Source organism: Nonomuraea sp. NPDC050328 (assembly GCF_044459405.1).
Classification (GTDB): Bacteria; Actinomycetota; Actinomycetes; order Streptosporangiales; family Streptosporangiaceae; genus Nonomuraea.
The window spans coordinates 57,672-111,922 of the sequence record NZ_JBITIW010000003.1 but is presented as its reverse complement, the minus strand read 5'-3'; the positions used below and the strand labels follow the sequence as shown (position 1 = coordinate 111,922).

The 54,251-nt window shown below is 73.3% G+C and carries 55 protein-coding genes (2 of these 55 cut by a window edge); 32 read left to right on the top strand and 23 right to left on the bottom strand.

Annotated elements, in window-relative coordinates:
- From ACIBG7_RS11725 to ACIBG7_RS11710, 4 genes are all read left to right on the top strand, one after another.
- On the top strand, window positions 1-374 hold the 3' portion of the coding sequence (locus ACIBG7_RS11725) for a hypothetical protein (RefSeq protein ID WP_397336029.1). The gene continues 1,309 nt to the left of window position 1, outside the view; only the last 374 of its 1,683 coding nucleotides appear in the window; its start codon lies beyond the left edge, outside the window; its stop codon occupies window positions 372-374.
- An 11-nt stretch (window positions 375-385) separates the two neighbouring features.
- Complete coding sequence (locus tag ACIBG7_RS11720) at window positions 386-1,993, top strand: bifunctional aspartate transaminase/aspartate 4-decarboxylase (protein ID WP_357929695.1); 1,608 nt, start codon at window positions 386-388, stop codon at window positions 1,991-1,993.
- On the top strand, window positions 1,990-3,678 hold the full coding sequence (gene aspT, locus ACIBG7_RS11715; RefSeq protein ID WP_397336028.1) for an aspartate-alanine antiporter: 1,689 nt from the start codon (window positions 1,990-1,992) through the stop codon (window positions 3,676-3,678). Before ACIBG7_RS11720 ends, aspT begins: the two co-directional genes overlap by 4 nt.
- Window positions 3,679-3,757: 79 nt before the next feature.
- On the top strand, window positions 3,758-4,381 hold the full coding sequence (locus ACIBG7_RS11710) for a hypothetical protein (protein WP_397336027.1): 624 nt from the start codon (window positions 3,758-3,760) through the stop codon (window positions 4,379-4,381).
- Between the two features lie 42 nt (window positions 4,382-4,423).
- Here the strand turns inward: ACIBG7_RS11710 and ACIBG7_RS11705 are convergent, their stop codons facing one another.
- From ACIBG7_RS11705 to ACIBG7_RS11665, 9 genes are all read right to left on the bottom strand, one after another.
- Window positions 4,424-6,082: an arylsulfatase gene (locus tag ACIBG7_RS11705; protein WP_397336026.1), complete on the bottom strand. Its 1,659-nt coding sequence runs from the start codon at window positions 6,080-6,082 to the stop codon at window positions 4,424-4,426.
- A 2-nt stretch (window positions 6,083-6,084) separates the two neighbouring features.
- On the bottom strand, window positions 6,085-6,963 hold the full coding sequence (locus ACIBG7_RS11700) for a sulfotransferase family protein (protein ID WP_397336025.1): 879 nt from the start codon (window positions 6,961-6,963) through the stop codon (window positions 6,085-6,087).
- A gap of 114 nt (window positions 6,964-7,077) precedes the next feature.
- Window positions 7,078-8,037 carry an aldo/keto reductase gene (locus ACIBG7_RS11695; RefSeq protein WP_357929707.1) on the bottom strand — a complete coding sequence of 320 codons (960 nt, stop codon included), beginning with the start codon at window positions 8,035-8,037 and terminating at the stop codon, window positions 7,078-7,080.
- An 11-nt stretch (window positions 8,038-8,048) separates the two neighbouring features.
- Window positions 8,049-9,242 (bottom strand): zinc-binding dehydrogenase, encoded by a 1,194-nt coding sequence (locus tag ACIBG7_RS11690; protein WP_397336024.1) that lies wholly within the window; start codon window positions 9,240-9,242, stop codon window positions 8,049-8,051.
- Window positions 9,239-10,102: a branched-chain amino acid ABC transporter permease gene (locus ACIBG7_RS11685; protein ID WP_357929713.1), complete on the bottom strand. Its 864-nt coding sequence runs from the start codon at window positions 10,100-10,102 to the stop codon at window positions 9,239-9,241. The genes ACIBG7_RS11690 and ACIBG7_RS11685 overlap by 4 nt, the downstream gene beginning before the upstream one ends.
- A 1-nt stretch (window position 10,103) precedes the next feature.
- Complete coding sequence (locus ACIBG7_RS11680; RefSeq protein WP_357929716.1) at window positions 10,104-11,243, bottom strand: ABC transporter substrate-binding protein; 1,140 nt, start codon at window positions 11,241-11,243, stop codon at window positions 10,104-10,106.
- On the bottom strand, window positions 11,240-13,066 hold the full coding sequence (locus ACIBG7_RS11675) for an ATP-binding cassette domain-containing protein (RefSeq protein ID WP_397336023.1): 1,827 nt from the start codon (window positions 13,064-13,066) through the stop codon (window positions 11,240-11,242). Before ACIBG7_RS11675 ends, ACIBG7_RS11680 begins: the two co-directional genes overlap by 4 nt.
- Complete coding sequence (locus tag ACIBG7_RS11670) at window positions 13,063-13,770, bottom strand: ABC transporter ATP-binding protein (protein WP_357929719.1); 708 nt, start codon at window positions 13,768-13,770, stop codon at window positions 13,063-13,065. The genes ACIBG7_RS11675 and ACIBG7_RS11670 overlap by 4 nt, the downstream gene beginning before the upstream one ends.
- A complete protein-coding gene (locus tag ACIBG7_RS11665; RefSeq protein WP_397336022.1) occupies window positions 13,770-14,705 on the bottom strand; it encodes an alpha/beta hydrolase in 936 nt (311 codons plus the stop codon). Before ACIBG7_RS11665 ends, ACIBG7_RS11670 begins: the two co-directional genes overlap by 1 nt.
- 89 nt (window positions 14,706-14,794) lie before the next feature.
- Between ACIBG7_RS11665 and ACIBG7_RS11660 the strand changes: the two genes are divergently transcribed.
- From ACIBG7_RS11660 to ACIBG7_RS11650, 3 genes are read left to right on the top strand one after another with little or no spacing between them, the layout of a single operon-like run.
- Window positions 14,795-16,309 carry an amidohydrolase gene (locus ACIBG7_RS11660; protein WP_397336021.1) on the top strand — a complete coding sequence of 505 codons (1,515 nt, stop codon included), beginning with the start codon at window positions 14,795-14,797 and terminating at the stop codon, window positions 16,307-16,309.
- Between the two features lie 59 nt (window positions 16,310-16,368).
- Window positions 16,369-17,325 (top strand): methyltransferase, encoded by a 957-nt coding sequence (locus tag ACIBG7_RS11655; RefSeq protein ID WP_397336020.1) that lies wholly within the window; start codon window positions 16,369-16,371, stop codon window positions 17,323-17,325.
- Window positions 17,322-18,005, top strand: a complete 684-nt coding sequence (locus ACIBG7_RS11650) for an SDR family NAD(P)-dependent oxidoreductase (protein ID WP_397336018.1) — start codon at window positions 17,322-17,324, stop codon at window positions 18,003-18,005. Before ACIBG7_RS11655 ends, ACIBG7_RS11650 begins: the two co-directional genes overlap by 4 nt.
- A 74-nt stretch (window positions 18,006-18,079) precedes the next feature.
- On the opposite strand, the gene ACIBG7_RS11645 is transcribed toward ACIBG7_RS11650, so the two are convergent.
- The 3 genes from ACIBG7_RS11645 to hpaD are packed head-to-tail and all read right to left on the bottom strand — an operon-like array spanning window position 18,080 to window position 20,274.
- The gene (locus ACIBG7_RS11645) at window positions 18,080-18,745 is read right to left on the bottom strand and encodes a GntR family transcriptional regulator (protein ID WP_357929732.1); all 666 of its coding nucleotides are present in this window, start codon (window positions 18,743-18,745) and stop codon (window positions 18,080-18,082) included.
- 2 nt (window positions 18,746-18,747) lie between these two features.
- Window positions 18,748-19,407, bottom strand: coding sequence for an alpha/beta fold hydrolase (locus ACIBG7_RS11640; RefSeq protein ID WP_357929734.1), 660 nt, complete (start codon window positions 19,405-19,407; stop codon window positions 18,748-18,750).
- A gap of 18 nt (window positions 19,408-19,425) precedes the next feature.
- The gene (gene hpaD / locus ACIBG7_RS11635; protein WP_357929737.1) at window positions 19,426-20,274 is read right to left on the bottom strand and encodes a 3,4-dihydroxyphenylacetate 2,3-dioxygenase; all 849 of its coding nucleotides are present in this window, start codon (window positions 20,272-20,274) and stop codon (window positions 19,426-19,428) included.
- Window positions 20,275-20,423: 149 nt separating this feature from the next.
- Between hpaD and ACIBG7_RS11630 the strand changes: the two genes are divergently transcribed.
- From ACIBG7_RS11630 to ACIBG7_RS11615, 4 genes are all read left to right on the top strand, one after another.
- The gene (locus tag ACIBG7_RS11630) at window positions 20,424-21,827 is read left to right on the top strand and encodes a fumarylacetoacetate hydrolase family protein (protein ID WP_397336017.1); all 1,404 of its coding nucleotides are present in this window, start codon (window positions 20,424-20,426) and stop codon (window positions 21,825-21,827) included.
- The gene (gene dapA, locus ACIBG7_RS11625; RefSeq protein WP_397336016.1) at window positions 21,824-22,738 is read left to right on the top strand and encodes a 4-hydroxy-tetrahydrodipicolinate synthase; all 915 of its coding nucleotides are present in this window, start codon (window positions 21,824-21,826) and stop codon (window positions 22,736-22,738) included. The genes ACIBG7_RS11630 and dapA overlap by 4 nt, the downstream gene beginning before the upstream one ends.
- Window positions 22,735-24,198 (top strand): 5-carboxymethyl-2-hydroxymuconate semialdehyde dehydrogenase, encoded by a 1,464-nt coding sequence (hpaE, locus tag ACIBG7_RS11620; RefSeq protein ID WP_357929745.1) that lies wholly within the window; start codon window positions 22,735-22,737, stop codon window positions 24,196-24,198. Before dapA ends, hpaE begins: the two co-directional genes overlap by 4 nt.
- A 91-nt stretch (window positions 24,199-24,289) precedes the next feature.
- Window positions 24,290-24,754 (top strand): hypothetical protein, encoded by a 465-nt coding sequence (locus ACIBG7_RS11615; protein ID WP_397336015.1) that lies wholly within the window; start codon window positions 24,290-24,292, stop codon window positions 24,752-24,754.
- Here the strand turns inward: ACIBG7_RS11615 and ACIBG7_RS11610 are convergent.
- Window positions 24,714-26,150 (bottom strand): aldehyde dehydrogenase family protein, encoded by a 1,437-nt coding sequence (locus tag ACIBG7_RS11610; RefSeq protein WP_397336014.1) that lies wholly within the window; start codon window positions 26,148-26,150, stop codon window positions 24,714-24,716. The two genes, ACIBG7_RS11615 and ACIBG7_RS11610, sit on opposite strands and share 41 nt — an antisense overlap.
- A 133-nt stretch (window positions 26,151-26,283) precedes the next feature.
- Window positions 26,284-27,090, bottom strand: coding sequence for an SDR family NAD(P)-dependent oxidoreductase (locus ACIBG7_RS11605; RefSeq protein WP_397336013.1), 807 nt, complete (start codon window positions 27,088-27,090; stop codon window positions 26,284-26,286).
- Window positions 27,091-27,138: 48 nt separating this feature from the next.
- On the opposite strand from ACIBG7_RS11605, the gene ACIBG7_RS11600 reads away from it, so the two are divergent.
- On the top strand, window positions 27,139-27,915 hold the full coding sequence (locus tag ACIBG7_RS11600; RefSeq protein WP_397336012.1) for a MoaF C-terminal domain-containing protein: 777 nt from the start codon (window positions 27,139-27,141) through the stop codon (window positions 27,913-27,915).
- Window positions 27,912-28,307, top strand: a complete 396-nt coding sequence (locus ACIBG7_RS11595) for a nuclear transport factor 2 family protein (RefSeq protein ID WP_357929758.1) — start codon at window positions 27,912-27,914, stop codon at window positions 28,305-28,307. The genes ACIBG7_RS11600 and ACIBG7_RS11595 overlap by 4 nt, the downstream gene beginning before the upstream one ends.
- Window positions 28,308-28,324: 17 nt before the next feature.
- On the opposite strand, the gene ACIBG7_RS11590 is transcribed toward ACIBG7_RS11595, so the two are convergent.
- Window positions 28,325-29,236 carry a TIGR03619 family F420-dependent LLM class oxidoreductase gene (locus ACIBG7_RS11590; RefSeq protein ID WP_397336011.1) on the bottom strand — a complete coding sequence of 304 codons (912 nt, stop codon included), beginning with the start codon at window positions 29,234-29,236 and terminating at the stop codon, window positions 28,325-28,327.
- A 90-nt stretch (window positions 29,237-29,326) separates the two neighbouring features.
- On the opposite strand from ACIBG7_RS11590, the gene ACIBG7_RS11585 reads away from it, so the two are divergent.
- From ACIBG7_RS11585 to ACIBG7_RS11560, 6 genes are read left to right on the top strand one after another with little or no spacing between them, the layout of a single operon-like run.
- On the top strand, window positions 29,327-30,520 hold the full coding sequence (locus ACIBG7_RS11585) for an ABC transporter substrate-binding protein (RefSeq protein WP_397336010.1): 1,194 nt from the start codon (window positions 29,327-29,329) through the stop codon (window positions 30,518-30,520).
- Window positions 30,520-31,377 carry a branched-chain amino acid ABC transporter permease gene (locus tag ACIBG7_RS11580; RefSeq protein WP_397336009.1) on the top strand — a complete coding sequence of 286 codons (858 nt, stop codon included), beginning with the start codon at window positions 30,520-30,522 and terminating at the stop codon, window positions 31,375-31,377. Before ACIBG7_RS11585 ends, ACIBG7_RS11580 begins: the two co-directional genes overlap by 1 nt.
- Entirely contained in the window at window positions 31,364-33,091 is a 1,728-nt protein-coding gene (locus ACIBG7_RS11575) for an ATP-binding cassette domain-containing protein (protein WP_397336008.1), read from the top strand. Before ACIBG7_RS11580 ends, ACIBG7_RS11575 begins: the two co-directional genes overlap by 14 nt.
- Window positions 33,088-33,783 carry an ABC transporter ATP-binding protein gene (locus ACIBG7_RS11570; protein WP_397336007.1) on the top strand — a complete coding sequence of 232 codons (696 nt, stop codon included), beginning with the start codon at window positions 33,088-33,090 and terminating at the stop codon, window positions 33,781-33,783. Before ACIBG7_RS11575 ends, ACIBG7_RS11570 begins: the two co-directional genes overlap by 4 nt.
- Complete coding sequence (locus ACIBG7_RS11565) at window positions 33,770-35,347, top strand: amidohydrolase (RefSeq protein ID WP_397336006.1); 1,578 nt, start codon at window positions 33,770-33,772, stop codon at window positions 35,345-35,347. Before ACIBG7_RS11570 ends, ACIBG7_RS11565 begins: the two co-directional genes overlap by 14 nt.
- 29 nt (window positions 35,348-35,376) lie before the next feature.
- A complete protein-coding gene (locus ACIBG7_RS11560; protein WP_357929776.1) occupies window positions 35,377-35,874 on the top strand; it encodes a MarR family winged helix-turn-helix transcriptional regulator in 498 nt (165 codons plus the stop codon).
- Here the strand turns inward: ACIBG7_RS11560 and ACIBG7_RS11555 are convergent.
- Window positions 35,871-36,779, bottom strand: a complete 909-nt coding sequence (locus ACIBG7_RS11555) for a phosphotransferase (protein WP_397336005.1) — start codon at window positions 36,777-36,779, stop codon at window positions 35,871-35,873. The two genes, ACIBG7_RS11560 and ACIBG7_RS11555, sit on opposite strands and share 4 nt — an antisense overlap.
- Window positions 36,776-37,633: an NAD-dependent protein deacetylase gene (locus tag ACIBG7_RS11550; RefSeq protein WP_397336697.1), complete on the bottom strand. Its 858-nt coding sequence runs from the start codon at window positions 37,631-37,633 to the stop codon at window positions 36,776-36,778. The genes ACIBG7_RS11555 and ACIBG7_RS11550 overlap by 4 nt, the downstream gene beginning before the upstream one ends.
- Before the next feature lie 66 nt (window positions 37,634-37,699).
- On the opposite strand from ACIBG7_RS11550, the gene ACIBG7_RS11545 reads away from it, so the two are divergent.
- Window positions 37,700-38,104, top strand: a complete 405-nt coding sequence (locus ACIBG7_RS11545; protein WP_397336004.1) for a nuclear transport factor 2 family protein — start codon at window positions 37,700-37,702, stop codon at window positions 38,102-38,104.
- Here ACIBG7_RS11545 and ACIBG7_RS11540 read toward each other — a convergent pair.
- The gene (locus ACIBG7_RS11540) at window positions 38,099-39,316 is read right to left on the bottom strand and encodes an acyl-CoA dehydrogenase family protein (protein ID WP_397336003.1); all 1,218 of its coding nucleotides are present in this window, start codon (window positions 39,314-39,316) and stop codon (window positions 38,099-38,101) included. The two genes, ACIBG7_RS11545 and ACIBG7_RS11540, sit on opposite strands and share 6 nt — an antisense overlap.
- Window positions 39,317-39,703: 387 nt before the next feature.
- Window positions 39,704-40,255, bottom strand: coding sequence for a hypothetical protein (locus tag ACIBG7_RS11535; RefSeq protein WP_397336002.1), 552 nt, complete (start codon window positions 40,253-40,255; stop codon window positions 39,704-39,706).
- Between the two features lie 707 nt (window positions 40,256-40,962).
- Between ACIBG7_RS11535 and ACIBG7_RS11530 the strand changes: the two genes are divergently transcribed.
- Window positions 40,963-41,712: a phosphotransferase family protein gene (locus ACIBG7_RS11530; RefSeq protein WP_397336001.1), complete on the top strand. Its 750-nt coding sequence runs from the start codon at window positions 40,963-40,965 to the stop codon at window positions 41,710-41,712.
- A gap of 8 nt (window positions 41,713-41,720) precedes the next feature.
- Here the strand turns inward: ACIBG7_RS11530 and ACIBG7_RS11525 are convergent, their stop codons facing one another.
- Both ACIBG7_RS11525 and ACIBG7_RS11520 read right to left on the bottom strand, forming a co-directional pair.
- The gene (locus tag ACIBG7_RS11525; RefSeq protein ID WP_397336000.1) at window positions 41,721-42,230 is read right to left on the bottom strand and encodes a hypothetical protein; all 510 of its coding nucleotides are present in this window, start codon (window positions 42,228-42,230) and stop codon (window positions 41,721-41,723) included.
- A gap of 83 nt (window positions 42,231-42,313) precedes the next feature.
- Window positions 42,314-42,775: a hypothetical protein gene (locus ACIBG7_RS11520; protein ID WP_397335999.1), complete on the bottom strand. Its 462-nt coding sequence runs from the start codon at window positions 42,773-42,775 to the stop codon at window positions 42,314-42,316.
- A gap of 165 nt (window positions 42,776-42,940) precedes the next feature.
- On the opposite strand from ACIBG7_RS11520, the gene ACIBG7_RS11515 reads away from it, so the two are divergent.
- Window positions 42,941-43,261: a hypothetical protein gene (locus ACIBG7_RS11515; protein ID WP_397335998.1), complete on the top strand. Its 321-nt coding sequence runs from the start codon at window positions 42,941-42,943 to the stop codon at window positions 43,259-43,261.
- 680 nt (window positions 43,262-43,941) lie between these two features.
- On the top strand, window positions 43,942-44,691 hold the full coding sequence (locus tag ACIBG7_RS11510) for an SDR family NAD(P)-dependent oxidoreductase (RefSeq protein ID WP_397335997.1): 750 nt from the start codon (window positions 43,942-43,944) through the stop codon (window positions 44,689-44,691).
- 151 nt (window positions 44,692-44,842) lie between these two features.
- On the opposite strand, the gene ACIBG7_RS11505 is transcribed toward ACIBG7_RS11510, so the two are convergent.
- Window positions 44,843-45,676 (bottom strand): enoyl-CoA hydratase-related protein, encoded by an 834-nt coding sequence (locus tag ACIBG7_RS11505; RefSeq protein ID WP_397335996.1) that lies wholly within the window; start codon window positions 45,674-45,676, stop codon window positions 44,843-44,845.
- A gap of 254 nt (window positions 45,677-45,930) precedes the next feature.
- On the opposite strand from ACIBG7_RS11505, the gene ACIBG7_RS11500 reads away from it, so the two are divergent.
- From ACIBG7_RS11500 to ACIBG7_RS11480, 5 genes are all read left to right on the top strand, one after another.
- Window positions 45,931-46,854: a lytic murein transglycosylase gene (locus ACIBG7_RS11500; RefSeq protein WP_397335995.1), complete on the top strand. Its 924-nt coding sequence runs from the start codon at window positions 45,931-45,933 to the stop codon at window positions 46,852-46,854.
- Window positions 46,855-46,916: 62 nt separating this feature from the next.
- Window positions 46,917-47,327 carry an MmcQ/YjbR family DNA-binding protein gene (locus tag ACIBG7_RS11495; RefSeq protein WP_397335994.1) on the top strand — a complete coding sequence of 137 codons (411 nt, stop codon included), beginning with the start codon at window positions 46,917-46,919 and terminating at the stop codon, window positions 47,325-47,327.
- A 107-nt stretch (window positions 47,328-47,434) separates the two neighbouring features.
- Window positions 47,435-48,169 (top strand): SIR2 family NAD-dependent protein deacylase, encoded by a 735-nt coding sequence (locus ACIBG7_RS11490; RefSeq protein WP_397335993.1) that lies wholly within the window; start codon window positions 47,435-47,437, stop codon window positions 48,167-48,169.
- 72 nt (window positions 48,170-48,241) lie between these two features.
- Window positions 48,242-49,321 carry a dihydrodipicolinate reductase gene (locus ACIBG7_RS11485; protein WP_397335992.1) on the top strand — a complete coding sequence of 360 codons (1,080 nt, stop codon included), beginning with the start codon at window positions 48,242-48,244 and terminating at the stop codon, window positions 49,319-49,321.
- The gene (locus tag ACIBG7_RS11480) at window positions 49,318-49,809 is read left to right on the top strand and encodes a carboxymuconolactone decarboxylase family protein (protein ID WP_357929805.1); all 492 of its coding nucleotides are present in this window, start codon (window positions 49,318-49,320) and stop codon (window positions 49,807-49,809) included. Before ACIBG7_RS11485 ends, ACIBG7_RS11480 begins: the two co-directional genes overlap by 4 nt.
- On the opposite strand, the gene ACIBG7_RS11475 is transcribed toward ACIBG7_RS11480, so the two are convergent.
- The gene (locus tag ACIBG7_RS11475) at window positions 49,806-51,260 is read right to left on the bottom strand and encodes an IclR family transcriptional regulator C-terminal domain-containing protein (RefSeq protein WP_397335991.1); all 1,455 of its coding nucleotides are present in this window, start codon (window positions 51,258-51,260) and stop codon (window positions 49,806-49,808) included. The two genes, ACIBG7_RS11480 and ACIBG7_RS11475, sit on opposite strands and share 4 nt — an antisense overlap.
- Before the next feature lie 101 nt (window positions 51,261-51,361).
- Here ACIBG7_RS11475 and ACIBG7_RS11470 point away from each other — a divergent pair, with 101 nt between their 5' ends.
- The 4 genes in view from ACIBG7_RS11470 to pcaH are tightly spaced (at most 50 nt apart) and all read left to right on the top strand, a layout consistent with a single transcriptional unit that may run on beyond the window.
- Window positions 51,362-52,108, top strand: coding sequence for a CoA transferase subunit A (locus tag ACIBG7_RS11470; protein ID WP_397335990.1), 747 nt, complete (start codon window positions 51,362-51,364; stop codon window positions 52,106-52,108).
- Entirely contained in the window at window positions 52,105-52,731 is a 627-nt protein-coding gene (locus tag ACIBG7_RS11465; RefSeq protein WP_397335988.1) for a CoA transferase subunit B, read from the top strand. The genes ACIBG7_RS11470 and ACIBG7_RS11465 overlap by 4 nt, the downstream gene beginning before the upstream one ends.
- Window positions 52,728-53,873: a thiolase family protein gene (locus tag ACIBG7_RS11460; RefSeq protein WP_357929814.1), complete on the top strand. Its 1,146-nt coding sequence runs from the start codon at window positions 52,728-52,730 to the stop codon at window positions 53,871-53,873. The genes ACIBG7_RS11465 and ACIBG7_RS11460 overlap by 4 nt, the downstream gene beginning before the upstream one ends.
- 50 nt (window positions 53,874-53,923) lie before the next feature.
- Window positions 53,924-54,251: the 5' end (the start) of a protocatechuate 3,4-dioxygenase subunit beta gene (gene pcaH / locus ACIBG7_RS11455; RefSeq protein ID WP_397335987.1), read on the top strand. It continues 404 nt past the right edge of the window; the window shows 328 of its 732 coding nt (coding positions 1-328); it begins with the start codon at window positions 53,924-53,926; the stop codon falls past the right edge of the window.

Below are 54,251 nucleotides of genomic sequence, written 5' to 3'. Positions count from 1 at the left end.
GCTTCCCGGCCGCGGCCGAGTGGCTGATGAACACCGGCGGGCTGTGCATGTTCGTCGGCATCGTCGGCATCACCGCCGGGCCCAACTTCATCGCCGGGCTCAAGCAGGAGGGCTTCGGCCTGCTGCTGGCCGGGCTGGTGGTCACGCTCGTGCCGATGGTCGTGACCCTGGCGCTCGGCAAGCTGATCTACCGGTGGCCGGCCCCGATCAACCTCGGGGTCACCGCCGGCACCTTCACCACCACCGCCTCCATCGGCGCCGTCACCGACGCGGCCAAGAGCCAGGTGCCGGTGCTCGGCTACACCGTGCCCTACGCCATCGGCAACACACTGCTCACCATCTGGGGGACGATCATCGTCGCCCTGCTGTCCTAGGGGGAACCACCATGGCCGACCGCGCGACCGAGCGGAAGTGGGAAGCGCTCAGCCCCTTCGAGCTCAAGAACGAGCTCATCGAGCTCGCCGGCGACTCGAAGTCCGCGCACGCGATGCTCAACGCGGGGCGGGGCAACCCGAACTGGATCGCCACCGAGCCCCGCGAGGCCTTCTTCCTCATGGGCGCCTTCGCCCTGACCGAGTCGCGGCGCACCTGGTCGGAGTTCGAGCTGCTGGGCGGCATGCCGGCCAAGGACGGCATCGCCGGGCGGCTGACCGCCTTCCTCGACGCCGGCCCCGACCGGCCCGGCGCGGGGCTGCTACGCCGCTCGGTGGAGTACGGCACGCGCGAGCTCGGCTTCGAGGCCGACGAGTTCGTGTGGGAGATGGCCGACGCGGTGATCGGCGACCACTACCCCGAGCCGGACCGCATGCTCAAGCACGCCGAGGCGGTCGTCCACGCCTACCTGGTGCAGGAGATGTGCGCGGGCCACCGGCCGGCCAGGCCGTACGACCTGTTCGCGACCGAGGGCGGGACGGCGGCCATGTGCTACGTCTTCGACAGCCTCCAGGTCAACGGCATCCTCCGCAAGGAGGACACGATCGCCATCATGACCCCGATCTTCACCCCGTACCTGGAGATCCCGCGCCTGGAGCGCTTCTCCTTCAAGACGGTGGAGCTCCAGGCCGACCGGATGTCGGAGGGCGGCCTGCACACCTGGCAGTACTCGCAGAGCGAGCTGGACAAGCTGGCCGACCCGTCGGTGAAGGCGCTGTTCCTGGTCAACCCGTCCAACCCGCCGTCGGTGATGCTGGCCCAGGAGTCGCTCGACCACATCGCGCGGATCATCGAGACCTCCAACCCGGGCCTGACGATCATCACCGACGACGTCTACGGCACCTTCGTCGACGGCTTCCGCTCGCTGATGTCGACCGCGCCGCGCAACACCATCGGCGTCTACTCCTTCAGCAAGTACTTCGGCTGCACCGGCTGGCGGCTCGGCGTCGTCGCGGTCAACCAGGACAACATCTTCGACGAGAAGATCGCCCAGCTCTCCAAGGCGGACCAGGACCGGCTGCGCGACCGCTACGACACCATCGCCCTCGAACCGTCGACGATCAAGTTCGTGGACCGGCTGGTCGCCGACTCGCGCGACGTGGCGCTCAACCACACCGCGGGCCTGTCCACGCCGCAGCAACTGCAGATGACGCTGTTCGCGCTGGCCGCGCTCCTGGACTCCGGCAACGACTACAAGCGCACCTGCCAGTCGGTCATCGCCCGCCGCGTCGCCGCCCTCGGCGAGGGCATGGGCCTGGCCATCCCGGACGACCCGCTGGCCGCCCGCTACTACATCGAGCTGGACATCCTCAACTTCGTCCAGCGCACCTACGGCACCGAGTTCGCCGCCTGGCTGCAGCAGAACTTCGAGCCGGTCGACCCGGTCTTCCGCCTCGCCGAGAAGGGCTCGGTCGTGCTGCTCAACGGCGGCGGCTTCGACGGCCCGCAGTGGAGCGTGCGGGTCAGCCTGGCCAACCTCGCCCAGGACGACTACGCCCAGATCGGGACGTGGCTGAAGGAAGTGGTCGACGAGTACAAGCGGGAGTTCGACCGGTCATGACCTGGTTCAAGGAGTTGCTCCAGGGCACGCCGGAGATGGCGCTGTTCATCTGCCTGGCGCTCGGCTACGCCATCGGCAAGGTGAAGGTGAAGGGCCTGTCGCTCGGCGGCATCGCCGGCACCCTGATCGTGGCCATCCTCGTCGGCATGATCGGCGGCATCACCCTCAACGACCAGGTCAAGAACATCGCCTTCGCGTTGTTCATCTTCACCCTGGGCTACCTGAGCGGGCCGTCGTTCTTCGCCAGCCTCAACCGCCGCAGCCTGCGCTACGGCTGGTTCACCCTGATCGAGGTGGTGGCGGTGCTGGGCGTCACCGCCGTCGCCACCGCCGTCCTGCACCTGGACGCCGGGACCGCGGCGGGCCTCATGGCCGGCGGCGCCACCGAGTCGGCCGTGGTCGGCACGGCCACCGACGCCATCGCCAAGCTCTCGCTGCCGCCCGGGCAGATCCAGGCCCTGCAGGCCAACGTCGGCACCGCCTACTCCATCTCCTACATCTGCGGCCTGATCACCATCGTCCTGCTGACCAGCCAGATCGCCCCGGCGATCGGCCGCTTCAGCATCCGCGACGAGGCGGTCAAGCTGTGGCGTCAGCTCAGCAAGGGCCGCGTCGACGAGGACGCGGTCACCGTCATGCCGGCGGTCGTCGGCCGCGCCCAGCGCGTCTCGGCCGCCGCCGGGCAGACCGTCGCGCAGGTCGAGGCCGCCCTGGGCGGGCGGGCCACGGTCGAGCGCGTACGGCGGGGCGACGAGACCCTCGACGTCGGCCCGGACACCAGGCTCTCGCACGACGACGTCGTGGTCCTGTTCGGCCTGCGCGAGGACCTGGTCCACGCCGACCAGGTGGTCGGGCCCGAGGTGGCCGACCCGGGCACCGACGCCATCGAGCTCGACGTCGCGCAGGTCTTCCTGACCAACAAGGCGCTCAACGGCGCCACCGTCGCCGATCTGCGCAAGCAGGCCGTCGAGCAGCAGAGCGGCGCCTACCTGACCGGCCTGACCCGGATGGAGTCGGGCCTGCCGATCCAGCCGGGCACGGTGATCAACACCGGCGACGTGGCCCGCGTCACCGGCACCAAGAAGGACGTCTCGGCCTTCGTCAAGGCGACCGGCTTCCGGATCGACACCGCGGTGAAGGCCGACTTCATCTTCATCGCGCTCGGCATCATCCTCGGCATGCTGATCGGCAAGATCACCATCCCGCTGGGCGACATCCCGCTCTCGCTCGGCACCGGCGGCGGCTGCCTGCTGTCCGGCCTGTTCTTCGGCTGGCTGCGGGCCAAGCACCCGACCATCGGGCAGTACGACTCGGCGGCGGCCTCGGTCATCAAGGACCTCGGCCTGTCCACCTTCATCTGCGCGGTCGGCCTGTCGTCGGGGCCGGCGGCGGTGGCGCTGATCCAGAAGTTCGGCTTCGCGCTGCCGGTCACCGGCGTGCTCATCACCCTCATCCCGGCCACGATCTCGCTCCTGGTGGCCTTCAAGGTGATGAAGCTGCCCGCCCCGCTGGCCCTCGGCGCGGTCGCCGGCCAGCAGTGCTCCACCCCGGCCATCACCGCCGTGCAGTCGCAGGCCGGCAACACCACGCCGCTGATGTCGTACACCATCGTGTACGCCCTCTCGAACGTGGTGCTGCCCCTGCTGGGCCCGATCGTGGTCGGCATGGCCAACGCCATCGGCTGACCCCTCCGAACGGCCCCGCCGCACCGGGGCCGCCGGGGATAGGGTCGAAGGCCCGTCGCCCATCGCGGAGGACCTCTCGGTGCCACCGACCCGAACCCGCCTCGCCCTTTCCTTGCTGACCCTGGTGCCGGTCCTGCCGCTCGCCGGGTGCGCAGAACCTCTGCGCGAGGGCCCGCTGCCCGGCCCCGACGACGGCCCGCCCACCACCGCCTACGTCGAGCTCTGCGTCACCGTGCCTGCCTTGGTCAGGGCCCCGGATCAGCGGTGCGACGACGAGCGGCCCGGGCACGCCTGGAGCTTCGTCGCCACGGGCCGGCCCGTCCCAGCCGTCGGCCGGAAGGCCGCCACCGGCGTGCTGCGGGAGCCGTCCGACGCCAAACCCGCCTTCTACCGGGCGCCGCCCGAGGGCGGCGACGGCGAGACCGAGCTGGTGCTCCGCCCGGCGAGCGTCGTCGAGGTCTGCGTGCGCAAGGTGACGCGCGTGCGGGTCCAGGAGCGCCACTGTGTGCAGCCGGACTCGAAGCACGCGTGGTACGACCTGGGCCTGGACCGGCAGATCCCTCCGATGGGGGCCAAGGCCGCGCGGGGCTCGTTCCGGCGGACCGCCTACGCCGTGACGTACCGGGCGCCGGCCGAGGGCGGCGAGGGCTCGGAAGTGGCCTTCGCGCCCGCCCCCAAGCCGCCGGCCACCGGGTCACCCTGAGCGCTGGGTCACCCTGAGCGCCGGGTCACCCTGAGCGCTGGGTCACCGCTGGGCGCGGCGTTCCGGTGAGGGGAGGCGGATCCTGCGGCGGAAGGTGTGGCGGCGGCCCTGGGCGCGGAAGGTGGCCCAGACCCGGCCGCCGGTCACCGGCGGGAAGTCGGCGCTCCAGGCGGCGCCCGGGGGGACGCCGGCGACCTCGGGTCCGCGCACGCGCTCGCCCTGCGGTGGCTCCAGCTCCAGGCGCACCTCGTGCCAGGTGACCGCCGACCCGTTGTGCAGGGTGACGGTGAGCCGCTCGCCGTCGCCGTCGATGCGCAGGCCGTACGGCAGGCGCGGGTCGGGCCCGATGGCGCGGTCGAGCTCGCCGAGCATGGCGCGGGTGAAGACCGGCCAGCGGGCCGACAGGTCGGTGCGCTCGCCCTGGTCGGCGTCGAGGTCGTACAGCTCGACCCGCCCGCCGGGCCCGGCGCCGGCGATGCCGGGGGCGAAGCGGATGACCTTCCACCGCCCGCGCCGGATGGCCTGGATCTTGCGCGGCCGGTTCCAGACGAAGTAGCCCCGCTCGGGCGGCGGCCCGCCGCGCAGCAAGCCGGCCAGGGAGCGGCCGTCCAGCCGGGCGGGGACGGGCACGCCGGCGAGGTCGGCGAGCGTGGGCAGCACGTCCCACGAGGCGACCGGCGTGCTCTCCACCCGGGCGGGCAGGCCGGGCGACCAGACGAGGAACGGCACGCGGATGCCGCCCTCGTACAGGTCGCGCTTGTCGCCGCGGAACGGGCCGCTGCCGCGGAACAGCTCCGGCGTCACGCCCTTCTCGCTGTGCGGGCCGTTGTCGCTGGTGAACAGCACCACGGTGCGGTCGGCCCGGCCGCTGTCGACCAGGGCGCGCACCAGAGTGGCCACGTCGGCGTCGAGCCGGCTGACCTGCGCGGCGTGCCGCCGGTTCGGGCCGCTCCACGGCTCGTCCTGGTAGCGTCCCGCGCCACCGGCGACGACGCTGGGCGAGTGCGGCAGCGTGCTGGCGAAGTACAGCAGGAAGGGCCGCTCCGCCGGGTCGCGCACGAACTCCACCGCCCGCTCCAGGAACAGGTCGGGCGCGTAGACGGTGCCGTCGAGGTCGAGCCGGTCGCCGTTGTCCCACAGGTAGGACGGGTAGTACTGGTGGGCGTGGCGGTGCTCGATGTAGCCGAGGAAGGAGCCGAAGCCGCGCCGGTTGGGGTGCGAGGGCTGGCCGGGCGTCTCGGGCCCGAACCCCCACTTGCCGATGCACGCGGTGCGGTAGCCGGCGAGCTGGAGCAGCTCGGCGAAGGTCAGGTCGGCCTCGGTCAGCGAGTGCTGGGTGCCGCCCTCGGGGTTCTCCCGAACGGTGCCGTGCCCGGCGTGCAGGCCGGTGAGCAGCGCGCTGCGGGAGGGCGCGCAGAGCGGGGCGCCGGAGTAGGCCGCCTCGAACCGCACCCCCTCGGCCGCCAGCCGGTCGAGGTTGGGCGTGTGGATCAGCCGCTGGCCCTGGCAGCCGAGCTCGCCCCAGCCCAGGTCGTCGGCGAGCACGACGACGAAGTTGGGCCGGGCGGACAACGAGGGCGGGGAGGGCACGGTGCCGCCGGGGCCGGTGGCCGCGCGGGCGGGCTGGGCGGAGGCGAGGGAGGGCAGCGCGAGGCTGGCCAGCGCGCCGCCGACCAGGGCGCGCCGTGACGGGTGGTTCATCGTCAGCGATAGTCCCAGAGCTCGCAGATCTTCGCGAGCTGTTCCGGCACCTCGGCCGGATCGGGCAGCGGGCGCGGCTGGACGACGGTGCCCTGCCGGATCTTGTCGCGCCAGTCGCCGATGCCCTTGACGAAGCCGCCGTGCTCCTTGTCGCCGTAGGTGAGCATGCCCGGCTCCCACGTGACGCCGAGGAAGTCGCACAGGCGGCGCAGCTCGGCCTCGGGGGCGGCGACGAGGTCCTCGTAGCGCACGGTCGGGCCGGGCAGGTGGGCGCGGGCCTCCTCCAGGTGCGCCATGTAGTGGTGCGTGCGGCGCACGGCCTCGTCCATGGGGCGCTTGTCGGGGTCGGCCTCGTGCCAGGACTGGGCGATGGACAGCGGGTGGCGCAGCAGGAAGACGAAGCGGGCGTCGGGCCAGCAGGTGGCGATGCGCCGCCAGGCGAAGACGTTGCTGGGCGTCTTCTCCACCAGCACCGGCTTGCCGCTGCGGCTCAGCTCGCGGTGCAGGATGCGGTCCCACAGCAGGTGTTCGAGGTCGTTGTGCACGTGGCCGAGCAGGCCCATCGCCTGCCGTACCGGGTCGGTGGTGAGGTCCACGGCGGCGCGGCGGAAGTGGGTCTCGATCGGCGAGTGCACCTGGGAGTGGCTGTTGAGCATGACGCGCAGCAGCGTGGAGCCGGAGCGCACCGACGACAGCAGGAAGACCGGCGCGCGCACCAGCCGGTCGTGCGCCGGGTCCACGGGCGGGCGCAGCAGGTCCCCGCCCAGCCTCGGGGGCGGCGGGGGCGGGGGCGGCGGCGGGGTCGGCGCGGGGCGTGACCGCGTCAGCGTGTAGCCCGTCAGCCCTTCGAGGGTGGCGTTGGCCCGGTACCTCCAGCTCATGACCGGTCAACGTAGAGCGAGCCGGTGAACCGAGGGTGAACCCGTGCTGTGAACCAGCGGGCGGCGGGAAGATCGCCGGACGTCACCGGCCGGGGCCACCCGCCGCACCGGGCCTCAGGGGCCGGACGGGTCCACCACGTCCCGGTCGGCCCAGTACGGCTCCAGCAGCCCGCGCAGCCGCTCGGCGCCGACGCGCTCCAGCACCTCCAGCGCGCCCACGTTCTCCTCGAGCTGGGCGATGCTGCTGACACCGAACAGCACGGTGGCCAGCGCCGGGTGGGTGAGGCAGTAGGCGATGCAGAGCTGGGCGGCGGTGCAGCCGAGCCCCGCGGCCACGTCGGAGACGCCGCCCGCGGCCTTGACGATGTGCTCGCGCACCCCGCCGGGGTCCTTGCCGATCTGCCGGGTGGTGCCGGACCCGCCGGCGAGGATGCCGCCCTCCATCACGTCGCTGGCCTGGAGCGAGACCCCGGCGGCGTAGACGGCGGCGAACGGGTCGCCCTCGGGGATGCTGCGCCGGGCCAGGCTGTACTTGAGCTGGGCGAGCTGCGGCCCGGGCGAGCCGGCCTCGCGGGCGTGCGCCTGGATCTCCAGGATGTCGCGGGCCGACCAGTTGTTGACGCCCCAGCAGCCGAGCAGGCCGTCGGCCTCCAGCTCGGCCAGCTCGCGGGCCAGGGCGCGCAGGTCGGTCTCGCCTCTGGTGTCGGCTCTGATGTCGCCGAGCACGGCGGTGTCGGCGTGCTCGACCCCGGCGCGGAACAAGGCGTGTTCGAGCTGGGCGCGCATGGGGCGCTGCGGCCAGCCCTCCAGCCAGAGCTTGGCCGAGAGCTGGTAGTCGCTCCTGTCCAGGCCGGCGGCTCTGACCATGGCGGAGAAGAGCACGTCGGTGAAGACCGGGGGGTGGCCGGGCATGCCGTACACGGCGACGTCGAAGAGGGTGACGCCGAGGTCGGTGGCGCGGCGGAGCATGGTGACGGCCTCGGCGAAGTCCATGCGGTCGTAGGTGTGCCAGGAGCCGAGCGACAGCACCGAGACCTCGGGGCCGTGGGCGCCTAGCCTGCGCTTGGGGATCAAGGGGGCTCTCCTCAGGGGTGGATCACGGGTTTGATCGCGTCGAGGCGGTGCAGGGCGGCCAGCGCGTCGCTCGCCCCCTCCAGGCCGGTGGGCGGGCTGAACAGCGCGTCCCAGGGGGCGGGGGTGCGGCGCAGGAGGTCCAGGGCGCGGTGGTAGTCGGCGATGTCGCCGTTGAGCGAGCCGCGCAGGGTGAGCTGCTTGCCCATGACCAGGCCGAGCGGGAGCGGCTCGGGGGCGGGGCTGGTGGTGCCGACGACCACGAACGTGCCGCCCCAGGCGGCCATCCGCACCGCCTCCGCGCCGACGCCCGGGGCGCCGGCCAGGTCGAGCACGAGGTCGGCGCCGCGCCCGCCGGTGGCCTCCAGCACGGCCGCGACCCTCGCCTCCGCACCCTGGCCCGGCACCCCTTCCCCCGCAGCGGAGCCGAGCCGGTCGGTTGAGGGGGCCGCGGCGCCGTCCACGGTGGCAGCGGAGCCGGCCGGGGCTTTGGAGCCGAGCGGGGTCGTGGAGTCGAGGTGGCCGTCCAGGGTGACGGTGTGGTGGGCGCCGAAGCGGCGGGCGAGGTCCAGCCGCGCGTCCGGGGCCCCGATGGTGACGACCGTGGCGCCGGAGGCCGCGGCGAGGGCGGTGGCGACCAGGCCGAGCGCGCCCGCGCCCTGCACCGCGACGGTCGAGCCCGGCCGCACCCCGCCGGCCCGGTCGAAGGCGTGCACGACGGTCTTGACCGCGCAGCCGGCCGCGGCGGCCCAGGTGTCGGGCAGGTCGTCCGGCAGGAGCAGCTTGGCCGCGCCGGGCACCACGTACACGTACTCCGCCAGCCCGCCGGTGGCGTAGGGCCACACGTCGGCCCGCTGCAGGAACCCGTAGCCCCGGTTCGCGCAGGCCACCGGGTCGCGCAGGACCGAGCAGCCGTGGCAGTGCCCGCACACCGACTCCGACCAGCCGATCCGATCGCCCTCCCGCACCGGCCGGCCGAGCGCGTCGTGGGTGCCCTCCCCCGCCTCGACCACGGTGCCGACCATCTCGTGCCCGAGCACCAGCGGCAGCGCCACCGGCATGACGCCCTGCCACAGGTGCGCGTCGGTCGCGCAGAGCGTGGCGCAGGTGACCCGGACCAGCGCCGCCCCCGGCTCGCACCGCTCGGGCACCGGCACCTCCTCCAGCACGAGCGGCTTGCCGTACTCGCGCAGTACTGCGGCCCTCACGCGGCCTCCCACACGTCGTGCCTGCTGCGCCACCACAGCAGGGCCACCATCACCAGGAAGGGCAGCACCCCGCGGTACTGCTGCACCGGCTCCAGCGCCGCGGCCACCCCTTCGAGGCAGCCGAGCAGCACCCCGCCGGCGAGGGTCAGCCAGAGGCTGTGGAAGGCGCCGACCATGGCCACCGCCAGCGCGGTGGTGACCAGGTTGGCCAGCGTGGAGAAGTCGCCGCCGAGCCGGGGCGCGACCATCACGATGACCAGCGAGGACAGCGCCCCCACCGCCACCCAGACGGCGAGCGCCAGCCGGGGCGCGGGGATGCCGACCACCTCGGCGGTGCCCGGCCGCTCGGAGATCGCCTGCAGCCGCAACCCCACTCTGGTACGGCGCAGCAGCCAGGTCACCGCGAGGGTGATGAGCACCGCGAAGGCCAGGGAGACCAGCACCGCCTGCGGCACGACCACGTCGCCGACGGTGAAGGCGGGCGCGTTGAAGGCCTCGGGGAAGCGCCGCGCGCCGGAGGTGAGGTTGCCGAACAGCCGCAGCCCCACCGCCATGAGCCCGACGAAGACCGCCACGGTGACCGCCGCCTTGGCCGCCGGTCCGTGGTCGCCGAACCAGCGCACCAGGCCCGCCCCGAGCAGGCCGGACAGCAGCCCGCCCGCGGCGACCCCGGCCGGGAGCGCGAGCCAGGTGCTCAGCCCGGCGTCGGTGAGGGTGACCATGACGAAGGCGCCCATCGCGCCGACCGCCGCCATGGCGAAGTTGACCACCGACACCAGCCGGTGGGTCAGCACCACGCAGAGGCCGAGCAGCGCGTAGACGCCGCCGCTGGTCAGCCCGGCGACCACCGATTCGAGCACCTCAGCTCCTCCCGGGCACGATGAAGCCTTCCGGCAGCACGACCCACTTGCCGTTCTCGGCGCGGACGAAGCGGCTGCCCTCGATGGGGTTGTGCTTGTCGCCGGGGCCGAAGACCCAGGGGGTGCCGACCATCGGATAGCGGATGGGCTGCATGCTCTTGAAGGCCTGGGTGACCGACTCGCGGGTGATCGGTCCCTTGATCGTCTTGAGCACGTGGACGAAGACGTCCGCGGCCATCACGCCGCCCTGGCTGAAGGCGGTCTTCTGGATCTTGTGCGTGGTGACGATCCTGGCCCAGCGGTCGTTGCCGGGCAGCGTCTCGTCGGTGTACGGCTGCCACTCGGTGCCGGCCTGGGCGCGCATGCCGGGCGGGATGAGCGCGGCGTTGGCGTCGGTGTAGGCGTTGGCCATGAGGATGAAGTCGACCTGCTCCATGCCCTGCGTCTTGGCCTGGGCGAACCAGGGGCCGACCTGGGCGTTGTAGATGACCGCCCGGCACCCGGCCGACTTCAGCCGGACCAGGTAGGGCGTGGGGTCGCCCTGGCCGACCGAGGTGTCCTTGACGGTGAGCTGCTTGCCGGTGAGGTCGCTCCACTCCTTGATCGCCGCGTCGATGCCGCCGCCGCTGCCCGGCAGGACGGTGAAGGCCAGGCAGACCTTGTCGTGCTTGAGCGTCTCTGAGGCGTAGTAGAGCATCGCGGTCAGCAGCTTGAACGGGCCGGGGTTGACCGGGGCGATGTTCGGGCTGGTGAAGCAGGCCGGGTCCACGCCGACCGCGGGGATGGAGACGATGCCCGCCTGGCTGTAGGTGGCGCGGTTGAGGCCGCAGTCCACCGCGCTGGAGGAGCCGACCAGGGCGACCACGCCCTCGGAGTCGATCAGCTCGCGGGCGGCCTCGGTCGAGCGCTGCGGGTTCATGGCGTCGTCGCGGCTGAGCAGTTCGAGCTTGCGGCCCTGGATGCCGCCGGCCGCGTTGACCTCCTCGAAGACCGCCTTGACCGCCTGCGGCACCTCCGGCGACTGGAACAGGCCGGTGATGCCGTTGATCGAGCCGACCTTGATCGGGCCGGTGCCGTCGTCGGCCGAGCAGGCGACCGCGCCGGAGGCCAGCAGGACGAGGGCTAGGAGCGCGCGTTTCACAGGGTTTCCTCCACGACTGTGCCGAGGTATGCCGCGCGGACCCCCGGATCCGCCAGGACGTCGTCCGTGGGCCCCGTGGCGATCACGAGGCCGTGGTCCAGGACCGTGACGGTCGCGCAGGCCGCGCGCACCAGGTCCATGTCGTGCTCCACGAGCAGCACCGAGACGCCGAAGCGCTCGGGCACCCGGGCCAGCTTCCGGCCGAGGTCGAGCGACTCGGCGGCCGACTGGCCCGCGCCCGGCTCGTCCAGCAGCGCCACCGCCGGGCGGGCGGCGATCGCGGCGGCCACGTCGAGCAGGCGCCGGGTGCCGGCGTCGAGGATGTGCACCGGGACGGCGGCGGGCGGGCAGCCGAAGAAGGCCAGGATCTGCTCGGCCTCCCGCTCGGGCAGGGCGCGGCCGGCGACGATGTCCAGGTACTCGTGCTGGGTGAGCTCGGGGGCGATGGCCGTGGTCTGGAAGGTGCGCCGCAGACCGCGGCGGGCCCGCGCGCTCGGGGTCAGCCGGTCGAGGGGCTCGCCGTCCAGCGTCACCGTGCCGGCGTAGCCGGGCAGGAAGCCGGTGACCGCGCCGATCAGGGTGGACTTGCCGGCTCCGTTGGGGCCGATCAGGCCGGTCACCGTACCGGCGGGGACGGTGAGGTCGACCCGGTCCAGGGCCACGACCTCGCCGAACCGCACCCCGAGGCCGCGCACCTCCAGGAGGGGGGCTCCGGCCACCGGCGGCGGGGCAGGGGCAGGGCTTGGCGGCGAGTCGGTGGGCGGGCCAGTGGGCGGGGTCGCCTGGGAGGCGGCTTCCAGGAGGGGGCGGGCGGCGCGTTCGCGGCGGCGCAGGCGGACCAGGTCGGTCTGGCTCATCCCGCTGCGCAGGGCCAGCACGGCGGTGGCGCCGAAGAGGATGCCGCCGAGGTCCTGGGGCAGGTGGAGGCGGTCGAGGAGGGTGGCCATGAGCGCGCCGAACACGCCTCCGGCGATGGCCCCCTCGGGGTTGTGCGGGCCGATGAGCACGGCGACCGCGAACAGCGCCAGCGACTGCATCATCGCGAAATTTCCGGACACGACGAGGCCGAGCTGGCCGGCCATCAGCCCGCCCCCGATCCCGGCGACGAACGCGCTGATCGCGAAGGCGGTGAGCTTGCTGCGGGTCACCGAGATCCCGTGCGCCGCCGCGGCCCGCTCGGAGTGGCGCACCTCCAGCCACGAGCGCCCGACCCGGGTCCGGTTGACCGCGGCCAGGCCGATCGCCAGCAGGACGAAGACCAGCACGGTGAGCACGAAGTAGGCGCCGTCGGAGCGGAAGAGCGCGGGCCGGGCCAGCGCCTTGAGCTCGGCGGTCCCGGGGAACTGCGAGGCGTTGAGCACGATGTCGGTCGAGACCGCGAAGCCGAGCGTGACGACGGCCAGGTTGACCCCGCGGATGCGCAGCGCGGGCAGCCCGATGGCCACCCCGACCGGGACCGCGGCCAGCCCGCCGAGCGGCAGCCACAGCAGGAACCCGCCGGGCGCGTCGGCGAGGTTGAGCCGCAGCACGACCCAGGCGCCGATGGCGGCGAACGACATCTGGCAGAGCGACATCATCCCGGCCCGGCCGACGATGACGCCGTAGCTCTGCATCAGTACGGCGCCGACCATGGCCGCGACGGCCAGGTAGATCCAGTACGCGGGCAGTACGGCCGGCAGCAGCACGCAGGCGGCCACCGCCAGCCCGAGCCCCGGCCCCCAGGCCCGCAGCACGCCTGCCCCCAGCAACCCGGCCGCCCGGCCCGGCGGCACCCCCGCCGGGGCGGACTCGGCGGGCGGCGTCCCGGTCCGGCTGCCGCTCACGACGCCTCCCGGGTGCCGAAGTAGTGGTCGTGCAGCAGCTCGGGCCGCAGGTCCGCGCAGCGCCCGTCGAACACGACCCGCCCCTTGCGCAGCACGTAGGCCCGCTCCCCGAGGCGCAAGGCCAGCGCGGCGAACTGCTCGACCAGCAGCACGGCCAGCCCCTGCGCGGCCAGTTCCCCGACGGCGTTCATCAGCCGGCGCACCACCAGCGGCGCCAGCCCCAGGGAGAGCTCGTCGACGAGCAGCGCCTTCGGCCGGGCGATGAGCGCGCGGCCGAGCACGAGCATCTGCTGCTCACCGCCGGACAAGTTGCCGGCCGGCAGGTGGCGGCGCGCTTCGAGCTCGGGGAACAGCCGGTAGGCCCCGGCCACGTCCTCCCCGGCGACCAGCAGGTTCTGCTCCAGGGTGAGCCGGCGGAAGACGGTGCGGGCCTGCTCGGCGTAGCCCAGGCCGGCGGCGGCGCGGCGGTGGGTGGGCAGGCCGGTCAGCCGCCGGCCGTCCAGCTCGATCTCCCCCGCGCCGGCGCGGGCCAGGCCGGCGATGCCGTCGAGCAGGGTGGTCTTGCCCGCGCCGTTCGCGCCCAGCAGCACGGTGACCGAGCCGGGCGGCGCCGCCAGGCTGACCTCGTGCACGATGCCGGTCTCGCCCCGGCTCACGCTCAGCTCGCGCACCCGCAGGCCGTTCTCCGGGGCCGGGGCGTCCATCAGGCGGTCCCGAAGGCGGCGCGCAGGCTGGCGACGGTGCGGGTGTGCGCCTCGCGGGCGCCGCCCAGCTCGGTGGCCAGCAGGCCGAAGAACCCGTGGATCAGCCCGTCGAGCCGGACCAGCTCGACCTCCACCCCGGCGGCGGCCAGCGCGGCGGCGTAGTCCTCGCCCTCGTCGCGCAGCACGTCGTACTCCGCGCCCAGGATGAGCGCGGGCGCCAGGCCGGACAGGTCGGTGGCGCGTAACGGGAGGAGGTAGGGATTCTCCAGATCCTTGGCGTTTCGCGGGTACGTGGTGAAAAACCAGTCCATGCTTGCTTTCGACAGAAAATATCCGTCAGCGAACTGTCGATAGGAGGCCCGGCCGTCATCGGGATGCCCCAGCACCGGCGAGACCAGCACCTGCCGGGCCAGTCGCGGCCCGCCCCGGTCGCGGGTCAGCAGCGCCACGACCGCCGCGAGGTTGCCGCCCGCGCTCTCGCCGCCGGCGGCCAGCCGTACCGGATCGACGCCGAGGGCGGCGGCGGAGCCGTGCGCCCACAGCAGGGCGGCGTAGCAGTCCTCGGCGGCGGCCGGGAAGGGGTCCTCGGGCGCGAGCCGGTAGGCGACGCTGATCACCACCGCCTCGGCCTCCCGGCAGACGGTACGGCAGGCGAAGTCGTTCTCCTCGACGGAGCCGATCGTCCAGCCACCGCCGTGGAACCACAGGAACGCCGGGAAGGGCCCCTCGCCCTCGGGCGTGTACACCCGCACCGGCACCTCGCCCCCCGGCCCGGCGAAGGCGGTGTCGCGCACCGAGGCGACCGGCGGCAGGTCGGCGGGAGCGCTCCACGCCTTGGCGAACTCCGCGCGCATCGTGGCGACGTCCGGGGGCGGGCCGTCGGCGGCCGGCGGGACGTGGTCGATGATGCGTTGCGCGTCGGGGTGCAGCGGCATGGGGACCTCCGCCCGTTCGGGTGCGAAATCCTATCGGATTCCATGTACGTTATGCGCGTGGGAAGAAGCGTGTCCAGAGTGGAGCGGTCATGAAATCGGCGGGTGCGGAGGGTGTGGCCGGGCTGGTGCTGACCGGAGGGCCGGTCTACACGATGGATCGGGCCGACCGGGTCGGCGAGGCCATCGCGATCGGCGGCGGGCGGGTGCTGCGGGTGGGCGAGGTCGCCGACGTCCAGCCCCTGATCGCCCCCTCGACGCGGGTGGTGCAGTTACGCGGCTCCACCGTGCTGCCGGGCATCAACGACTCCCACCTGCACGCCGCCTGGCTCGGCGAGCGCTGGCCGAACCTGCTGATCGACAGCCTGGCCGCGCTGGGCAGTCCCGGCATCACCGGCGCCCGCCCGGCCGCGGGGTCCGGCAACGGCCACGGGCACCGGCACGGGGCCCCGCAGCACGCGCCCGCCGATCGAGGTCTGGTGGTCCCGGCCGGCCGGCCGCCCACCCGGGCGCACGTGATCATGCCCGAGGAGCCGCCCTCCCCCGACCCGTTCGACCCGCCCGGCCCGGTGGACCGGCGGCTGGACAGCCCCTTCCGCCGCCGCGCGGCCATCCTGCGCGCCTGGGACGTGCTGATCCCGCTCGGGATCACCAGCTACACCGAGCCCGGCCTCGGTCCCGGCGAGGCCGACGACGGCTGCTTCGGCGCGGGCGTGCTGGCCGAGTACGCGGCCCTGGCCGCCGAGGGCCGCGCGCAGATGCGGGTGACCGCGCTGCTGCTGTTCGGCGAGCTCGACGGGCCCAGCTCGCTGCCGGGCTTCCTGGAGGGGCTGCGCTCGTTCGAGCCACCGGCCGACGTGCCCGAGTGGTTCCGGGTGAACGGCGTGAAGATCTTCGCCGACGGCATCCCGCCCATGCGCACCTCCTGGACCGACGAGCCCTACCCCGACGGCACCCACGGCCGCCCGCTCACCGAGGGCGGGGCAGGCGCGCTGCTGGCGATGATCGAGGCCGCGCGCGAGGCCGGGCACCAGGTCGCCCTGCACGCCACCGGCAGCCGCGCCACCCGGACCATCGTCGAGGCGCTGGCGCGCCCGAAGGGCGAGGACGAGCGGCACTACCTCATCCACGGCGACGTGCTGCACCCCGGGACGCTGGAGCGGATGGCCGCGGCGGGCATCGGGCTGAACACCCAGCCGGGCCTGCCGCCCGCCACCACGCACCTGATCCGCGACGCGCTCGGCGAGGAGGCGGCGCGGCACGCCTGGCCGGTGCGGGACGCGATGGAGGCGGGCGTGCCGCTCTGCCTGAGCTCGGACGCGCCGGTGCTGAGCCCGGACTGGCGGCGCGGGGTGGCCGCCGCCGTGCTGCGCACCCTGGACGGCGCGCCCGCCCAGCGGCTGACCCTCGCGCAGGCGCTGCGCGCCTACACCGCGACACCCGCCTGGCAGGACGGCGCGGAGAACTGGAAGGGCACGCTGGAGCCCGGCAAGGTGGCCGACCTGTGCGTGGTGGGCGCGGACCTGCGGCACCTGCCCGTCGCCGAGCTGCCGCAGGCGCCGATCGAGATGACCGTCCTCGGCGGGAAGATCGTCTACGAGGCCTAGCCTTCCCTCCTCGCTGGATCGTATATTATCCCCCATATTTTCCCGGCGAAGGGACCCCCATGCCCGACGAGATCCTCGCCATCGCGACCGGCTACATGGCCGCCAAGCAGCTCTTCTCCGCCTCCCGCGCGGGCCTGTTCGCCGCCCTGGCCGAGGGCCCGGCGACGGCGGCGGAGCTGGCCGGGCGCACCGGCCTGCCCGAACGCTCCGCCCGCGTGCTGGCCGACGCGATGAACGGCCTGGGCCTGCTGGAGCGCCAGGACGGCCGCTACCGCAACGCCCCGGCCGCCGAGCGGCACCTGGCCGGCGGCCAGGACGTGGACCTGCGGCCCTTCCTGGCCTTCCTGGAGGACATCAGCTATCCGCACTGGCTCGGCTACCACGACAGCATGACCACGGCCGAGCCGGTCCCGCTCGACCTGGGGGGCGGGCGCATGGACACCTTCATGACCGGCGTCATGACCTACAACGCGCTGCACGCCCGGGCGCTGGCCGCGTGCTACGACTTCACCCGGCACCGCCGGCTGCTCGACTACGGCGGGCTGTCCGGCGCCTTCCTCATCGAGGCGCTGCGCGCCGCCCCCGGGCTGAGCGGCGCCTTCGTCACCACCTTCCCGCACGTCGGCAAGAGCCTGGCCGAGGCGGGGATGGAGGGGCGCGCGGCGGTCGTCGAGGGCGACGTGCCGGCCGGGCCGGTGCCCGGCGGTTTCGACCTGGTCCTGCTCGAACACGTCGTGCACCGGTACACGCCGGCCGACAACCGGGCCATCCTGCGCCGGGCCCGCGAGGCGGCCACGCCGGACGCCCGGCTGCTGGTGCTCGACTTCTTCCTCGACGACGAGCCCCGCCAGCGCGCCCTCGACGCCCTGCACGCCGGCGAGTACCTGGTGATCGACGGCACCACCGTCTATCCGCTGGCGGAGGTGCGCGAGTGGGTGGGCGAGGCGGGCTGGCGGCCGGTCGAGCTGCTCGCCCTACCCGGCTGCCCGCGCGTGCTGGTGGCGGAGGCCCGATGAGGGTCCTGGTCACCGGCGGCGCGAGCGGCATCGGCCGGGCCGTCGCCGAGGCCTTCGCCGCGCAGGGCGACGAGGTCGTGGTCGGCGACCTGACCCCGCCGCCCGGCGGCCTGACCATGGACGTCACCGACCCCGGTTCGGTGGCGCGCGCCCTAGACGCCGCGGGGCCGCTGGACGTGCTGGTCAGCAACGCCGGCGTGGTCGGCGGCGGCGGGCCGCTCACCGACCTGCCGCTGGAGGTCTTCGACCACGCGGTCGCGGTCAACCTGCGCGGCGCCTTCATCGTGCTGCAGGCCGCCGCCCGCCGCATGATCGCCGCCGGTACGGCAGGCGCCATCGTCACGGTGAGCTCGATCGGCGCCCGCCAGCCCACGGCCGGGCTCGGGCACTACGAGGCCACCAAGGCCGGGCTGGACGCGCTCACCCGCACCGCGGCGCTCGAACTGGCCCCGCACGGCATCCGCGTCAACGGGGTCGCGCCCGGCCCGGTGCACACCCCGCTCACCGCCGGGCTGATGGCCGACCCGGTGGCCAGGGCGGCCTGGGAGTCCCGCATCCCGCTGCGGCGGATCGCGACGACGGACGACGTCACGCCGCTGGTGCTCTTCCTGGCCTCGCCCGCGGCCCGGCACCTCACCGGGACGGTCGTGCCCGTCGACGGCGGCCAGCTCCTCACCTGAGCCCGGCCCCCCCTCAGCCCGCGCCGAGCCCCGGCAACCCGGTACCGGGGCTCGGCGCGATGACGGCCGGCGGGTCAGTGCGCGGTGGCGCGGTGCAGCGCGGCGGCGGTGGCGATCTTGTGCGCCCGGGCCGCGTCCTCGATCTCGGCCGCGTCCGCCTTGGCCTCGATCAGCCCGAGCAGGTGGTCGTGCTCCTCCACCGATCTGCGGGCCCGGCCGGGCACGTAGGTGAAGGTGGAGCGGCGCATGTGGTCGAGCCGCGCCCACTCCGACTCCAGCAGCGCGTTGAGGTGCTCGTCCGGGCAGTGCCGGTAGAGGGAGAAGTGGAACTCCCGGTTGAGCGCGGTGAAGGCGGTGGGGTCGAACTCCTCCAGCGCCTCCTTCATCCGCTCGTTGATCTCGCGGGAGACCTGGACCTGCGCCGGGCTCATCCGCGGCGCGCAGATCGCCGTGGCGTAGCCCTCCAGCCGGGCCAGCACGTTGAGCGTGTGCTCCACCTGGACGGAGTCGAAGACCGCGACCCGCGCCCCGATGTTGCGCACCACCTCGACCAGCCCGTCGGACTGCAGCCGCCGTACCGCCTCGCGCAGCGGGATCGTGCTCACCCCGGTCTCCCGGGCGAGCTGGTCCATCACCAGGCGGTAGCCGGGCCCGTAGGTGCCGTCGAGGATGCGCGAGCGCAGCAGCTCGTAGCTGAGCTCCGCCTTGGACCCCTCGACGGGTTTCTTCCTCGCCCCCATGCTCACCTTTCCAGGACCTCCACGATCGCGGCGCGAAACTCCGCGCCGGTGAGCGCCTCGGCGTGTCCGCCGGGCACCCGCACCAGCCGGGCGCCCCCGGCTAGCTCGACGATACGCTCGATCCCCCACGTCATCACGTCGTCGGCCCCGGCCACCAGCACCGGCGGCGTGGCGCCGGCCCAGCCGGCCGGCTCGAACGGGGTCTCGCGCAGCCCCCGCACGCAGGTCGCCAGCTCGGGCGGGATCATCGAGGTGAGCGGGTCGTCGCCGTCCCGGCCGATCTGGTCGGGGTCGACGGTGGCGAACGGCTCGACCGGCGCGAGGCCGCCGAGGATCACCCGGCCGACCCGCTCGGGGGCCAGCACGGGCAGCTCCCACGCCAGCCGCGCGCCGAGGGAGTAGCCGACGACGTCGAACTCCCCCTCCATCAGGCCGAGCAGCTCGGCGGCCTGGGCCGGGGCGTGGGCCTGGGCGGCGTCGTCGAAGGGCGGGCTCTCCCCGTGCCCGCGCAGGTCGGGCACGGTCACGTCGAAGCCGCGCAGGGCCAGGTCGCGGGCGGTGCCGGTGGCCACCCAGTCGCGCCAGCCGTCGGAGGCGAAGCCGTGGACCAGCAGGACGGCCCGGCCGCCGGGGGTGCCGAAGCGTCGCGAATAAAGTCCCATACGATTTTGTATCTTATCTCAGTCGCCCACCGGGAAGTCCACGACCACCTGGCCGGTCCCGGTCGAGCCGAAGTACGGACACAACTGCTCGCCACGGCCGCGGTAGCCGCGCCAGCCCAGCATGCCGAAGAGCATGGCGGTGTCGGCCATGGCCCCCTCGCCGGAGCAGCGCAGGTTGTAGTCGGGGAGCATGTCGAGGAAGTCGGCGATGCGGCCCTCGGTCCACATGTCCAGCACGGCCAGGTCGACCTTGCGGTTGAAGTCGCTGCTGACCTCGTTGAGCAGGGTCTCGGCCACCTCGTTGGCCGGGAAGGCGTGCGAGAGCGAGCCGCTGGCCAGGAAGGCGACCCGGCGGTCGGAGCGCTTGACCGCCCGGGCCAGCGCCTCGCCGACCCGGCGGTTCTCCTCGATGGAGGAGTAGATGTTGCAGCCGATCGGCAGCACCCGCAGCGCCGAGTCCTCGTTCATGAAGTGCATCGGCACCAGCGTGGCGTACTCCAGGCCGAGGTCGGCGTAGGTGTGGACCATGGCCTTCTGGCCGCCGGCGGAGATCTCCTGGCGGATCAGCTCGGCGAGCTCGGGGTCGCCGGGGTAGTCGTAGGCCAGGTCGTGGATGAAGTGCGGCAGCTCGTGGCTGGCGTAGGAGTCGCGGTGGCGGGCCTTGCCGTTGAGGTGGAAGCCGATGCTGTTCATCCAGTGCGTGTCGGCGATCAGGAAGGTGTCGGCGCCGCGTTCGCGGGCGCGGTGGCCCACCTCGGCGAGCGCCAGTTCCGCCGGGCGGCGGATGCCGAAGTGCTTGCCGGGCTGGATGGACAGCCAGATGGACGGCACGTGGGTGATCTTGGCGGCCAGGACGAGCTCTCCCATCACGCGCCCCCTTGGCCCAGGTCATATGTGGTTAAGCCGGTCATCGTGCACCAGCTCCTCTCTGCTGCGGAGTCCGCCTCTTGGACAAATCATGTACGATTTGCGATATTGTCGTCCATACTTTCCCGTGTACCATCGACGGAGGCGGCATGGACCACCCGCTGGGACTGTCCCCCGGGAAGATCATCGCGACGCACCTCAACTTCCGGAGCAGGGCCCTGGAGCGGGGCCGCCGGCCCGAACACCCCTCCTACTTCCTGAAGCCTCCCTCCTCGCTGTCGTGGTCGGGAAGGCCCGTCGTGCGGCCGGCCGGCACCAGCCTGCTCGGGTTCGAGGGCGAGATCGCCGTCGTCCTCGGCCGCCCCGCCCACCGCGTCTCCCGGGCCGAGGCCCTGGACTGCGTCGCGGGCTACGCCGCCGCCAACGACTTCGGCCTCTACGACTTCCGCCACGCCGACCAGGGCTCCAACCTGCGGGCCAAGGGCCACGACGGGTTCACCCCGATCGGGCCCGCCCTGGTGCCGTCGGTGCGGTGGCTGCGCACCTACCTCAACGGCGAGCTGGTGCAGGAGGCCTCGATCGACGAGCTGCTCTTCCCGGTCGACCTGCTCATCGCCGACCTGTCGCGCTTCATGACCCTCGAACCCGGCGACATCATCCTCGCCGGCACGCCCGCCGGAGCCTCGGTGGCCGCGCCGGGGGACGTGGTGGAGGTGGAGCTCGACTCCTCCGGGCGGCTGCGCACGCCGGTGACCGAGGGGCCTGCCGTACCGGATCTGGGGGTGCAGCCCCGGGTGGACGAGACGGTCAGATCCGCCGCGTACGGCTCGCGCCCGCCCGGCCCGGTCCTGCCCGAGGCGCTGGCGAAGGCCCTGACCTCCGTCTCCACCGCCACGCTCTCCGCGCAGCTCCGCAAGCACGGCGTCGAGCACCACTTCGTCGAGGGCGTCCGCCCGGCGCGGCCCGGCCTGCGCATGGCCGGCGTGGCCAGGACCCTGCGCTACGTCGCGCTGCGCGAGGACGTGGCGGCCGAGCGCGGCGGCGGCATGAACGCGCAGAAACGCACCGTCGAAGAGCTGCGTCCCGGCGAGATCCTGGTCATCGAGGCGCGCGGTGACCTGGGCGCCGGGACGCTGGGGGACATCCTGGCCCTGCGCGCGCTGCGCAGGGGCGCGGCCGGGGTGGTCACGGACGGCGGGCTGCGCGACAGCCCGTCGTTCGCGACGCTCGACCTGCCGGTCTACTACGGCGCCCCGCACGCGGCCGTGCTGGGCAGGCGGCACGTGCCCATGGACTCGCAGCTCCCGGTGACCTGCGGCGGCGTGCTGGTGCTGCCGGGCGACGTGCTGGCCGGCGACGCCGAGGGCGTGGTGGTGATCCCGCGCGCCCTGGCCGAGCGGGTCGCCGCCGCGGCGGTGGAGCAGGAGCGCGAGGAGCGGTTCATCCTCGACCGGGTGGCCGAGGGCGCCTCGATCGAGGGCCTCTACCCGCTGGGGCCGCGCTGGCGGCAGGAGTACGAACGAAGCAGGAGCGACGAAGGAGGCGAGCGGTGAGGTTCCGATCCGATCCCGCGGCGATCAGGGGCTCCATCGCCCCCCTGGTGACGCCCTTCACCGCCGACGGCGCTCTGGACGAGGAGTCCCTGCGCGCCCTGGTCGGCTGGCAGATCGAGCAGGGCTCGCACGGCATCTCCACCGGCGGCTCGACCGGGGAGCCGGGCGCGCAGAGCACCGAGGAGCGGGTGGCGGCGATGCGGGTGGTGGCCGCCGAGGTGGCCGGCCGCGTGCCGTTCGTGCCGGGCACGGGCTCGGCCCGCCTGGACGAGACGCTGGCGCTGACCGAGGCGGCCGAACGGCTGGGCGCCGACGCGGTCCTGGTCATCACGCCCTACTACGCGCGGCCGTCGCAGGAGGCGCTGTTCCGGTGGTACTCGGCGGTCGCCGGGGAGTTCCCCGGGCTGCCGATCGTGGTCTACAACGTGCCCTCGCGCACCGCGGTGGACATCGCGCCGGAGACGGTCGGGCGGCTGCGCCGTACGCACCCGAACATCGTGGGCATCAAGGAGACGACCAAGGACTTCGAGCACTTCTCCCGGGTCCTGCACGAGTGCGGGCGCGACTTCCTGATGTGGTCGGGGATCGAGCTGCTGTGCCTGCCGCTGCTGGCGATCGGCGGGGTGGGGTTCGTGAGCGCGGCGGCCAACCTGGCGCCCGCGGCGGTGGCGGAGATGTACACCGCCTACGTGCAGGGCGACCGCGAGCGGGCACTGGAGCTGCACTACGCGCTGCACCCGATCGCCGACCTGCTGTTCGTGGAGACCAACCCGGCCCCCGCCAAGCACGTGCTGGCGCGGTGGGGCCGGATCGCCTCGGGGTGCGTACGGCCCCCGCTGATCACCCCCACCGAGGCGGGCGTGGCGAGGATCGACGTTCTGCTGGCCCAGGGCAAGGAGATCATCCGGTGAATCTGGAGCACTACATCGACGGCAGGCACGTGCCGAGCGTGTCCGGCGCCACCTTCACCACCCTCAGCCCGACCACCAACCGGCCCGGCCACACCGTCTGCGCGGGCGACCGCGACGACGTGGACGCCGCGGTCGCCGCCGCGCTGAAGGCCTTCACCCACGGCCCGTGGCCCCGCACCGGCCACGAGCAGCGGGCCGAGGTGCTGCGCTCGATCGCCGCGGTGATCGAGGCGCGCGACGAGGAGATCGCCGCGGTGGAGTGCGCCGACACCGGCCTGCCCATCACCCAGGCGCGCGGCCAGGCCCGCCGCGCCGCGCACAACTTCCGCTACTTCGCCGACCTGATCACCACCCTGGGCGACGCCACCTACCAGACCTCGAACCAGCTCAACTACGTCATCCGCAAGCCGATCGGCGTCGCCGGGCTGATCACGCCCTGGAACACCCCGTTCATGCTCGCCACCTGGAAGCTCGCGCCCGCGCTGGCGGCCGGCTGCCCGGTCGTGCTCAAGCCGGCCGAGTGGTCGCCGGCCAGCGCGGCGCTGCTGCCGGCCATCATGGAGGCGGCGGGCCTGCCTCCGGGGGTGTTCAACCTGGTGCACGGCATCGGCGAGAGCGCCGGGCACGCCCTGGTCACCCACCCGGACGTGCCGGTGCTGTCCTTCACCGGCGAGACCACCACCGGCCAGACGATCATGCGCGAGGCCGCGCCGCACCTGAAGACCCTGTCCATGGAGCTGGGCGGCAAGTCGCCGCTGGTCGTCTTCGCCGACGCCGACCTCGACGCCGCCCTGGACGCCGCCGTCTTCGGCGTCTTCTCCCTCAACGGCGAACGCTGTACGGCCAGCTCCCGCGTGCTGGTGCAGGACGACATCTACGAGGAGTTCGTCGCCCGGCTGGCCGCCCGCGCCGCCTTCGTCAAGGTGGGGCCGCCGGAGGACCCGGCGACCGAGCTGGGCGCGCTCATCCACCCCGAGCACTACGCCCGCGTGCTGGGCTACGTCAGGACCGGCATCGAGGAGGGCGCCCGCCTGGTCACCGGGGGGCACCGCCCGCCGCACCTGCCGAGCGGCAACTACCTCAACGCGACCGTCTTCGCCGACGTCACCCCGGCCATGCGCGTCTTCCAGGAGGAGATCTTCGGCCCGGTGGTCTGCGTGACGCCCTTCTCCGGCGAGGCGCAGGCGGTCGAGCTGGCCAACGCCACGCGGTACGGCCTGGCCGCCTACCTGTGGACCCGCGACCTGCAACGGGCCCACCGGCTGGCCCAGGCGATCGACGCGGGCATGCTGTGGATCAACAGCCACAACGTGCGCGACCTGCGCACCCCGTTCGGCGGCGTCAAGCACAGCGGCCTGGGGCGGGAGGGCGGGCGGCACAGCCTCGACCTGTTCACCGAGCCGCACACCGTGCACGTGGCCACCCAGGACCACCCCATCCCCCGCTTCGGCACCTCGTAGCCGCCCGACAGGGAGGCTGCCTTGCCCTCCCCGGGGCGGAGGGACCATGATCGCTTGCACGTGTCCCTCCGACCCCTGGCGGTGTCCGACCTTGAGCATCCGAGACGACATGCCCCTGCTGGCCCGGCACGAAGGTGACTGGGAGGGCACCTACACCGTCGTCGACCGCGACGGCCGGGTCACCGACCGGCACACCGCCCACCTCACCTGCGCCCTGCCCGGCGACGGCTCGCACGACTACTACCAGATCAACCGCTACACCTGGCCGGACGGCCGGACCGAGGAGCACCACTTCCCCGGCCGCTACCTCGGCGGCGGCCGGTGCCGCTTCGACACCGACCGCATCATCGGCGAGTTCTGGGAGGCCGACGAGCACACGATCTACCTCAACTGGGTCTACAAGGCCGACCCGAGCGTGCGGTTGTTCGAGCTCATCGTGCTCAGCCAGGACGGGAACCACCGCAGCCGCACCTGGCAGTGGCTGAAGGACGGGGTCTGCTTCCAGCGCACGCTCATCAACGAGACCCGGGTCCGAGATGGGTCCACACGCCCTTGACCTCGGTGTAGGCGTCGATCGCGTAGGGACCCATCTCGCGGCCCCAGCCGCTGGCCTTGTACCCGCCCCAGGTGGTGGCCGCGTCCGGCACGTGGATCATGTTGATGAAGATCGCCCCGGCCCGGATGCGGGCGGCCAGCCGGTGCGCGGTGGACAGGTCCCGCGTCCAGATCGACGCGGCCAGCCCGTACTCCAGGGCGTTGGCCCGGGCGACGAGCTCGTCGGGGTCGTCGTAGGCGAGCACCGGGATGACCGGGCCGAAGACCTCCTCGCGAGCGATCGCCATGTCGTCGGTGACCCCCGCGAAGACGGCCGGCTCGTAGAAGAAGCCCGGCCGGTCCACCCGCCGCCCGCCGCCGACCAGGTCGGCGCCCTCGTAGACCGCGCCGCGCACGTGCGCGTCGACCGAGCGCAGGTGCTCCTCGCTGACCAGCGGGCCGAGCCGGCTGGCCGGGTCGTCACCGGGGCCTATGCGTAACGCGGCGGCGCCGGCCGCCATCTTCTCGGTGAACTCATCGGCCCGCTCGCGGTCGACGTAGAAGCGGGCGTAGGCGGCGCACACCTGGCCGCTGTGGAAGAGCGCGCCGGTCAGGTTGCCCGCCACCGCGGCGTCCAGGTCGGCGTCGGCGGCGATGATGCTCGGGGCCTTGCCGCCCAGCTCCAGGGTCAGCCGCTTGAGACCGCCCGCCGCGGCGCTCACCAGGGAGCGGCCGACCTCGGTCGAGCCGGTGAAGGAGATCTTGTCCACGCCGGGGTGGGCGGCCAGCGCCCGGCCGGTGCCGGGTCCGCCGGTGAGCAGGTTGACCACGCCGGGCGGGAAGCCCGCCTCACTCATCAGCTCGACGAGCCGGACCGTGGACAGCGGGGTCTGCTCGGCGGGCTTGATGATCACGGTGTTGCCGCAGGCGAGGGCGGGGGCGAGCTTCCAGGCGGCGATCATCAGCGGGAAGTTCCACGGGGTGATCAGCGCGCAGACGCCCACCGGCTCGCGCCGGGTGTAGTGGAGGGTGTCGGGGAAGGCGACCGGGAGCACCGCGCCCTGGATCTTGGTGCACCAGCCGGCGAAGTAGCGGAAGTGCTCTGCCGTACCGGGGACGGAGACCTCGCGGGCGACGCCGAGGAGCTGGCCGCTGTCGCGGCTCTCCAGCTCGGCCAGTTCCTCGGCGTTCGCCTCGATCAGGTCGGCGACGCGCCACAGCAGGCGAGCGCGCAGGTGTTCGGGGTGGGCCGCCCAGGCGTCGGCGGCCTCGCGGGCCGCGCCGACCGCGCGGTCCACGTCGGCGGGGCCGGCCTCGGCGCAGGTCGTGATGACCGTGCCGTCGGCGGGGTTGAGCGTGGGGAACGAGCGGCCGGTCGCCGCTGGGCTCCAGGCACCGCCGATGAACAGGTCTGACATCAGGACATGTCCTCTCTCGCACCAGGAGCCGGCGGGGACTCGGGGGGCGGGAAGTTAGGGAGGGCGGGGACTCGGCGGGGCGGGGACTCCGGGCGGGGACTCCGGGCGGGGACTCGGGGCGGAGGTAGGGGTCTTATACGAAGGCGAGGGTGGGGAGGTCGACCGCGGTGGCGCCGCCGTCGGCGACGAGCACGGAGCCGGTCATGATCGCGCTGTCGTCGGAGGCCAGGAAGAGGCAGATGCTCGCGATCTCCTCGGCGGTGGCCGGCCGGCCCAGCGGGACGTCCTTGGTGACCAGGGAGTAGGCCTGCTCCCGGGAGATGCCGTGGCGTTCGGTCAGCTCGTCCATCTCGCCGTCGGCCATGGGGGTGCGGACCCAGCCGGGGCACAGGCAGTTGGCGCGCACGCCGTGCCGGCCGTAGTCGCGGGCGATCGAACGGGTCAGCCCGATGAGGGCGTGCTTGGCGGTGACGTACCCCGCGACGGTGGGCCCGGCGGCCAGGCCGGCGATGGAGGAGACCACCACGATCGCGCCCCGCGCCTCGATCAGGGCGGGCATGGCCTCCCGGCAGGTGACGAAGCAGGTGTCGAGGTTGGCCGTCATGCTCAGCCGCCAGTCGGCGTCGCTCGTCTCGGCCAGCGCGCCGAACCCGTGGCCCCCGGCGTTGGCGACGACCACGTCCAGGCGGCCGAAGCGGGCCAGCGCGCTGTCCACCGCCGCGCGGGCCTGGGCGGTCTCGGCCATGTCCGCGCACGCCACCGCCGCCACCCGCTCCTCACCTCCGGGGGCGTCGAGCTGCGCGGCGACCTCGTCCAAGAGCTCCTTGCGCCGGCCGGCCAGCACCACTCGGGCGCCCTCGGCGGCGAAGCGGCGGGCGGCGGCGGCGCCGATCCCGGTGCCCGCGCCGGTGATGAGGGCGACCTTGCCCTGCAACCTCATCGCCTACTCCTTTCGAGCGGAAAACTATATGATTTCATAGACGACTTCATGGAGGAAGAAACCATGTCCCCCGGCTGGAAGACCATGGACGACTTCGCCCCCGGGATCGCCACCAACCGCCTGCCCGCGACGGACCGCCTGGCCGGGACCGCGTTGCGGCTGGCCTTCGCCGACGGCTCCGCCACCCGCCTCGACTTCCGCACCGGCGCCGAGCTCAGCGCGGACGGCGGGCCCGCGCAGCCGTACGAGGCGGTGCCGGTCCGCGAGGACCTGCTCTTCCTCGGCCACGGCCACCCGGAGGAGCCGCGCAGGCACACGGTCACGGTCGTGCACACCGGGCTCGGCCGCGCGCTGCGGATCACCTCCACCATCGCCGAAGAAGCGGTCCCCGGCGAGCCCCGGGTGGCGCAGGCCTTCACGCCGGGCACGGTCGAGGGCACGCCGGTGCGCGGCGAGCCGCCGGCCCCGACGCGCGAGCTCATCGGGCGGCGGGCGCTGTACCGTTATTCTCCGGACCACCTCTACGAGCACGTCTACCTGAGCTCCACCCGCTACGCCTGGCAGTGCCTGGTGGGCGCGCAACGCGGCCACGGTGACGTGGACCTGGCGGCCACCTGGAAGCTCGCCGACGACCTGTACGTCTTCACCTTCCGCGAGTTCCGCATCCCGGTCGCGGCCACCTGGCTCTACGACTGGGCGGCCCGGCGCACGGTCGGCACCTTCTTCGGCCTGTCCGGCGCCGGTGAGATCCACGCCTCGCCCGGCGGCGCGCACATCGAGCCGCTGGGCACGGTCACCTACCCCCCAGGAGAGGAACCGGCATGATCACCAAGAACCTGCTGGCCGTACGCGAGTCCTACGCCGCCTCGGCGCGCGGCGACGTGGCGGGCGTGCTCGCGGCGCTCGCGCCGGACGCCCGGTGGACGGAGATGGCCGGCTTCCCCTGCGCGGGCACCTACGTCGGGCCGGACGAGGTGCTCAAGGGGGTGTTCGCCCGGCTCGGCGAGGAGTGGGAGGGTTTCGCCGCCGAGCCGGAGGAGTACGTCGACGCCGGAGACGTGATCGTGGTGATCGGCGTCTACCGCGGCGTCTACCGGGCGACCGGCAAGGCGATGCAGGCCCGTTTCACCCACGTCTGGAAGCTGTACGACGGGACGGTGATCGGTTTCGAGCAGTTCACCGACACGTTGCTGGTCGCCAGGGCGATGCAGCCCTGACCGCCCCGCGGGCCGGGTCAGACCAGGGCGCGCACCCGGCGCATCACCTCGTGGCAGAAGGCTCCCACCCGGCCGGGGTCGTCGAGGAACTGCGAGGGCTTGATGCAGAAGGTGGTGTACCCCTCGGCCATCCGCTGCGGGATGTGCTCCAGCGCCGGCCCGAGCGGCGCGCACGAGCCGGCGTCAGGGAAGAGCGCCCGCGTGCCGCCCGCCAGCTCCAGCCCGGGCCGTACGGCCAGCAGCGCCTCGATGTCGGCGGCGGGCGGGTAGCCGAGCGGGTTGAAGCCGCTCCCCCACCGCCGCACCCGGCGCAGCAGGTGCTCGCTGAGCCCGGCGCCGCCGAACCACAGCACCGGGCCGGTGGGCCGGTAGGCCTTCGGCTCGAAGTAGACCTCGTCGAACCGGTAGAACTCGCCGTGGTAGGACACCGGGGACTCCCGCCACAGCAGCTCCCAGATCTCCAGGTGCTCGTCCAGCATCCGCCCGCGCCGGCCGAAGTCGACGCCGAGCGCGGCGTACTCGTCGCGGCTCCAGCTCACCGTCGGCAGCACGATGAGCCGGCCCTGAGCGAGCAGGTCGAGCGTGCCGAGCTCGCGGGCCAGCAGCAGCGGGTGGCGCAGCGGCGCGAGGACCGCCGCGGCGGCCAGGCGCAGCGTGCTGGTCACCGAGGAGATGGCGGCCAGCAGCGTCAGGGGCGAGGGCCAGGGGGTGAAGGGGTCCTGGTTGCCGGGCAGGGCGTACTCGCGCGGGTTGGCCATCCGGCCGCGGGCGCCGGCGTCGGGGCCGAGGACGACGTGCTCGCTGATCATCACGGAGTCGAAGCCGGCCTCCTCCGCCTCGCGCGCCCAGCGCACCAGGACGGGCAGGTCGCGGGCCGGGGTCATGGTCCAGTTCTCGGAGAGCACGAGCTGCATGCGAGGAACGTTCATACCCGCACGATAAGACCAAAAATGGCTCTTGCCAGCCTTTGTTAGGAACCGTACGATCCGGTCACCCGTCACGCACGAGAGGCCCGCGTCATGACCGGTTCGAGAGCGCTCGTCGTCCTGTCCCTGGCCGCGCTGCTCCTCGCGGCGACCGGCTGCGGACTCGCCGACGAGCCCGCCGCCAGCCAGGGACCCGGCGACACGATCAAGGTGGGCGCCGTGAGCTCGCTCAGCGGCCCGGTGACCTTCCCCGACTCCTCCGCCGCCGCCAAGGCGGTCTTCGACCGCGTCAACGAGCAGGGCGGCCTCGGCGGCCGCCGGATCGAGTACCTCGTGGCCGACGACAAGGGCGACCCGGCCGCCGCCGCCCAGGCCGCCCGCGACGTGGTCACCAACCAGGGCGCGGTGGCGCTGGCCGGCTCGGCCAGCCTGCTCGACTGCGCGGTCAACGCGCCCTTCTACGCGCAGGCCGGCATCGTCTCGATCCAGGGCACCGGCGTGGACCCGACCTGCTTCGAGTCCCCCGCGATCTCGCCGGTCAACACCGGGCCCTACCTCAACATGGCGATCAACCTGTACTACGCCTCCGAGGTGCTCGAGCACGACAAGGTCTGCCTGTTCCTGGCCATCCTCGGCAACACCAGCGACGCCTACGGCGGGGCCGTGCGGAGCTGGACCGCGCTCACCGGCAAGCGGCTCACCCTCGACGACCGCACCGTCAAGCCCGACTCCGACCCGACCCCGTTCGTGCTGCGGGCGCGCAACGCCGGGTGCCAGGCGGTGCTCTACAACGGCACCGAGCCGATGGCCATCGCCTGGATGAAGGTGGTCAAGCAGCAGAAGGTCACCGGCGTCGACTGGCTCATGACCACCGCGCCCTACACCGAGGCGGTCGCCCGCGCGCTCGGCGCCGACGGCGAGGGCACCTACGCCAACGCCGAGTTCGAGCCGTTCACCGACGCCGGGTCGGCCGCGCTCAAGGACTGGCGGGAGCTGATGACCGCCAGGAAGGTGCCGCTGACCTCGTTCGGGCAGGGCGGCTACCTGGCGGCCACCTACCTCGTCGAGACGCTCCGGGGCATCCAGGGGCCGATCACCCGCGAGGCGGTCACCCGGGCGTTCAAGACGCTCAAGCCCGTCCGGCACCCGCTGGTCGGCACGCCGTACGAGTTCGGGCCCGCGGCCAAGCACCGCTCCAACCGGGCCGGGAAGATCGTCCAGCTCAGGGGCGGCAGGTGGGAGGTGGTCACCCCGGAGTGGGTGCGCTATCCGGGGACGCTCGACTGATGCTCCAGGGCCTGCTCTCCGGACTGGCCGCCGGCGGCACCTTCGCCGCCCTCGGCCTGCTGCTCACCGCCATGTACCGGCTCACCGCCACGGTCAACCTCGCCGTCGCCGCGATCGGGGTGGCCGGGGTGTACGTCATGGCCGCGCTGACCGAGTCCGGCCTGCCGTACGGCGTGGCCGCGGCGGCGGGCGTCGCGGCGGGGGCGCTGCTGTCGGCGGGCTGCGGCGCGGTGATGGTGCGCTGGTTCGCCGCCGGCGACGCCCAGACGCGCACCGCGGTGTCGATCGCCCAGCTCATCGGGATCATCGCGCTCGCCTACATCCTGTTCGGCGACACCCCGCGGGTGCTGCCCAACCCGGCCTCCGGGGCCGCCGCCGAGCTGGCCGGCGTGGTGATCACCTGGGCGACGCCCGCGTTGCTCGCCCTCGCCGCGCTCCTCGGCGGCGGCACGCACCTGCTGCTCACCCGCACGCCGCTCGGGCTGCGGCTGCGCGCCATGGCCGAGCGGCCGGTGACCACCGAACTGCTCGGCATCGGCACCCGCCTGCCTGCCGTCGTCCTGTGGGCGGCGACCGGTGGGCTGGCCGCGCTGGTGCTGCTGCTGGTCGCGCCGGTCCGGTCGAGCGACATCCTGTCGCTCAGCATGCTCATCGTGCCCGCGTGCGCCGCGGCGCTGGTCGGCGGGCTGACCCGGCTGTCGGGGGCGTTGCTGGGCGGGCTCGCGCTCGGGCTGCTGGAGGGGGTGCTGGCCGGCTCGGCGGCGTTGCGCGAGTACCGCGACGCGGTGCCGTTCGCGGCGATCCTGCTCATCCTGATGTGGACCCGGCGGCGGGAGGTGTGGGATGCGGCCCGCTGACCGCCTCGTCCGCGCGGGGCTGGCCGCCGCCGGCGCCCTCCTGCTGTACGGCGTGGCCGCGCCCCTGCCCGCCTACTGGGTCTTCCTCGCCACCTCGGCGGTCGTGTCGGGCGTGCTGCTGCAGAGCCTGGGCGTGGTCGCCGGGCGGGCCGGGCTGGTGTCGCTGTGCCAGGCGGCCTTCGCGGCCATCGGCGCCTGGACCACCGCCCAGCTCAACGTGTGGGCGGTGCCGGGCGGGCTGTGGGTGTGGCTCCCGCTGGCCGGGCTCGCGGCGGTGCCGTTCGGGGTGCTCGTCGGGCTGCCGGCGCTGCGGCTGCGCGGGGTGCACCTGGCGATCGTCACGCTCGGCTTCGCGGCGACCGTGGACGTGGTGCTGGCCGCCTCCTCCTTCCCGGGCGTCGCCCAGGGGCTCACCGTCGGGCGGCCCGCCGGGCTGGCGGCGGAGCGGCAGTACTTCCTGTTCTGCTGCGGGGTGTTCGCCCTGGTGGCGGTGGCGCTGGCGGTGGTGGGGCGGACGCGGCTGGGGATCTCGTGGCGGGTGCTGCGCGAGTCCGAGCGGGCCACCGCCGCGGCCGGGACCGGGGTGCCCGGGGCCAAGCTCAGCGCCTTCGCGGTGAGCGCCTTCGTGGCGGGGCTGTCGGGGGCGTTGCTGGCCGGGCAGCTCGCGATGGTGGTGTCGCGGAACTTCGACCCCGGGCAGTCGCTGACCGCCTACGCGGTGGCCGTCATGGCGGGGGCTCACCACGCCGAGGGCGCTCTGCTCGGTGGGGCGCTCGGGGTGCTGATCTCGGAGCTGTTGCGGCGCTTCGGGATCCCGCAGCAGTGGGCGAACGTCGTCTTCGCCGTCGGGGCGCTGCAGGCCTTCACCCAGGGCTCCGGCCTCAGCGACGCCCTCCGCGCCCGCCTCCGCCGCCTTTCCCTCCGCCGCCTTCCCCTCCTCCGACCCTCTGAGACCCCATCGACAGCCCCACCCTCTCCTGATCAGGCCCCCCTTCCTCCACCCCAGCCCGCTACGGCCCTGCAGGTCTCCGGGCTCGGGGTCCGGTTCGGCCAGGTGACCGCCCTCCACCAGGTCACCCTCACCGTGCCCGGAGGCACCGTCCACGGCCTGGTCGGCCCCAACGGCGCGGGCAAGTCCTCCCTGGTCGACGCGATCACCGGCTTCGTCCCCTGCACCGGCACGGTGTTCCTGTCCGGCACCGACCTCACCACCGCCCCCGCCCACCGAAGGGCCCGAGCGGGCCTGCGCCGCACCTTCCAGCAGGACCGGGTCCCCACCACCCTGACCGTCGAGGAGTACCTCCGCTTCACCGCCCGCCGCCACCTCACGCACGAGGACCTGGCCGAAGCGCTCCACGACCTGGTGGACCTCCCGCCCACCCACCGCATCGAGGAGCTCGACACCGGCACCCGCCGGCTGCTGGAGGTCGCCGGCGCCCTCCTGGCCCGCCCGGTCCTGGCCGTCCTGGACGAGCCGGCCGCCGGCCTGGGCCAGGCCGAGACCGAACGCCTCGGCGCCTGGCTGAACACCGCCCCGGCGCGCTTCGGCGCCGCGGTGCTGCTCATCGAGCACGACCTGGACCTGGTCCGGGCCACCTGCGAGCGGGTCACCGTCCTCGACTTCGGCACGGTCCTGGCCGAGGGCCCGCCCGCCGAGGTCTTCGCCACCCCCGAGGTCCTGCGCGCCTACCTGGGCGAGGAGGTCACCGCATGACGCTGGTCCTGGAGCGGGTGACGGTGGCCAGGCGCGGCCAGCCCGTGGTCCGCGAGGTCAGCCTGGTGGCCCGGCGGGGCGAGGTGACCGTGCTGCTGGGCCCGAACGGCGCGGGCAAGACGACGCTGCTGGAGGCGGTCTCGGGCGTCCTGCCCACCCGCGCCGGCCGCGTCACCCTGTCCGGTCACGACCTGACCGGCCGCCCGCGCACCCGCCGGGCGGCGCTCGGCCTCGCGCATGTCGAGCAGGGCCGGACCGTCTTCGCCACGCTCACCACGACCGAGAACCTCGCCCTGACCGGCGAGCCGGCCCGCGCCCTGGAGCTCTTCCCCGAGCTGGGCCCGCGGCTGAACGTGCGGGCCGGGCTGCTGTCCGGGGGCGAGCAGCAGATGCTCGTGCTGGCCCGGGCGATCCTGCGCCGCCCGGCCGCGTTGCTGCTGGACGAGATGTCCCTGGGCCTGGCCCCGGCGATCGTCCGGCGGCTGCTGCCGGTCATCCGCGCGCTGGCCAGCGAGGGGTGCGCGGTGCTGCTGGTCGAGCAGTTCGCGCACACCGCCCTGACCCTGGCCGACGCCGCCTACGTGCTGGCGCGCGGCGGCCTCACCTACGCCGGGGACCCCGCGCCCCTGCGGGCCGACGACTCCGCGCTGCGGCGCGCCTACCTGGGAGACCATCGCGATGACGGGCGCTGACCTGATCCTGGCCGGGGGCCGCGTGCTGACCATGGACGCGGCTCTGCCGTACGCGAGCACGGTGGTGGTGCGCGGCGGCGAGATCGTGCACGTCGGTGAGGACGCCGGCGGGTGGCGCGCCGCCGAGACGGTCGAGCTGCGCGGGCGGGTGGTGCTGCCCGGCCTCAACGACTCCCACCTGCACGGCGTCGGGTACGGCCTGCACCGGCCGCCGTTCTGCCTGGACGTCGCGCTGGAGTCGATCGCCGCCGTCCGGGCCGAGGTGGCCCGGGCGGTACGGCAGGCGCGGCCCGGCCAGTGGATCCGCGGCATCGGCTGGCATCCCGGACGGCTCGCGGAGTGCGTGGCCGACCCCGGCCGCCAGCCGGTCGCGGCCGATCTGGACGAGGTGGCGCCGGAGCATCCGGTGCTGCTCCAGGACTTCTCCGGCCACGCGGTCTGGGTCAACAGCCTGGCGCTCGAGCTGGCCGGGGTGGAGTCGGACGGAGGCGTGCTGCACCACGCCGACCAGGCGCTGGTGCAGCGGGCGGTGCCGCATCCGGAGGGCGGGCTGAGCGCGGTGGCGCGCGACATGGTGGCCGAGCTGAACCGGCTCGGCATCACCAGCTTCACCGAGCCCGGCCTGGGGCCGGGCGGGGAGGAGGCCTTCGCCGGCGGGATGGGCACCGGCGCGCTGGAGGCGTACGCGGCGCTGGCCCGCTCGGGCGAGCTGACCGCGCGGGTGAGCGTGCTGGGGTTGCCGAGCGCGATGTCGGGGGCCTCGGCCGCCGACACCGTGGCTTGGCTGGCCGCGCCGCCCGACCTGGCGGGGATCTCACCGCGGCTGTTGCGGCTGCTCGGGGTCAAGGTCTTCGCCGACGGCATCCCGCCCTCGGAGACGGCGTGGATGCGCGAGCCGTACCCCTCGGGCGGGCACGGGGCGCTGTGCACGCACGGCGCGAGCACGGGCGAGCGGGTGGCCGAGCTGGCGGAGATCGTCCGGCTGGTGCACGAGGCCGGCTGGCAGCTCGGCGTGCACGTGGTGGGCAGTCGCGGGGTGGACGCGGTGGCCGAGGCGCTCGCGGCGGCGCAGGACCGCCACCCGCGCAAGGACGCGCGGCACTACGTGATCCACGGACAGTTCGCGTCCGAACAAGCTCTGGCGCGGCTGGCCGCGCTCGGCTGCGGGATCAACCTGCAGCCGGTGCTGCAGGCCATGGAGGCGGGCACGACCCGGGCGCTGTTCGGCGAGGCTCTGGTGCGCACGGAGTGGCCGGCCCGCTCGGCGGTCGAGGCGGGCGTGGTCACGGCGTGCAGCTCGGACGCGCCGGTCACCCGGCCCGACTGGCGCGCCGGGGTGGCCGCGCTGGTGGCGCGCGAGGGCGAGGGCCTCGATCTGGAGGCCGCCCTGCGCACCTACACGATCGCGCCCGCCTGGCAGGACCACGCCGAGACCTGGAAGGGCTCGATCACCCCGGGCAAGGTCGCCGACCTGTGCGTCAGCGCGGCGACCAGCCCGCACGAGCTGACCGAGGCGCCGGTGGAGCTCACCCTCTTCGGCGGGCGGGTGGTCCACGGCGGGTGATTGTTCGGGGCCGAATATGATGGGCGACCATGACCGGACACCACACCCTGCGCCAGACCGAGGAAGCCGTCGGCGAGCGCCTGGGCGGCCTCAACCTCGACTTCGAGGCGATGTGGGCGGTGTCGAACATCTACCGCGCCTCCTCGGCGATCCGCAACCACCTGGAGCAGACCGTCCTGCGGGACACCGGGCTGACCTGGACCGGGTTCGTGGTGATGTGGGTGGTCTGGATCTGGGGCGAGAGCGAGACCCGGCACGTGGCCGCCGAGGCGGGCATCTCCAAGGCGACGCTGACCGGCGTGGTGCGCACCCTGGAGTCCTACCGGCACCTGCGCCGCACCCAGCACCCCACCGACCGGCGGCGCGTGATGCTGGCGCTCACCCCGACCGGCGAGCGGCTGATGCGGGAGCTGTTCCCGGAGTTCAACCGGCAGGAGGCCTTCGTCGTGAAGGAGCTCGACGGGGAGCGCCGCCGGGAGCTGGCCGCCTCGCTGCGGGCGATCCTGGAGCACCTCGAACGGAGTTAGAGCGCGGTGAGGGTGTCCTGGAAGTACCGCCAGGAGTCGGCGGCGTCGCCGCCCTCGGTGTGCGGGGCGCGGAAGAGCTCCAGGTAGACGGCCAGGTCGTCGAGCTGCCAGCGCAGCCGGTAGAAGCCGAGCAGGCGCGGGTCCGGCTCCCGGCCGGAGACGTGGGCGTAGTGGTCCAGGTCGCCCGGCTCGGTGGCGGCCAGCCACAGGTCCCGTTCGGGGTGGGCGAGCGCGACGGTGTCCCAGTCGATCAGCTTCACCCGGCCGTCGTGCCAGAGCAGGTTGCCGGGGTGAGGCTCACCGTGCGTCACAACCATGCCCGCCCTACCGTCGAGGGTGGCCGTGGTGTGGTCGAACTCGGCCAGCCTCGCTCGCAGGCGCGCCGCTTCGGCGCGCACCAGCTCTCGGGCCGGCTCGCCGTACGGCCCGGCGGTCCAGGGCTGGTCGAGGGCGGCTAGGGCCCGGTCGAGGTGCGGCCGGGACTCGGGCACCGGGCTGTGCGCCGGCAACCCCGCCGGCGCCCTCAGGCCGTGCAACTCGGCGAGCGCGTCGAGCACCACCCGCCGCCGCTCGCCGGGCAACCGTTGACCGAAGTGCCCGGACTCCCCCTCCACCAGTGGGAAGACACTCACCCCATACCGCTCACCGGCCCGCACGACCAGGCCCCCACTCGGGGTGGGCACCGGCGCGACCACGCAGTCCAGCCCGAGCTTGGCAGCGGCGGCCAGGGCCGGGCCGGGGTCGGGGCGGTGCGCCAGATCGGTGGCGGTGACGAACCACCGCCCGGCCGTCCAGTGGTAGTCCCCGAACCCGACCGGAGCATAGACCGGGACCTCGGCGATTCCCCACGCACGCAGCGTCGTGGCGAGGGCGGCGTCGCTCAGCCCGTCGGGACGGTCCTTCACGACGTGGCGGGCACCGGCTCGGCGGACAGAGCGGCCACGAGCTCGTCGAGGGTCTGGCCGAGCGGGGCGTCGAGGCGCAGCATCGCGTGCTCGTCGCCACGCGTCGGCCCCTGGTTGACGATCGCGACCGGGATGGCCTGCCGAGCGGCATGCCGTACGAACCGGAACCCGGACAGCACCGTCAGCGAAGACCCCAGCACGAGCAACAGCCCCGCCTCGTCGGTCAGCTCGAAACACTCGCTGACCCGAGCGGGAGGAACGTTCTCCCCGAAGAAGATCACGTCCGGCTTGAGCATCCCGCCGCAGGAGGCGCAGCCGACCACGGTGAAGCCCTCGATCTCGGCGTCGTCGAGCGCGACGTCGCCGTCCGGGTTCACCCGGGCACCGTCCGGATGAAGCTGGAGCCCCGCGGCCGCCGCCCAGTCGCTGTTGGCCTCGCGCAACCGCCGGTCGAGCTCCTCGCGGCCGGTGCGCTCACCACACTCCAGGCACCGCACCCGGTGCAGGCTGCCGTGCAGCTCGACCACCTCGCGGGCCCCGGCCGCCTGGTGCAGGCCGTCCACGTTCTGGGTGATGATGCCGGACACCAGCCCGGCCCGCTGCAGCCCGGCGACCGCGCGGTGACCGCGGTTGCACGGGGCCTGGGCCACGTGCCGCCATCCGAGATGGCTGCGCGCCCAGTACCGGCGGCGGGCCGCCTCGCTGCCGGTGAACTCCTGGTAGGTCATCGGCGTGCCCGACCGCCGCCGCCCGCTCGGCCCCCGGTAGTCGGGAATGCCGGACTCGGTGGAGAGCCCGGCGCCGCTGAGGACCACCACGCCCCCGTCGGCCACGAGATCGGCCAGCACCGCCATGTCACTCACAAGGGGAAGGCTACCCGCCGCCCGGCAGCAGCCCGCTCCCTGCGGCATGGTGACCTCATGGCAACTCACCCCCACGCCGTCCTCACCCGCCGCCTGTACGGCCTGGCCGGCCGCGGCGACCTTCCCGGCTACCTCGCCCTGATCGCCGACCACGCCGTCTTCCACATCGGCGGCGACAGCCTCGTCACCGGCGAGCACCGCGGCAAGGACGCCATCATCCGGCTCGGCCGGCTCGTCCACGAGGAGACCGGCGGCACCTTCCGCACCGAACTCCTCTCCGTCCAGGCGAACGACTCCTACGCGGTCACCCTGCACCGCTGGACGGCGGAGCGCCGCGGCGAACGCATCGAGATGGACAACTTCAACGTCTACGGCTTCGAGCACGGCCTGGTCGTCGCCCGCTGGGAGTACGTGGCCGACCAGGCCGCTCACGACGCCTTCTGGCGCCGCCAGGGTTCATAGGGGAAGGCTGCCGGTCGCAGACCAGGTGGAGCCGGTGGAGCGGTAGGCGTCGATGGTGCGTTCGGCGATGCGCATCTGGTGGATCTCGTCGGCGCCGTCGGCCAGGCGGGCCCAGCGGGCGTGCTGGAACATGTGCGCGAGCGGCGTGTCCGTCGAGTAGCCCAGGGCGCCGTGGACCTGGATGGCGCGGTCGACGATGCGGTTGAGGGCTCCGGCGACGAAGTGCTTGGCCATGGAGACCTCGGTGCGGAAGTCCTCGCCCTTGTCGATCTTCGAGGCGGCGTGCAGGACCATGAGCTTGGCCTGGTAGAGCTCCATGGCCGAGTCGGCGATCAGCCACTGGACGCCCTGCTTGTCGGCCAGCGCCGAGCCGTGGCTGCGCCGGTTGAGCGCCCGGTCGACCATCATGTCCAGCGCGGTCTCGGCCTGGGAGATCCAGCGCATGCAGTGCGCCAGCCGGGCCGGGCCGAGCCGGTACTGGCCGAGCCGGTGACCGTTGCCGCGCCCGCCGAGCACCTGGGAGTCAGGGAGGCGCAGGTCGGAGATGACGATCTCGCTGTGCCCGGTCGAGCCGTGCATGGTCTCGACCTCGCGCACGTCGTTCCAGCCGTCGGCGGGCAGGTCGACGAGGAAGGCGGTGTTGGCGCCGCGCGAGCCCTCCGGGACGTCGTGCTCGGTGCGGGCGATCAGGATGGCGAAGTTCGCGCGGCGGGCGTTGGAGATGAACCACTTGTGGCCGTTGACGACCCACTCGTCGCCGTCGCGCTCGGCGCGGGTCTGGATCAGCGTGGGGTCGGAGCCGGCCACCTCGGGCTCGGTCATCGCGAAGCACGACATCTTCGTGCCCTCGGTGAGCGGGCGGAGGTACTTCTCCTTCTGCTCGTCCGTGCCCCAGTGCAGCAGGGTGTGCATGTTCCCTTCGTCGGGCGCCATGCAGTTCAGCACCCACGGGCCGAGGCGCGTCTTGGCCGCCTCCGCCTGCACCATGGCGAGCTCCACGTGGCCCAGGCCCATGCCGCCCCACTCCTTCGGCATGTGCGGCAGCCACAGGTTCCTGGACCTGGCCTCCTTGCGGAGGTCGAAGATGACGCGCAGGTAGTCGTCGCGTTCCAGCTCCCCCTCGGTGGCGGGGATCACGGTCTCGCGAATGAACTCGCGCACCCGGGAGCGCAGCTCCTCGTGCTCGGGGGCGAGGGTGAAGTCGATGGCCATGACGCTCCTCAGGGGTGGGTTCCCGGCCGGTCCGGCGCGGAGGGGGGCAGGTCCTTGGAGACGCTCAGGATGATCGTGGCGATCCGGCCGGGCACGCCGAACTCGGTTTCCTCCATGAACCGAACCTTATTCGGTTGGGAGTGGCCGATCCAAGGGGCGCCGGGAAACCCACCTCCCACGAGAGAGCCCGTGAGACCCGGCCGACCGCCGTGGCTCCGGGCCCCGGCAGCGGCGGCATGGGCTGGCCCTGACCTGACCCCACCGGTCCCTTAGGCAGCCGTCTGCCAAGCGGCTGGATGAGTGATTCGTGGACCTAGCTGCAGGATCGGGGGCGAGGGTGTCCAGGGTCTGTCTGTGAACGGAGACTCTGGGCGCCCTCGAACGGCACTACAGGAAGCTCGATGAGCCTTGGAAGGGTTCGCCGTACTGCAACATGGCTGCATGACCAGCAGCGTCGACTTTGACGCGCCCATCCGCCGCTACTTCCGAGGGTGGGCGGACGGAACGATCTACGACCCGCCCCCCACCGGCGCGCTGGAGGCGCTCAGCCGGCTCATGGCCGTCGACGATTCGTGCAAGGTCTGCGGCGGGTGCGGCGGCGGACCCGAGCTCGACTACGATCACCTGCCGCCGCAGGAGTGCGACCACCTGCGAGCGCACAGGCCAGATCACCTTCTGGGCCGGGCGCGGCCGGTTGCTCCTCACCAGCCGCAAGCCGCCGGCCACTGCGTACGTCGACGACCGCGCCGTGGCATTCACGAGCAGTTGGCCGGAAGCTCTGGCCGGTGTCACGGCGCTCAGCCCGCAGCGGATGTCGGCCTCCTCGGTGTGCAGGTCAGGGCTGGCTTCCATGATCTGTCCGGCGAGCTCCTTGAGCGCGGCCGTGTCGACGCAGTAGGTGGAGGCGATGCGCTGCGGACCCGCATCTGGTGGTGCCACTTGGTGGTGTCGTTCGGGTGCTCGGCGCGGGCAGCTTCCTGCGCCGCCCGATACTCCGGGCGGCCCGTTCGATGGGGAGCGGACCGCCTCCGGCGCCTTGGCCGGGCAGGGCGAGTCTCCAGGCCTTCCAAACGACGGGGCCGTCCCATCCGGGGGTCCCAGCGCCAGGCTCGCCGATCCACGCGGCGGGCTCGGGGCTGGGGGTGGTTGGTGCCGTCGTAGCGGGTGCGCCATTTGGAGACCGTACCTGCGGATAGGTCGCCGATCTGCTGGGGGCCAAGGTGGTACTTGGGTGCCATCCCATCCCCCAGCGTCCTTGTCGATTGAATGGACAACGACCACGTCGGGGGGTGGGTTCTTGGCCGCACTCTCCACAAAGACTGCGCAGCGGCTCGGGGCTCAGCCCTCGCTCTCGTCTCGACGACGGAGCACGTGATCGAGGAAATCGACTCAACCTCGACCCCGCCGGCCCGAACCCATCGCGCCATGCCCCCCACACTACAAATTCGGACGTGCCGGTCCGGTTCGTCGGCTCGGGCGTTGCAGACCCCCGACGGGGGGCAAGGCATGCCTCCCCCGGCCTGCAGCGGGTCCGGGGTCGGGGAAACCAGGAACAGTCTCGTCCGTGCCACACTCCAGAACCGGTCCTTCCATACCCTTGATCGGCCCAGACGGCGGCGTAGCCACGGCTGGTTCAATCTCCACTCATGCAGACCCACGAGGTACAGATCGACGGCGACCTGGTGCGCAAACGCTTCATCGACGGCAAGCCTGGCGGCGCCGAACGGGAATGGCGGGCACTGCAGCTGCTCGCGGAGCACGCGCCCGGGCTCGCGCCCTCACCCGTGGAGTACGGGACCGATCTGGTGGTGATGTCGCGCATCGAGGGCACACCGCTCCTCCTGCTGCCTGCCGTACCGGAGAAGGAACTGGTGGAGGCGGTGGACTGGCTGCATAGCGCCGTGCCCCGGCAGGTACTCGACCGGGTACCGCAGCGGTTGTGGCCGGTGGAGCGGATCCGGGATCAATTGCTCGCGTGGGCCGGGCGATGGCAGCCGAAGAACGAGCTGGCAGACCAGGCCGTCAGAGAGGGCGCGCGGTGGCTGTCCGGGTGGGAGCCGGGCGAGCGTGGGGTTCGGCCGGTGTTCGGGGCCAGTGACGGCAACAGGGCGAACTTTCTGTGGGACGGCGCGCGCGTCAGGATTGTCGATTTCGAGGAGTCGGGGCGCAGCGATCGGGCGACCGAGGTCGCGGAGATGGCCGAGCACGTGTCGTGCTGGGTCCGTGGGGAGAGCGAGGTGTGTTTCGAACTCGACTCCGCCGAGGAGCGCAGACTACTGGAATGTCGCAGGCTGTTTGCGTTGCTGTGGGTCTTCCTGCTGAAGAACGAGGGGCCGAGAAATCCGCCCGGTACGTTCATGCGAGCGGTCGGGCGGGCTTTGGATCGCCTCGGCTAGGCACGGCCTCAGCTCAAAGCCCGCCTGCGGTCTACCACTCCCTCCGCATCCACGCTGCCCTCGTTGAGGAGGTCAGGGATCTCGACCGAGCTGCCAGGACGTGCAGGCCCGCGCTGGCCTGTCCCCCGCTGGACGGCCGCCTTACGCCTGCGCCGGCATCGCCGGGATGCCCGACACCATCTGGTCTCGTCATGGATGGTGAGGACGGCCAGGCCCGCGTCTTCCAGCTTCTTGAGGGCATCCCGCAGGTCTGCCAGCGACGTGGCGAGTGGGTCCGGGTCGCTCATGCCGCCCGCGATCTCGAAGAGATTGCGCCTGTCGATGTGCTGGAAGACGCGCCTGGGCTCGACGTCGTCAAGGATGTTCACCCACAGGCCAGCGCGGTCCTGAACCGCACTGGCCGCCAGCAGGTCGATGTCGCCGCGTGTCTCCTCGGTCATGGGCGCCGGGTCGTTGAGGACGGCGTGCGGCCAGGCCACCGGCGACGGGGCGGGCTCGCCGGTGCCGAGCATCGTCATGACGAACACCTCCTGCGTACGGCCGGGGGCACCTGGGCCCGTCTCGCAGGGCGCGGGCGCTGTTCGCATCTGCAGCCAGGCGGCTAGCACTCCGGCCCCCAGATGGCCTTGTGAATGTGGACGACCTTGTGGGGGTGGTTGCCGCCGATCGCGCCCTCGTAGGTGCAGGGGCCGGGGTTGAAGTGGAAGCAGGTGACGTTCAAGGTCTCGCTGCCGTTGTCCCAACTGCCCAAATACTTGTAGTGCCAGTAGTCGCGCACGTGGTCGGATCCGGGATCCTCATTGGCGTTGTCGAACGCCCAGATGTGCCTGGTCGGGTTCCAGACTCCGATCGCCTCGTTCATGTTCCCCGGGCTCGACCAGACGGGAGTGCTAGCGCCTTCGAGCCACAGGCAGAAGTTGCCCTTCGGGCATCCTGCCGGGCTGGGTTCGGCGCTCGCCGGAGTGGCGAGCGCCGCCGTCACCGCAAGCGCGGCCGCGCCTATGGCGATGGTGCGAAAGGGGGCGCGGAACATTGCTGCGTTCGCCTCCGATTCTCTGTTCACGGGAGGGGCGCACTTCACGACGCCAAACGGAACCGTAAGAGGCGCCCGTTGAGTTTCCGTTGGACAGTCGTTTGGTCGGCGTCCCGACCGGCAGCCAGCGAGACACCCGCGGGCGGCGAGCCTGAGCTGAACGGGCGCGCCCCTCCCCCACCCCGAGGCGGCCCGATGCCCCGCCCTCATGCCGAGACGCCCTTCGACGGTCTGCTGCGCGGCGGCGGAGCCGGCCGGGTGCGCGACCTCGCGGACCCGTTGCCGATGTACGCGTGCGACGCGGCCGGGGGGCGGATCGTCCGGGACCCGGTCATGCTGCTGGGGCCTGTGATCAGCCGGCAGGTGTTCGCGCAGTTGCGCACCACCGACCTGGCGAGGCTCCTGCTGCCGGCCACCCGCAACGGGCCGCTGGAACTGATCCTGGATCACATCGTTGTGCCGCCTCCGCAGGACGAGCAGCTGTTGAATTTGCGGGGCGGCTGCTCGCTGGCCTAGTGGCCGCCCGGTGCGGACGCGACCGACCGCTCGTGAGGCGAGCGCCGTGGCGGGCGGGCGGCGCGGGTGCGACCGGCGATAATGGGAACAGGTGATCGATGATGGCGTATGTGCGAGATCAGCCCGCCCTCTCGGCCATCCTGACCCAGTGATACCGCGTCAGCTAAATCCGACGAGACCTCGTTGCGCCGGACGAAGTTGTGGTGGCCTCCCGGCGCATCACCACCATGCACGCCAGATGCGTCGCCCCCGGCCACGGACGAGGACTTCGGCCCGCGGACCCGTACCGTCAGGCCGCTGCTCCACGCTATCTGGTCGATCCAGGTGACGCCGCCTAGCCGCTAGCGGCCAAGTGGCGGGCCTGCGCCGGGTGGCGTTGCGTCAGGACCAGCAGCGCACGTGGTCGCTGCGCACGGCGGATGCTGCGCGCCAGGAGCCGACCGCCGGGTACAAGCAGCCGGTGCGGGCGTGCGTGAATCTGCTGGCCGACTGCTGCGATACCGGTGCATGGCCGTGCAGGGTGGAGTGCGCTGCAACCGGGCGAGGGCAGGGTGGAACTGGTCGCCGCGCTCGCGACGGAGGCGGCCGGCGGGGGATGATCGTTAGACAGCCGTCGTTAGTTTCATCAAGAATCTAGTTCGTCCCTGGGCGGCCGAGTCATGGGGCATCGGAGGATGATCGTGGAAAGACGGCGCGTCGCCCTGGTGACGGGCAGCTCGCGGGGACTCGGCGCCGCCATCGCCCGCAGGCTCGCCCGCGACGGCCTGGCCGTGGCCGTCAACGGGCTGCGCGGCGACGGGCAGGTGGACGAGGTCGCCCGCTCGATCGCCGACGACGGCGGGACCGCGGCCGGTTTCGCCGCCGACGTCACCGACGCGCGGCAGGTCGCCGGCCTGGTGGATGCGGTCGCCGCGTCCCTGGGGCCGGTGGACGTCGTCGTGCTGAACGCCACCGGCCCGCAGCCCGAGGCGCCGGTGGCCGAGGTGGCCTGGCAGGACCACCTGGCGCAGCTCGACTTCTTCGTCAAGAGCCCGGTGCTGCTCGGCCGGGCCGTCCTGCCGGGCATGGCGGAGCGCCGCCACGGCAGGATCGTCATGATCGACTCCGAGGTGGCCGACCGGCCGCCGCCCGGCAGGTCCGCCTACGCCGCCGCGAAGAGCGCCCAGATCGGGCTAATGCGGGCCTGGGCCCGCGAACTGGCCCCCGCCGGGGTCACCGTCAACGCCGTCGCCCCCGGCTTCGTCCCGGTCGAGCGGCACGCCGACGTGCCCGAGGAGGTACGGCAGGCATACCTAGCCACGGTGCCCGCCGGACGGATGGGAACTCCTGACGACGTCGCCCACGCCGTCGCCTTCCTGGTCTCCGAGGAGTCCGGATTCATCACCGGCCAGCGCATCGTGGTCGACGGAGGCCGCGCGCTGGGCGGCTGATCACCCTCGCCGATCGAACCCGTGCCGGCGTTTCGGCGATCCGGGCTTGCGCCTCGCATGACAGTTCCTCTCGGTGGCGGGGATCAGGGTCTCGCGGATGAACGCGCGTAACTCCTCGCACTGGGGGCGCGGGTGATGGCCAGGACGCTCCTCAGGGGTGGGTTCCCGGCCAGTCCGGCACGGAGGGGGGCAGGTCCTTGGACACGCTCATCGGGAAGTCGGCGGCGCGCTTGTCGAGGAAGGCGGTGACGCCCTCGGCGGCGTCAGGGGAACGGCCCATGGCGTGGATGAGCGCGGAGTCGGCGCGGTGGGCGTCCCAAGGGGATTCCCAGGACAGGCCTGCCCACATCAGCCGCCTGATCACCGCGACGGAGACGCCGGAGGTGTGGTCGGCGATCTCGCGGGCCAGGGCGTAGGCGGCCGGGAGGAGTTCGTCGTCGGGGAGCACACGGGAGACCAGGCGGCCTCGCAGCGCCTCGTCCGCGTCGAACACCCTGCCGGTGGCGGCCCACTCCATGGCCTGGGAGATGCCGACCAGGCGAGGCAGGAACCAGCTCGAGGCGGCCTCGGCGACGATGCCGCGCCGGGCGAAGACGAAGCCGAACCGGGCGCTCCGCGCGGCCAGCCGTACGTCCATGGGCAGGGTCATCGTGACGCCGACGCCGACCGCGGGGCCGTTGATCGCGCCGATGACGGGCTTGAGCGAGGCGGCGATGCGCAGGGCGACCTGGCCGCCGCCGTCGCGGGGCGGCTCGCCCGGCGGGCCGGCGAAGGTGCCGCCGCCGCCTGCCAGGTCGGCTCCGGCGCAGAACGCCCGGCCGCGGCCGGTCAGGACGACCGCCCTGACCTCGTCGTCGGCGTCGGCCCGGTCGAAGGCTTCGATCAGCTCGTCGCGCATGCGGTGGGTGAAGGCGTTGAGCCTGCTCTCCCGGCTCAGGGTGATCGTGGCGATCCGGTCGGCCACGCCGTACTCGATCTCCTCCATGAACCGAACCTTATTCGGTTGGTGGGGGTCGATCCAAGGGGGTGGGGGCATGGTTGACGGTCGCGACTCCAAGGGGTGCAGGGGCAGGTAGGTGGTCGCCTGCCCCTGCAGCGGGGGCCGAAGGTTTGTGATCGCCGGCCCGGAGGAGGCGGGTGATGGGGGCGGGGGGACCGGGTCATGTGGACGGGGCGAGGGGTGGTGGGAAAGTGGGCATATCGCCCCACCGGTGGCTGCGCGCGCTACGGTAGGTGGTCATGAATGCGGTCCGGCTCCTCCCCCTCCTGCCTCTGATCGCCGCGCTGACCGGCTGCGCCGGCGGCACGGAGCCGGCTGCGGGGCAGATCGTGCCGAACGTGTCGCCGGCGCCGACCATCACCCTGGAGGAGCCGCCCGCGGCCGTCGACGCACCGGCGCCCGACGTCGCGATCCCCACCGGACCGGCCAAGCTGGCCGCGGCGCTGAAGAAGACCACCACCGAGCTCTACGCGGGCATCGACGCGTGGGTGGACAGCGGCAAGGCACGCCCGCCGCAGCACGTGGTGCTGCTGGCGCTGCACCACCAGCGCATCTACCGGACGCTCGCGCGCGACAGCGCCCTGACGGCGTCGGTGGTGCGCCGGCTGCCCCGGGACATGGCCGTCGAGGCCCGGGCGAACACCACCGCGGTCGGCAAGCTGCTGGCCATGGCGCGGCCGATCACCGCGGCGCAGCGGAAGAAGATCCGGCTGGCCACGCCCCTGCCGGCCGGGCGGCTGCGCGGGTACATGCTGCGGGCCGAGCGCCGTTTCGGTGTGGAGTGGGAGGTGCTGGCGGCGATCATGCTGGTGGAGACCCGGTTCGGCCGGATCACCTCCTCCAGCTCCACCGGGGCGCAGGGGCCGATGCAGTTCATGCCGGGGACCTGGCGGGCGTACGGCATGGGCGGGGACGTGCACGACGCACGGGACGCGATCGCCGCCGCGGCCAACTACCTCAAGGCCAGCGGGGCGCCCAAGGACTACCGGCGGGCCGTGTTCGCCTACAACCACGACACGCGTTACGTGGACGCCGTGCTGGCGCATGCCGAGCAGATCAAGCGGGATCCGCGCAGTTTCTACGCCTACTACAACTGGCAGATCTTCGTGCTGTCGGGGCGGGGGACAGCCAAGGAGGACGTCCGGCTGACCGGCCCGCGCTGACGGCCGACGGCCTTGCCCATGCCGCCCCCTCTTTTGTCGGTGGCTCCTTCTAGGGTGGGGTCATGGCTGGCACGTGGGGCGGCGACGACGTCGAGCGGGTGCGGGAGCGAGTCACCGAGCTGGTGGCGGGGTTGCCGGGGGTGGGGTCGGAGGAGTCCTTCGGGCACGTCTCGTTCCTGTTAGGGCGCAAGCGGCTGGCCTGGCTGCTGGTCGACCATCACGGGGATGGGCGGCTGGCCTTGTGTGTGAAGGCGCCGCCCGGTGAGCTGGAGACGTTGCTGGCCGCTGATCCGGTGCGTTACTTCCGGCCAGCTTATGTGCGGCATTGGGTGGGAGCCGATCTGATGGCCGCCGAGCCCGACTGGGCCGAGCTCGGCTCCCTGCTGGAACAGGCCTGGCGGTTGACGGCGGGCAAGCGCGCGGTGGCGGCCTACGACGCCCGCGTGCGCGCTCCCGAGGGCGAGGACGGCTGAGCCCCGGATGAGCGGATCGCCCTGGGTGGGCAGATCCCCAAGGCTGGGTGGGTCTGCCGGGCCGCCGATCCACAGTGAGTTGATCTTCCGGGTGTAGGGTCGTGATCATGACCGATGTCGTGGTGTTGACCGGGGCCGGCATCTCCACCGAGTCCGGCATTCCCGACTATCGCGGCCCGGCCGGGCTGTGGCGCGCGGACCCCGACTACCAGAAGCTCGTCACCATCGACTTCTACGTGGCCGACCCCGCGGTCCGTCGCCGGTCCTGGGAGTTCCGGCGCGACAGCCCGGCCTGGGACGCCGCCCCCAACCCGGCCCACCGCGCCCTGGTCGAGCTCGAACGCGCCGGCCGCCTCGACCGGCTGATCACGCAGAACGTCGACGGCCTCCACCGGGCCGCGGGCACCGGCGCGGAGCTGCTGCTGGAACTGCACGGGAACATGTGGGGCGTGGCCTGCCTGAGCTGCCCGTACCGCGGCACGCTGCGCGAGGTGCTCGACCGGATCGACGCGGGCGAGGACGACCCCTCCTGTACGGCCTGCGGCGGCATCCTCAAGACGACCACGGTCATGTTCGGCGAGTCGCTCGACCCGGACGTCCTGGCCGAGGCGATCCGCAGCGCCAAGCGTTGCGAGGTCTTCGTCGCCATCGGCACCTCGCTGGAGGTGCAGCCCGCCGCCTCCCTGGCGGGGCTGGCCGCGGCGGCCGGGGCGCGGCTCGTCATCGTCAACGCCGAGCCGACGCCGTACGACCACGCCGCCGCGGAGGTCATCCGCGAGCCGATCGGCACCGCCGTACCGGCTCTGGTGGAGCGGCTGCTGGGCGCCTCCTCCGAGCGGTGAAGGCTCCCCGAAGGGCCAGGCAACCGAAGACAGCTTCTAGGCAAGCGACCAAGCGCTTGTTAGGCTCCAGGCATGATCCCGACGCTCGTCTGGGGCACCGGCAACGTGGGCCGGCTGGCCATCCGGGCCGTGGCCGCCCACCCCGCGCTGCGGCTGGCCGGAGTGCTCGTGCACGACCCCGCCAAGGCCGGCCGCGACGCCGGCGACCTCGCCGGACTCGGCCTGCACCTGGGCGTCCCGGCCACCACCGACATCGAGGCCGCGCTGAGCGGGGAGCGGCTCGCCGTGGTGTACGCCGCCTCCGGCGACCTGCGCCCGGACGAGGCCCTGGCCGACGTCCTGCGCGCGCTCCGGGCCGGCGCGATCGTGGTGACGCCGTCGCTCTACCCCCTCTACGACCCGCCGAGCGCCCCGCCTGACCTGCTGCACGCCGTACGGCAGGCAGCCGAGGAGGGCGGCGGCGCGCTGTTCGTCTCGGGCGTGGACCCCGGCTGGGCCAACGACGTGCTCCCCGCGCTGATCAGCGGCCTCGGCACGGAGATCGAGGCGATCCGCTGCCAGGAGATCTTCGACTACGCGAGTTACGACCAGCCCGACTCTGTCCGCTACCTGGTCGGCATGGGCCAGCCGATGGACTACGAGCCGCCCATGCTGGCCGCGACCGTGCCCACGATGGTCTGGGGCGGCCAGGTCCGGCTGATCGCCCGGGCGCTGGGCGTGGAGCTGGAGGCGATCACCGAGCACGTCGAACGCCGGGCGCTGGAGTCCACGGTGAGCACCAAGCAGATGGGCGAGTTCGAGGCCGGCACCCAGGGCGCCATCCGGTTCGAGCTGCGCGGCGTCGTCGAGGGCGGGTCCCGGATCGTGGTCGAGCACGTGACCCGCATCCACGCGAGCTGCGCCCCCGACTGGCCGCAGCCGCCGGGCGGTGACGGCGCGCACCGGGTGATCGTGGAGGGCTGCCCGCGCATCGAGGTCACCGTCCAGGCCGCCGACGAGCACGGCAACCACGCCGCGGGCGGCAACGCGACCGCGGTGGGCCGGCTGGTGGGCGCGATCGACTGGCTGGCCGCCGCGCCGCCCGGCGTGTACGACGCGCTCGACGTGCCGATGCGCCCGGCGACCGGCAAGCTGGGGCGGAGGCTCGGATGAGGGTGGACATCCCGGAGGGCAAGGACCCGATCGCGTACGTCTGGGGCGAGCTGGTCCCGGAGATCGGCCGCGCCGCGTCCGGTTTCTCCCTGGCCGTCTACGCGCACAGCAAGCTCGGGCTGCGCGAGTTCGAGGCGGCCCGGCTGCGGGTGGCGCAGCTCAACGGGTGCCTGTTCTGCCTCGACTGGCGGACCGAGCGCGACGGCGAGAAGGTCGAGGACGGCTTCGACCGGGCGGTCGAGCAGTGGCGCACCACGCCGGCCTTCGACGAGCGCACCCGGCTGGCCGCCGAGTACGCCGAGCGCTACGTCCTCGACCACCACGGCCTGGACGAGGACTTCTGGACCCGGCTGGCGGCGAGCTACAGCCAGGCGGAGATCGTCGAGCTGACCATGTGCCTGGGGTCGTGGCTGGCCTTCGGCCGGCTCAACCGGGTGCTGGGCATCGACGCGGTCTGCGTGCTGCCCTCGCATCCCGGCTCCGGCTAGCGCGCCGGGGGCAGGTGGGCGAGGTCGGCCTCCATGCGCCGGGCCGCCTCGCGCAGTTCGGGCAGGATCGTGCCGGTCAGGTGGGCGAGCGGGGCGCGGCTGGCGTGCGTGGCGACGTTGGCCGCGGCCACGACCCGGCCGTCGCCCGAGTGCAGCGGGACCGCGATGGAGCGCACGCCTTCCTCCAGCTCCTGGTCGACGACGGCGTAGCCGGTTGCTTCCGCCTGCCGTACGGCTGCCGCGAAGGCTCCGGGGTCGGTGAGGGTACGGCGGCTCAGCGGGGTGAGAGTGAGCGCGGCCAGGCGCTCCGGCGGCTCGGCGGCCAGCAGGACGCGGCCCATGGAGGTGGCGTGGGCCGGGAAGCGGGTGCCCACGGTGATGTCCACGCTCATGATGCTGGTGGTCGGGACGCGGGCGACGTAGAGCACGTCGTCGCCGGAGAGCACGGCGACCGAGGCCGACTCGCCCACGCGGGCGGCGAGCGCGGCCAGGTGCGGCTGGACGAGCTGGGCCAGGGTCTGGCCGGACAGGTGGGCGTAGCCGAGCTCCAGCACCCGCGGCGCGGGGGCGAAGCGGTGCTGGCCGCGCACGTAGCCCAGCGCGGCGAGGGTCTGGACGGCCCGCCGTACCGTCGCCCGGGGCAGGCCGGTGGCCACGGCCGCCTCGGCCAGGGTGAGGCCGCCCGGCGCACCCCCCAGCGCGGTGAGCACGCCGAGGCCGCGGGCCAGGGACTGCAGGTAGGAGGCGCCGAGCTCGCCCTTGGGCTCGCGGGAACGGTCGGCGGTGGCGACCGGCCGGTCGCCACCAGGGGCGGGACTAGCCAGGGCGGTTTCCATGGCGGCGACCGTGCCGGTGAGGTACGGCAGGGCGTGCTCGCGCAGCTCGGCGGCGGTGTGCCGGCTGGTGTGGCTGGTCACGCTGAGCGCGTAGACCACGTCCCCGCCGGGAGCGCGGACGGGCGCGGCGACGGCGATGAGGCCGGGCTCGACGAGCTGGTCGTCCACGGCCCAGCGCAGCGCCGGGTCGAGCAGGACCAGCCCGGCGGCGCAGCGATCGGCGGGCAGGAGGTCGCCGACGCGCAGGGAGACCGCCATCGCGCGGCGGCGGGTGTGCCGGGCGACGAAGCGCACCGAGTCGCCGTCCAGGACGGCCAGGGAGACCGACTCGTCCAGGCGCTCGGCCAGCTCGGCGGCCGGGCGGTCGAGGGCGGGCAGGCCGCCCGCGGCGAGGTAGGCGGCGCCCAGCTCCAGCAGGCGCGGGGCGAGCAGCACGTCCTTGCCCTCGGCGCGCAGGTGGCCGAGGTGCACGAGGGTGGCGAGCACGCGGTCGACGGTGGCGCGGGCCAGGCCGGTCGCCTGCACCAGGTCCGTGGCGCGCAGCCGGCAGCCGGGCGCGGCGGCCAGGGCGCGCAGGACCGACAGCCCCCGCTCCAACGCCCCGTGCGGCTCCACTCCCCGGCCTCCGATCCTTTGACAGCCCGGCGTCCGGGTCACCATACTCAGCTCAGCACAATAGTGAACTTTAGTTCACTATGCGAACGCTTGGAGCGGCTATGGACAAGGTGGTCGGCACCGCCGCGGAGGCGCTCGCCGGCGTAAGCGACGGCGCCTCCTTCGCGGTCGGCGGCTTCGGCCTCAGCGGCGTCCCGACCGTGCTGATCGAGGCCCTGTTCCACAGCGGCGTGAGCGGCATCGGCGTGGTCTCCAACAACTGCGGCACCGACGGCGGCGGCCTGGGCCTGCTGCTGGCCGCCGGGCGGATCGCCCGGGTGACGGCCTCCTACATCGGGGAGAACAAGGAGTTCGCCCGGCAGTACCTCGCCGGGGAGATCGAGGTCGAGCTCACCCCGCAGGGCAGCCTCGCCGAGCGGCTGCGCGCCGGCGGGTGCGGCATCCCCGCCTTCTACACCCCCGCCGGGGTCGGCACGCCGGTCGCCGAGGGCGGGCTGCCGCTGCGCCACCGCCCGGACGGGTCGGTCGCGCTGGCCTCGCCTCCCAAGGAGGTGCGCGAGTTCGGCGGCCTGCCGTACGTGCTGGAGCACGCGATCACCACCGACTTCGCGCTGGTGCGGGCGGCGCGCGGCGACCGGCACGGGAACCTGGCCTTCCGCAAGGCGGCCCGCAACTTCAACCCGCTGGCCGCGATGGCCGGGCGGATCACGATCGCCGAGGTCGAGGAGCTGACCGAGCTCGACCCGGACGAGGTGCACGTGCCGGGCGTCTTCGTGCAGCGCGTGCTGCCGCTGACGCCGGAGCAGGCCGCGGCCAAGGGCATCGAGAAGCGGACGGTGCGCCCATGAGCTGGTCCAGGGACGAGATGGTCGCCCGCGCGGCGGCCGAGCTGCGCGACGGCGACTACGTCAACCTCGGCATCGGGCTGCCCACCCGCATCCCGTCGCTGCTGCCGCCGGGCGTCTCGGTGACGCTGCACTCGGAGAACGGCGTGCTGGGCGTGGGCCCCTACCCCACCGAGGCCGAGGTGGACCCGGACCTGGTGAATGCGGGCAAGGAGACGGTCACCGTCCTGCCCGGCGCGGCCTTCTTCGACTCGGCGCTGTCGTTCGGCATGATCCGCGGCGGGCACATCGACGTCGCGGTGCTCGGCGCCATGCAGGTCTCGGCCCGCGGCGACCTGGCCAACTGGATGGTTCCGGGACGGCTGGTGAAGGGCATGGGCGGAGCGATGGACCTGGTGCACGGCGCCCGGCGCGTTCTGGTGATCATGGAGCACACGGCCAAGGACGGCAGTCCGAAGCTGGTGGCCGAGTGCTCGCTGCCGCTGACCGGCCGCGCCTGCGTGCACCGCGTCATCACCGACCTGGGCGTCCTGGACGTCACCGGCCAGGGCTTCGCGCTCGTCGAGACCGCGCCCGGCGTGCGGGTGGACGAGCTGCGCAGCCGTACGGGAGCGGAGATCTCATGAAGACCGTCTACATCGCCGACGCCGTCCGCACCCCCATCGGACGGTACGGCGGAGCCCTCGCCACGGCCCGCCCCGACGACCTGGCCGCGCACGTCGTGCGGGCGCTGGTGGACCGCACCGGCCGCGAGCACGTGGACGAGGTGCTGTTCGGCAACGCCAACGGCGCGGGCGAGGAGAACCGCAACGTGGCCAGGATGGCCGCGCTGCTGGCCGGGCTGCCGGTGAGCACGCCCGGCGCCACGGTCAACCGGCTGTGCGGCTCCGGCATGGAGGCGGTGATCCAGGCCTACCGCGCCATCGCGCTCGGCGACGCCTCGGCGGTCATCGCCGGCGGGGTCGAGTCGATGAGCCGGGCGCCGTGGGTGCTGCCCAAGCCGGAACGCGGGTACCCGGCGGGCGGGGCGGAGCTGGTCTCGACGACGCTGGGCTGGCGGCTGGTCAACCCGCGCATGCCCGCCGAGCACACGGTGCCGCTGGGCGAGGGGGCGGAGCTGATCGCCGACCGGTACGGGGTCAGCCGCGAGGCGCAGGACGCCTACGCGCTGGCCAGCCATGCCAAGGCGGCCAAGGCCGACTTCTCGCGGGAGATCGTGCCGGTGGGCGAGGTCTCGGCGGACGAGGGCATCCGGCCGGACAGCTCGATGGCGGCGCTGGCCAGGCTGAAGCCCGCTTTTCGTGCCGGTGGGACGGTGACGGCGGGCAACTCCTCCCCGCTCAACGACGGGGCCGCGGCCCTGTTGCTGACCGACGAGGCGGGGTTGAACGGGCGGGAGCCGCTGGCGCGTATCGCCGCTTCCGGGGTGAGTGCGCTCGAACCGGCGTTGTTCGGGCTGGGGCCGGTCGAGGCCAGCCGGCGGGCGCTGGCCCGGGCCGGGCGAGGGTTCGGCGACGTGACCACCGCCGAGCTGAACGAGGCGTTCGCCGCGCAGGTGCTCGGCTGCCTGGCCGAGCTGCCCGAGCTCGCCCCGGACCTGGTCAACCCGGACGGCGGGGCGATCGCGCTGGGGCATCCGCTGGGCATGTCCGGGGCGCGCATCACCGGCACGCTCGCCCACCGCCTGGCCCGCGCCGGCAGCGGCACCGGCCTGGCCTCCCTCTGCATCGGCGTCGGCCAAGGCCTGGCCATCGTCCTCGAAAGGTGACCCGCGCGGGCCTCGCTCGCGCCGGGATGTGCTCGAAAGGTGACTCCCCCATGCTGACGCAAGCCGACATCGATCGTGAGATCGCCGAGTGGCGGGGCGGCGGCACCGCCGACGGCCATCCGCCGCGCGACTACGCCCCCTACCGCAGCAGCCTGCTGCGCCACCCCAAGCAGCCCCTGGTCGCCGTCAAGGACCCCGACGCGGCCGAACTGCACGGCCCGGTCTTCGGCGTCACCGACGTCACCGCGCTCGACGCCGACCTGACCCGCCAGCACCACGGCGAACCGCTCGGCGAGCGCATCACCGTCGAAGGGCGCGTCACCGACCGGCAGGGCCGCCCGGTGCGCGGCCAGCTCGTCGAGGTGTGGCAGGCCAACG

What these genes read in the sequence shown, in the direction of transcription:
- ACIBG7_RS11720 (WP_357929695.1), top strand. Translation starts at nt 386, where the DNA reads ATGGCCGACCGCGCGACCGAGCGGAAGTGGGAAGCGCTCAGCCCCTTC.
- aspT (WP_397336028.1), top strand. Translation starts at nt 1,990, where the DNA reads ATGACCTGGTTCAAGGAGTTGCTCCAGGGCACGCCGGAGATGGCGCTG.
- ACIBG7_RS11705 (WP_397336026.1), bottom strand. Translation starts at nt 6,082, where the DNA reads ATGAACCACCCGTCACGGCGCGCCCTGGTCGGCGGCGCGCTGGCCAGC.
- ACIBG7_RS11700 (WP_397336025.1), bottom strand. Translation starts at nt 6,963, where the DNA reads ATGAGCTGGAGGTACCGGGCCAACGCCACCCTCGAAGGGCTGACGGGC.
- ACIBG7_RS11670 (WP_357929719.1), bottom strand. Translation starts at nt 13,770, where the DNA reads ATGGACGCCCCGGCCCCGGAGAACGGCCTGCGGGTGCGCGAGCTGAGC.
- ACIBG7_RS11665 (WP_397336022.1), bottom strand. Translation starts at nt 14,705, where the DNA reads ATGCCGCTGCACCCCGACGCGCAACGCATCATCGACCACGTCCCGCCG.
- ACIBG7_RS11660 (WP_397336021.1), top strand. Translation starts at nt 14,795, where the DNA reads ATGAAATCGGCGGGTGCGGAGGGTGTGGCCGGGCTGGTGCTGACCGGA.
- ACIBG7_RS11655 (WP_397336020.1), top strand. Translation starts at nt 16,369, where the DNA reads ATGCCCGACGAGATCCTCGCCATCGCGACCGGCTACATGGCCGCCAAG.
- ACIBG7_RS11650 (WP_397336018.1), top strand. Translation starts at nt 17,322, where the DNA reads ATGAGGGTCCTGGTCACCGGCGGCGCGAGCGGCATCGGCCGGGCCGTC.
- ACIBG7_RS11645 (WP_357929732.1), bottom strand. Translation starts at nt 18,745, where the DNA reads ATGGGGGCGAGGAAGAAACCCGTCGAGGGGTCCAAGGCGGAGCTCAGC.
- ACIBG7_RS11640 (WP_357929734.1), bottom strand. Translation starts at nt 19,407, where the DNA reads ATGGGACTTTATTCGCGACGCTTCGGCACCCCCGGCGGCCGGGCCGTC.
- hpaD (WP_357929737.1), bottom strand. Translation starts at nt 20,274, where the DNA reads ATGGGAGAGCTCGTCCTGGCCGCCAAGATCACCCACGTGCCGTCCATC.
- ACIBG7_RS11630 (WP_397336017.1), top strand. Translation starts at nt 20,424, where the DNA reads ATGGACCACCCGCTGGGACTGTCCCCCGGGAAGATCATCGCGACGCAC.
- ACIBG7_RS11610 (WP_397336014.1), bottom strand. Translation starts at nt 26,150, where the DNA reads ATGTCAGACCTGTTCATCGGCGGTGCCTGGAGCCCAGCGGCGACCGGC.
- ACIBG7_RS11605 (WP_397336013.1), bottom strand. Translation starts at nt 27,090, where the DNA reads ATGAGGTTGCAGGGCAAGGTCGCCCTCATCACCGGCGCGGGCACCGGG.
- ACIBG7_RS11600 (WP_397336012.1), top strand. Translation starts at nt 27,139, where the DNA reads ATGGAGGAAGAAACCATGTCCCCCGGCTGGAAGACCATGGACGACTTC.
- ACIBG7_RS11595 (WP_357929758.1), top strand. Translation starts at nt 27,912, where the DNA reads ATGATCACCAAGAACCTGCTGGCCGTACGCGAGTCCTACGCCGCCTCG.
- ACIBG7_RS11590 (WP_397336011.1), bottom strand. Translation starts at nt 29,236, where the DNA reads ATGAACGTTCCTCGCATGCAGCTCGTGCTCTCCGAGAACTGGACCATG.
- ACIBG7_RS11585 (WP_397336010.1), top strand. Translation starts at nt 29,327, where the DNA reads ATGACCGGTTCGAGAGCGCTCGTCGTCCTGTCCCTGGCCGCGCTGCTC.
- ACIBG7_RS11580 (WP_397336009.1), top strand. Translation starts at nt 30,520, where the DNA reads ATGCTCCAGGGCCTGCTCTCCGGACTGGCCGCCGGCGGCACCTTCGCC.
- ACIBG7_RS11575 (WP_397336008.1), top strand. Translation starts at nt 31,364, where the DNA reads ATGCGGCCCGCTGACCGCCTCGTCCGCGCGGGGCTGGCCGCCGCCGGC.
- ACIBG7_RS11570 (WP_397336007.1), top strand. Translation starts at nt 33,088, where the DNA reads ATGACGCTGGTCCTGGAGCGGGTGACGGTGGCCAGGCGCGGCCAGCCC.
- ACIBG7_RS11565 (WP_397336006.1), top strand. Translation starts at nt 33,770, where the DNA reads ATGACGGGCGCTGACCTGATCCTGGCCGGGGGCCGCGTGCTGACCATG.
- ACIBG7_RS11560 (WP_357929776.1), top strand. Translation starts at nt 35,377, where the DNA reads ATGACCGGACACCACACCCTGCGCCAGACCGAGGAAGCCGTCGGCGAG.
- ACIBG7_RS11550 (WP_397336697.1), bottom strand. Translation starts at nt 37,633, where the DNA reads ATGGCGGTGCTGGCCGATCTCGTGGCCGACGGGGGCGTGGTGGTCCTC.
- ACIBG7_RS11545 (WP_397336004.1), top strand. Translation starts at nt 37,700, where the DNA reads ATGGCAACTCACCCCCACGCCGTCCTCACCCGCCGCCTGTACGGCCTG.
- ACIBG7_RS11540 (WP_397336003.1), bottom strand. Translation starts at nt 39,316, where the DNA reads ATGGCCATCGACTTCACCCTCGCCCCCGAGCACGAGGAGCTGCGCTCC.
- ACIBG7_RS11530 (WP_397336001.1), top strand. Translation starts at nt 40,963, where the DNA reads ATGCAGACCCACGAGGTACAGATCGACGGCGACCTGGTGCGCAAACGC.
- ACIBG7_RS11525 (WP_397336000.1), bottom strand. Translation starts at nt 42,230, where the DNA reads ATGACGATGCTCGGCACCGGCGAGCCCGCCCCGTCGCCGGTGGCCTGG.
- ACIBG7_RS11515 (WP_397335998.1), top strand. Translation starts at nt 42,941, where the DNA reads ATGCCCCGCCCTCATGCCGAGACGCCCTTCGACGGTCTGCTGCGCGGC.
- ACIBG7_RS11505 (WP_397335996.1), bottom strand. Translation starts at nt 45,676, where the DNA reads ATGGAGGAGATCGAGTACGGCGTGGCCGACCGGATCGCCACGATCACC.
- ACIBG7_RS11500 (WP_397335995.1), top strand. Translation starts at nt 45,931, where the DNA reads ATGAATGCGGTCCGGCTCCTCCCCCTCCTGCCTCTGATCGCCGCGCTG.
- ACIBG7_RS11495 (WP_397335994.1), top strand. Translation starts at nt 46,917, where the DNA reads ATGGCTGGCACGTGGGGCGGCGACGACGTCGAGCGGGTGCGGGAGCGA.
- ACIBG7_RS11490 (WP_397335993.1), top strand. Translation starts at nt 47,435, where the DNA reads ATGACCGATGTCGTGGTGTTGACCGGGGCCGGCATCTCCACCGAGTCC.
- ACIBG7_RS11485 (WP_397335992.1), top strand. Translation starts at nt 48,242, where the DNA reads ATGATCCCGACGCTCGTCTGGGGCACCGGCAACGTGGGCCGGCTGGCC.
- ACIBG7_RS11480 (WP_357929805.1), top strand. Translation starts at nt 49,318, where the DNA reads ATGAGGGTGGACATCCCGGAGGGCAAGGACCCGATCGCGTACGTCTGG.
- ACIBG7_RS11470 (WP_397335990.1), top strand. Translation starts at nt 51,362, where the DNA reads ATGGACAAGGTGGTCGGCACCGCCGCGGAGGCGCTCGCCGGCGTAAGC.
- ACIBG7_RS11465 (WP_397335988.1), top strand. Translation starts at nt 52,105, where the DNA reads ATGAGCTGGTCCAGGGACGAGATGGTCGCCCGCGCGGCGGCCGAGCTG.
- ACIBG7_RS11460 (WP_357929814.1), top strand. Translation starts at nt 52,728, where the DNA reads ATGAAGACCGTCTACATCGCCGACGCCGTCCGCACCCCCATCGGACGG.